This is a genomic window from Aquimarina sp. 2-A2, from assembly GCF_045505135.1.
Taxonomy (GTDB): domain Bacteria; phylum Bacteroidota; class Bacteroidia; order Flavobacteriales; family Flavobacteriaceae; genus Aquimarina; species Aquimarina intermedia.
In genome coordinates, this window is sequence record NZ_JBJKFI010000006.1 from 229,465 (window position 1) to 287,135 (window position 57,671).

51 protein-coding genes (2 of these 51 only partly in view) are annotated in these 57,671 nt (G+C 35.4%); 25 read left to right on the forward strand and 26 right to left on the reverse strand.

Annotated elements, in window-relative coordinates:
- From ACJRPK_RS14640 to ACJRPK_RS14680, 9 genes are all read right to left on the reverse strand, one after another.
- Positions 1–211: the start of a TonB-dependent receptor domain-containing protein gene (locus ACJRPK_RS14640; protein WP_407141050.1), read on the reverse strand. It extends 2,258 nt beyond the left edge of the window; only the first 211 of its 2,469 coding nucleotides appear in the window; the start codon lies at positions 209–211; its stop codon lies off the left edge, out of view.
- Complete coding sequence (locus ACJRPK_RS14645) at positions 192–1,553, reverse strand: HTTM domain-containing protein (protein ID WP_407141052.1); 1,362 nt, start codon at positions 1,551–1,553, stop codon at positions 192–194. Before ACJRPK_RS14645 ends, ACJRPK_RS14640 begins: the two co-directional genes overlap by 20 nt.
- Before the next feature lie 15 nt (positions 1,554–1,568).
- On the reverse strand, positions 1,569–2,690 hold the full coding sequence (locus ACJRPK_RS14650) for an imelysin family protein (RefSeq protein ID WP_407141054.1): 1,122 nt from the start codon (positions 2,688–2,690) through the stop codon (positions 1,569–1,571).
- A 106-nt stretch (positions 2,691–2,796) separates the two neighbouring features.
- The gene (locus ACJRPK_RS14655; RefSeq protein ID WP_407141056.1) at positions 2,797–4,038 is read right to left on the reverse strand and encodes a DUF4856 domain-containing protein; all 1,242 of its coding nucleotides are present in this window, start codon (positions 4,036–4,038) and stop codon (positions 2,797–2,799) included.
- Between the two features lie 158 nt (positions 4,039–4,196).
- Entirely contained in the window at positions 4,197–4,658 is a 462-nt protein-coding gene (locus tag ACJRPK_RS14660) for a heme-binding domain-containing protein (protein ID WP_407141057.1), read from the reverse strand.
- Between the two features lie 14 nt (positions 4,659–4,672).
- Entirely contained in the window at positions 4,673–5,539 is an 867-nt protein-coding gene (locus tag ACJRPK_RS14665) for a hydroxymethylglutaryl-CoA lyase (protein WP_407141059.1), read from the reverse strand.
- 48 nt (positions 5,540–5,587) lie between these two features.
- Positions 5,588–6,214: a LysE family translocator gene (locus ACJRPK_RS14670; protein ID WP_407141061.1), complete on the reverse strand. Its 627-nt coding sequence runs from the start codon at positions 6,212–6,214 to the stop codon at positions 5,588–5,590.
- Positions 6,215–6,233: 19 nt separating this feature from the next.
- Positions 6,234–7,265, reverse strand: coding sequence for a quinone-dependent dihydroorotate dehydrogenase (locus tag ACJRPK_RS14675; RefSeq protein ID WP_407141063.1), 1,032 nt, complete (start codon positions 7,263–7,265; stop codon positions 6,234–6,236).
- Between the two features lie 116 nt (positions 7,266–7,381).
- The gene (locus tag ACJRPK_RS14680) at positions 7,382–10,261 is read right to left on the reverse strand and encodes a TonB-dependent receptor (protein WP_407141065.1); all 2,880 of its coding nucleotides are present in this window, start codon (positions 10,259–10,261) and stop codon (positions 7,382–7,384) included.
- A 118-nt stretch (positions 10,262–10,379) separates the two neighbouring features.
- Here ACJRPK_RS14680 and pepT point away from each other — a divergent pair, with 118 nt between their 5' ends.
- The gene (gene pepT, locus ACJRPK_RS14685; RefSeq protein WP_407141066.1) at positions 10,380–11,654 is read left to right on the forward strand and encodes a peptidase T; all 1,275 of its coding nucleotides are present in this window, start codon (positions 10,380–10,382) and stop codon (positions 11,652–11,654) included.
- A 78-nt stretch (positions 11,655–11,732) separates the two neighbouring features.
- Here the strand turns inward: pepT and yajC are convergent, their stop codons facing one another.
- The 4 genes from yajC to ACJRPK_RS14705 form a co-directional block, all read right to left on the reverse strand.
- Entirely contained in the window at positions 11,733–12,032 is a 300-nt protein-coding gene (yajC, locus tag ACJRPK_RS14690) for a preprotein translocase subunit YajC (protein WP_148782951.1), read from the reverse strand.
- Between the two features lie 9 nt (positions 12,033–12,041).
- Positions 12,042–12,521, reverse strand: a complete 480-nt coding sequence (locus ACJRPK_RS14695) for a DUF1573 domain-containing protein (RefSeq protein ID WP_148782952.1) — start codon at positions 12,519–12,521, stop codon at positions 12,042–12,044.
- 49 nt (positions 12,522–12,570) lie between these two features.
- On the reverse strand, positions 12,571–13,464 hold the full coding sequence (nusB, locus tag ACJRPK_RS14700; protein WP_407141068.1) for a transcription antitermination factor NusB: 894 nt from the start codon (positions 13,462–13,464) through the stop codon (positions 12,571–12,573).
- 134 nt (positions 13,465–13,598) lie between these two features.
- Positions 13,599–14,702 carry a Glu/Leu/Phe/Val family dehydrogenase gene (locus tag ACJRPK_RS14705; protein WP_407141070.1) on the reverse strand — a complete coding sequence of 368 codons (1,104 nt, stop codon included), beginning with the start codon at positions 14,700–14,702 and terminating at the stop codon, positions 13,599–13,601.
- Positions 14,703–14,842: 140 nt separating this feature from the next.
- On the opposite strand from ACJRPK_RS14705, the gene ACJRPK_RS14710 reads away from it, so the two are divergent.
- The 3 genes from ACJRPK_RS14710 to ACJRPK_RS14720 all read left to right on the forward strand — a co-directional run bounded on the left by ACJRPK_RS14710 (position 14,843) and on the right by ACJRPK_RS14720 (position 19,699).
- On the forward strand, positions 14,843–16,600 hold the full coding sequence (locus ACJRPK_RS14710) for an ABC transporter ATP-binding protein (RefSeq protein WP_407141072.1): 1,758 nt from the start codon (positions 14,843–14,845) through the stop codon (positions 16,598–16,600).
- Positions 16,601–16,677: 77 nt separating this feature from the next.
- The gene (locus tag ACJRPK_RS14715) at positions 16,678–17,076 is read left to right on the forward strand and encodes a PUR family DNA/RNA-binding protein (protein WP_148782956.1); all 399 of its coding nucleotides are present in this window, start codon (positions 16,678–16,680) and stop codon (positions 17,074–17,076) included.
- A gap of 106 nt (positions 17,077–17,182) precedes the next feature.
- Positions 17,183–19,699 (forward strand): M14 family metallopeptidase, encoded by a 2,517-nt coding sequence (locus ACJRPK_RS14720; RefSeq protein ID WP_407141074.1) that lies wholly within the window; start codon positions 17,183–17,185, stop codon positions 19,697–19,699.
- Positions 19,700–19,731: 32 nt separating this feature from the next.
- Here the strand turns inward: ACJRPK_RS14720 and ACJRPK_RS14725 are convergent, their stop codons facing one another.
- A complete protein-coding gene (locus tag ACJRPK_RS14725) occupies positions 19,732–20,196 on the reverse strand; it encodes a DUF962 domain-containing protein (protein ID WP_148782958.1) in 465 nt (154 codons plus the stop codon).
- Positions 20,197–20,282: 86 nt separating this feature from the next.
- On the opposite strand from ACJRPK_RS14725, the gene ACJRPK_RS14730 reads away from it, so the two are divergent.
- Positions 20,283–20,837 carry a thioredoxin family protein gene (locus ACJRPK_RS14730; RefSeq protein WP_407141076.1) on the forward strand — a complete coding sequence of 185 codons (555 nt, stop codon included), beginning with the start codon at positions 20,283–20,285 and terminating at the stop codon, positions 20,835–20,837.
- A 39-nt stretch (positions 20,838–20,876) separates the two neighbouring features.
- On the opposite strand, the gene ACJRPK_RS14735 is transcribed toward ACJRPK_RS14730, so the two are convergent.
- The 3 genes from ACJRPK_RS14735 to ACJRPK_RS14745 all read right to left on the reverse strand — a co-directional run bounded on the left by ACJRPK_RS14735 (position 20,877) and on the right by ACJRPK_RS14745 (position 25,248).
- Entirely contained in the window at positions 20,877–21,662 is a 786-nt protein-coding gene (locus tag ACJRPK_RS14735) for a hypothetical protein (protein WP_407141078.1), read from the reverse strand.
- 278 nt (positions 21,663–21,940) lie between these two features.
- The gene (locus tag ACJRPK_RS14740; RefSeq protein WP_407141079.1) at positions 21,941–22,873 is read right to left on the reverse strand and encodes a peptidylprolyl isomerase; all 933 of its coding nucleotides are present in this window, start codon (positions 22,871–22,873) and stop codon (positions 21,941–21,943) included.
- A 167-nt stretch (positions 22,874–23,040) separates the two neighbouring features.
- Positions 23,041–25,248 carry a RecQ family ATP-dependent DNA helicase gene (locus ACJRPK_RS14745; RefSeq protein ID WP_407141081.1) on the reverse strand — a complete coding sequence of 736 codons (2,208 nt, stop codon included), beginning with the start codon at positions 25,246–25,248 and terminating at the stop codon, positions 23,041–23,043.
- Positions 25,249–25,477: 229 nt separating this feature from the next.
- On the opposite strand from ACJRPK_RS14745, the gene ACJRPK_RS14750 reads away from it, so the two are divergent.
- The 4 genes from ACJRPK_RS14750 to lptB all read left to right on the forward strand — a co-directional run bounded on the left by ACJRPK_RS14750 (position 25,478) and on the right by lptB (position 28,443).
- A complete protein-coding gene (locus ACJRPK_RS14750) occupies positions 25,478–26,443 on the forward strand; it encodes an SIS domain-containing protein (protein WP_407141082.1) in 966 nt (321 codons plus the stop codon).
- The gene (tatC, locus tag ACJRPK_RS14755) at positions 26,443–27,276 is read left to right on the forward strand and encodes a twin-arginine translocase subunit TatC (protein WP_407141084.1); all 834 of its coding nucleotides are present in this window, start codon (positions 26,443–26,445) and stop codon (positions 27,274–27,276) included. Before ACJRPK_RS14750 ends, tatC begins: the two co-directional genes overlap by 1 nt.
- Positions 27,276–27,629: a carboxymuconolactone decarboxylase family protein gene (locus ACJRPK_RS14760; RefSeq protein ID WP_148782964.1), complete on the forward strand. Its 354-nt coding sequence runs from the start codon at positions 27,276–27,278 to the stop codon at positions 27,627–27,629. The genes tatC and ACJRPK_RS14760 overlap by 1 nt, the downstream gene beginning before the upstream one ends.
- 73 nt (positions 27,630–27,702) lie before the next feature.
- On the forward strand, positions 27,703–28,443 hold the full coding sequence (gene lptB, locus ACJRPK_RS14765) for an LPS export ABC transporter ATP-binding protein (protein WP_148782965.1): 741 nt from the start codon (positions 27,703–27,705) through the stop codon (positions 28,441–28,443).
- A 168-nt stretch (positions 28,444–28,611) separates the two neighbouring features.
- Here lptB and ACJRPK_RS14770 read toward each other — a convergent pair whose 3' ends face one another.
- Entirely contained in the window at positions 28,612–29,385 is a 774-nt protein-coding gene (locus tag ACJRPK_RS14770) for a CDP-alcohol phosphatidyltransferase family protein (RefSeq protein WP_407141086.1), read from the reverse strand.
- Positions 29,386–29,592: 207 nt separating this feature from the next.
- Between ACJRPK_RS14770 and lnt the strand changes: the two genes are divergently transcribed.
- From lnt to ACJRPK_RS14785, 3 genes are all read left to right on the forward strand, one after another.
- Positions 29,593–31,173, forward strand: a complete 1,581-nt coding sequence (lnt, locus tag ACJRPK_RS14775) for an apolipoprotein N-acyltransferase (RefSeq protein ID WP_407141088.1) — start codon at positions 29,593–29,595, stop codon at positions 31,171–31,173.
- A gap of 208 nt (positions 31,174–31,381) precedes the next feature.
- On the forward strand, positions 31,382–33,253 hold the full coding sequence (locus tag ACJRPK_RS14780; RefSeq protein WP_407141090.1) for an ABC-F family ATP-binding cassette domain-containing protein: 1,872 nt from the start codon (positions 31,382–31,384) through the stop codon (positions 33,251–33,253).
- Between the two features lie 42 nt (positions 33,254–33,295).
- The gene (locus ACJRPK_RS14785) at positions 33,296–33,862 is read left to right on the forward strand and encodes a hypothetical protein (RefSeq protein WP_407141092.1); all 567 of its coding nucleotides are present in this window, start codon (positions 33,296–33,298) and stop codon (positions 33,860–33,862) included.
- 83 nt (positions 33,863–33,945) lie between these two features.
- Here ACJRPK_RS14785 and ACJRPK_RS14790 read toward each other — a convergent pair whose 3' ends face one another.
- Positions 33,946–34,542 (reverse strand): PAS domain-containing protein, encoded by a 597-nt coding sequence (locus ACJRPK_RS14790; RefSeq protein WP_407141094.1) that lies wholly within the window; start codon positions 34,540–34,542, stop codon positions 33,946–33,948.
- 250 nt (positions 34,543–34,792) lie between these two features.
- Between ACJRPK_RS14790 and ACJRPK_RS14795 the strand changes: the two genes are divergently transcribed.
- Positions 34,793–35,482 carry an ABC transporter ATP-binding protein gene (locus tag ACJRPK_RS14795; RefSeq protein WP_148782970.1) on the forward strand — a complete coding sequence of 230 codons (690 nt, stop codon included), beginning with the start codon at positions 34,793–34,795 and terminating at the stop codon, positions 35,480–35,482.
- A gap of 179 nt (positions 35,483–35,661) precedes the next feature.
- Positions 35,662–37,101 (forward strand): sodium:solute symporter, encoded by a 1,440-nt coding sequence (locus tag ACJRPK_RS14800; protein WP_407141096.1) that lies wholly within the window; start codon positions 35,662–35,664, stop codon positions 37,099–37,101.
- Here ACJRPK_RS14800 and ACJRPK_RS14805 read toward each other — a convergent pair.
- Positions 37,078–37,437 (reverse strand): CoA-binding protein, encoded by a 360-nt coding sequence (locus ACJRPK_RS14805; protein ID WP_407141098.1) that lies wholly within the window; start codon positions 37,435–37,437, stop codon positions 37,078–37,080. The two genes, ACJRPK_RS14800 and ACJRPK_RS14805, sit on opposite strands and share 24 nt — an antisense overlap.
- Before the next feature lie 416 nt (positions 37,438–37,853).
- Here ACJRPK_RS14805 and ACJRPK_RS14810 point away from each other — a divergent pair, with 416 nt between their 5' ends.
- Positions 37,854–40,223 carry a TonB-dependent receptor domain-containing protein gene (locus ACJRPK_RS14810; protein ID WP_407141100.1) on the forward strand — a complete coding sequence of 790 codons (2,370 nt, stop codon included), beginning with the start codon at positions 37,854–37,856 and terminating at the stop codon, positions 40,221–40,223.
- Positions 40,224–40,399: 176 nt separating this feature from the next.
- Here ACJRPK_RS14810 and ACJRPK_RS14815 read toward each other — a convergent pair whose 3' ends face one another.
- The 3 genes from ACJRPK_RS14815 to ACJRPK_RS14825 form a co-directional block, all read right to left on the reverse strand.
- Complete coding sequence (locus ACJRPK_RS14815; RefSeq protein WP_407141102.1) at positions 40,400–41,407, reverse strand: 3-oxoacyl-ACP synthase III family protein; 1,008 nt, start codon at positions 41,405–41,407, stop codon at positions 40,400–40,402.
- A 290-nt stretch (positions 41,408–41,697) separates the two neighbouring features.
- Positions 41,698–43,005, reverse strand: a complete 1,308-nt coding sequence (locus tag ACJRPK_RS14820; RefSeq protein WP_407141104.1) for an ABC1 kinase family protein — start codon at positions 43,003–43,005, stop codon at positions 41,698–41,700.
- A gap of 33 nt (positions 43,006–43,038) precedes the next feature.
- The gene (locus tag ACJRPK_RS14825; protein WP_407141106.1) at positions 43,039–43,710 is read right to left on the reverse strand and encodes a TetR/AcrR family transcriptional regulator; all 672 of its coding nucleotides are present in this window, start codon (positions 43,708–43,710) and stop codon (positions 43,039–43,041) included.
- A gap of 255 nt (positions 43,711–43,965) precedes the next feature.
- Here ACJRPK_RS14825 and htpG point away from each other — a divergent pair, with 255 nt between their 5' ends.
- Together htpG and ACJRPK_RS14835 are read left to right on the forward strand one after the other, a co-directional pair.
- Positions 43,966–45,855, forward strand: coding sequence for a molecular chaperone HtpG (htpG, locus tag ACJRPK_RS14830; protein ID WP_407141107.1), 1,890 nt, complete (start codon positions 43,966–43,968; stop codon positions 45,853–45,855).
- A 68-nt stretch (positions 45,856–45,923) separates the two neighbouring features.
- Positions 45,924–46,598 (forward strand): EndoU domain-containing protein, encoded by a 675-nt coding sequence (locus tag ACJRPK_RS14835; RefSeq protein WP_407141109.1) that lies wholly within the window; start codon positions 45,924–45,926, stop codon positions 46,596–46,598.
- A 79-nt stretch (positions 46,599–46,677) separates the two neighbouring features.
- Here ACJRPK_RS14835 and ACJRPK_RS14840 read toward each other — a convergent pair whose 3' ends face one another.
- Positions 46,678–48,630, reverse strand: coding sequence for a prolyl oligopeptidase family serine peptidase (locus ACJRPK_RS14840; protein ID WP_407141111.1), 1,953 nt, complete (start codon positions 48,628–48,630; stop codon positions 46,678–46,680).
- 264 nt (positions 48,631–48,894) lie between these two features.
- Here ACJRPK_RS14840 and ACJRPK_RS14845 point away from each other — a divergent pair, with 264 nt between their 5' ends.
- The 3 genes from ACJRPK_RS14845 (at position 48,895) to ACJRPK_RS14855 (ending at position 51,273) form a co-directional block, all read left to right on the forward strand.
- The gene (locus tag ACJRPK_RS14845; RefSeq protein WP_407141113.1) at positions 48,895–49,740 is read left to right on the forward strand and encodes a DUF6503 family protein; all 846 of its coding nucleotides are present in this window, start codon (positions 48,895–48,897) and stop codon (positions 49,738–49,740) included.
- 96 nt (positions 49,741–49,836) lie between these two features.
- Entirely contained in the window at positions 49,837–50,307 is a 471-nt protein-coding gene (locus ACJRPK_RS14850; RefSeq protein ID WP_407141114.1) for a hypothetical protein, read from the forward strand.
- 354 nt (positions 50,308–50,661) lie between these two features.
- Positions 50,662–51,273, forward strand: coding sequence for an alpha-ketoglutarate-dependent dioxygenase AlkB family protein (locus ACJRPK_RS14855; protein WP_407141115.1), 612 nt, complete (start codon positions 50,662–50,664; stop codon positions 51,271–51,273).
- Positions 51,274–51,337: 64 nt separating this feature from the next.
- Here the strand turns inward: ACJRPK_RS14855 and ACJRPK_RS14860 are convergent, their stop codons facing one another.
- Complete coding sequence (locus ACJRPK_RS14860) at positions 51,338–51,751, reverse strand: DoxX family membrane protein (protein WP_407141117.1); 414 nt, start codon at positions 51,749–51,751, stop codon at positions 51,338–51,340.
- Positions 51,752–51,956: 205 nt separating this feature from the next.
- On the opposite strand from ACJRPK_RS14860, the gene ACJRPK_RS14865 reads away from it, so the two are divergent.
- Positions 51,957–52,826: an AraC family transcriptional regulator gene (locus ACJRPK_RS14865; RefSeq protein WP_407141118.1), complete on the forward strand. Its 870-nt coding sequence runs from the start codon at positions 51,957–51,959 to the stop codon at positions 52,824–52,826.
- A 17-nt stretch (positions 52,827–52,843) separates the two neighbouring features.
- Here the strand turns inward: ACJRPK_RS14865 and ACJRPK_RS14870 are convergent, their stop codons facing one another.
- Positions 52,844–53,626, reverse strand: a complete 783-nt coding sequence (locus ACJRPK_RS14870) for a S1/P1 nuclease (protein ID WP_407141119.1) — start codon at positions 53,624–53,626, stop codon at positions 52,844–52,846.
- Positions 53,627–53,821: 195 nt separating this feature from the next.
- Here ACJRPK_RS14870 and ACJRPK_RS14875 point away from each other — a divergent pair, with 195 nt between their 5' ends.
- The 4 genes in view from ACJRPK_RS14875 to ACJRPK_RS14890 are tightly spaced (at most 22 nt apart) and all read left to right on the forward strand, a layout consistent with a single transcriptional unit that may run on beyond the window.
- Complete coding sequence (locus ACJRPK_RS14875) at positions 53,822–54,760, forward strand: alpha/beta hydrolase (RefSeq protein ID WP_407141121.1); 939 nt, start codon at positions 53,822–53,824, stop codon at positions 54,758–54,760.
- 22 nt (positions 54,761–54,782) lie between these two features.
- Positions 54,783–55,592, forward strand: coding sequence for an HAD family hydrolase (locus tag ACJRPK_RS14880; RefSeq protein ID WP_407141123.1), 810 nt, complete (start codon positions 54,783–54,785; stop codon positions 55,590–55,592).
- A 4-nt stretch (positions 55,593–55,596) separates the two neighbouring features.
- The gene (locus ACJRPK_RS14885; RefSeq protein WP_407141124.1) at positions 55,597–57,459 is read left to right on the forward strand and encodes a peptidase M61; all 1,863 of its coding nucleotides are present in this window, start codon (positions 55,597–55,599) and stop codon (positions 57,457–57,459) included.
- Between the two features lie 19 nt (positions 57,460–57,478).
- On the forward strand, positions 57,479–57,671 hold the beginning of the coding sequence (locus ACJRPK_RS14890; RefSeq protein ID WP_407141126.1) for a DUF819 domain-containing protein. Its footprint extends 1,112 nt past the window's final position; only the first 193 of its 1,305 coding nucleotides appear in the window; its start codon is at positions 57,479–57,481; its stop codon lies off the right edge, out of view.

A 57,671-nucleotide genomic window follows, 5' to 3' on the forward strand; every position in this document is an offset into this window, starting at 1 on the left:
TAACGTAGTCTCCCGTATCGATATCTGTAAATTCAAAGCGACCATCAGCTTGGGTCACGACCTGTTCACCTGTAGTTTGATTGTATAGTTCTGCTTTGTTAATCGGCTGGTTATTCTCATCAGATACAGTTCCAACTAACTTAAACTGTGCAGTCATAGAACCCGTAATAAATAATACAAGTGCTACTATTTTATAATCCCTTAATTTCATCTTTAAATGGAATAATCCAATTTTTGTGTTTAAATGATTCTTTTTGTTTTCCTAAATCTACGGTCGGATCAATATATTGACTACTTAATCTTCCATTAAGCGCTACATAGCTTTCTACGTACACTTCTACATTTTGATGTCCGTCACTCTCAAAATGTTCTTTTAGAAAATGCGCATATTGTAAAATAAAATCAGGCTGAGTAGCCATTTGTTTTTGTTGAAATGATGTTAAAAAATCATCATTGTCTACATAAAACCTTTTACCCGTCTTACCATCTACAATTTTGAAATTAGCATATCCTGCTTTTTCCATCAACATCACCCGCCAAGAAAAACGATATCCTTCCTCGGTCCAAAACAATTCTCCCGGGTAGAATACATAACGAAACGGCAAAAATAACTGAATTACAAAAAACAAAGACAAAAATGATAATACAATTTCTTTTTGTTTTGACTTAAATTTTAAAGTCATTCCCGAATCAAAAAAGTGCTTTCTTATTCTAAAAATTCGCGATAAAACTTTCAATATTCGATGATGAAAATTCGAATCAAAGAATACAAGCGTACTGACAATCATGATATATGGAAACATCCCAATAGGAAAAAGCACACGGGTAAGGACATGAAATATGACAACTAACATAAAAGCAAAAACCCTCGTTCTTTTATACATCAGTAAAAAAGGAATGGAAAGATCATAAATAGCTCCTGAATAACTGAAAAAGTAATGAATCCATTCCTGATGCATTAGATAGCCTAAAACAGGAATGTCATACTTTGATGGTAACCAAATTTTAAGAGGCATTGCATTGACTAACCAATCAGAGTTAAGTTTTGCCAGTCCGGCATATAGATAAACAATGATAAGTAATAGCTTTATGCTATCAATAGTCCATTGGGGAATCTTCTGAAAGGAAATCCCTCTTCTTTTAGCATCTAATGAATAGTACGCATTTGCCGGTAGAAATATCATTAAAAAACTCAAAACACTTATAAAGTAGTAATGATTCAAATACGTGGTTTTATCCATCAATTCGATATACGTAAAGCTCAAAAAGAATAGAAGAATGGCTAATCTATATTTGTAACCTAATGCTACAAAAATTGCTGAAAGTCCGCAGAGCGCAAAAACTACGTACGTTAAATGGCCAATTGGTTGAACAAATTCAAAACCATAATATGAAAAGAAAAATTTAGGCTGTACATAAAGCTTATCAATCCATCCATAACTCCAAAAACGTACAATACTCAAAAACATCATAATTCCAAAAAAAACACGAAAGACTGCAAGTGGTGCAGCCTCTGTGTTATTTTTGAAATATTTCTTTAGATGAAGTTTCATAAACTAAATTACAACTTAATCCCCATCTGCATCTACAAAATCAACTCGTACAGAAAATGCTTGTAACATGTCAACCTTAAGAAAAACTACATTCTTTTGTAGCTCATCAAAAGTTTCGAGCATAGGTGTATTGTTAGTCTTTACCTGATCAGAAAAATCTTCATTTAAGCTAGAAGCTTTGGATCTGGACAGATCAAACTGATCATTTATTATTTGACTTAAGTCCTCTCCATTTTTAATTGTATTGAGAAAATCAAGGTAAGAACTAAAACTTGCCCCTGTGGTAGTACTTGCATAATGCTTACCATTAAAAAGATCTTGCATAGCAGACAAGTTCGCATTGAACAAAGTCTTAGAAAGATCCCCTTTATAAAATGCCTCTACTTTATTATCAAAAGTTTCAGTAGTAAACACTCCTGCAGGAATTCCGATTTTACCTGCTCTTAAATGTTTCTCATAATGAAAAATAAAATCGTTAACTAACTTATCCAAAGAACTAGTTGCCGATGACCCACTATTTGCTACAAAAGTATCACGATACCCATTAGTCCAGTCAGTGACTACAGCAGTTGTAAGCATATCCATTCTTTCTACTAAGTCGGTAAGATACTTTTTGTATTTAGCACCATCTGATGAGTTTACATAAAACTCAACCGTACCAGTGTTGGTGTCAGATAAACCATTAATAAGATAATCCAGCGCTGCAAACCCTTGCTCATCTTGTTGAGAGACTGTGGTAAGATCATAAGAACCAGCACTGATGTTTGCTTCGATACCAACTGTATTTGTTGGATACACATTCATGAAATTTCTGTACGAAAGCTCTTCTGCTTTACCAATTTCGTACATACTAACGGTTTGCCAGCTTATATAGGCCTCTGACCACGCCGATCTAAGGTTAAGAAGCGTATTCTCATTAGCACTTGCAACAAAATCAGCTGTAGTAGTCTTTAACACAGCCATATCGGATGCAAAATTCTGATAAGCTGGTATTACAATGTTATCCGCTATATTTATTAGCATTCCCTTTCTATCAAAGGCATCCTTTCCTGTTACCTGCTCTTCATTATCATCTCCACTGGAACAAGCTGATAAAAACAAAACAGCTGTAAGGATGGAAAGCAAAAACTTCTTCATGTTATTTTTATTTATTCTTAATAAAGCTGTGCAAATGTAAAAAAAGAGGTTTAAATAATAATGAATTCAAACCTCTTTTTTTACATTTTATACTTTGTTTAATCTTTTAACTACCTGCTTCTTCCACTGTAAAATTAAATCGTGCAGCGATAGTTACAGAAATAGTTTCCAATACCTCTGGCGTTACCGTCCATAACCCATCTGTACCTCCTGCCATTTGAGTAAGTAATCCTTGGACTTCTGATCTGGTAAAGTATGGAGCGTTAGTCTCCGGGTTTCTTGTGAATTGTAAGCTATAGATAAAACCATATCCCTCTGACAAATCATGAAACACCGCAGCATAATCTACTGTAGGATTCGAAAGAAGGTTTTTTCCTTGTTGTAAATAATAGACCGCTCTTATCGCGATTACTTCGGATAGTTTTTCTCTGATAATATCAGCTTGTTGATCTCTAACGGTATATTCTTTGGCAACTATAGCCGCTCTTCCTAATTTGAATGCATTATAAATCTCGGTAGCAATTCCGGTAAAATCCGAATCACTTTCAACTCTGCTCAAATATTTGCTTAAAAAATTATCATCGCCAGCTTTTCCCTCTCCGATAATATTTGCATTTGGAGTTGCTGGGGTATTAGAAGCACCATATACATAACCATACGCTTCATCCCACTTATGTTCCATCGTAGTATAGCTCTTGCCTTCCACTACAACTTCGTCATTGTTATTGGTAATATTATCTGCCTCATCTAAAACAGCAGTACCCAAATAATTATTTAGGGCTTGATCAGTCATTAACGCTCCGATCAAACTTTTGGCAAAAATCTGATTCAACTCTAATCCTTTAGCATTCACGTAACGATTGGATCCTCCTCCTGCTTCTTGCAAAACACCGGCAGCACCAGCGGTAGCTGTAGTATTCCAATTTGGAAAAACCTCATCAACCTGACTTTTTATCCACCCATCAAACTCAGCTTTGATAGCAGTCGCCTCGGTTGTATTTGCAGAAAAATAGTCCCTAGATGCTGCAGTTTTACTACGAACACTTTTATCAGAAGCATTTAGCGTTGCTTCAGAAAAATCATTAGCCCCTTCTATATGAGCAAACATTGCATCTAATTGTTCTTCGGTAAGCGCAGTATTCTTGAGAGCACTTACAAGTTCTTCGGACATTGCTATCCTAGTAGTTTGTCCACTAAAACTTACTGTACTTTTTCCGTTACGCTCAAAAACGTATGTGGCAGGTTCTTCAATTTGATTCATTGGAGTAGCGTCATCATCGTTTGAACATGAGCTTAAAGCGAGTACTCCTGATACACAGATTACATTAAAAATACGGTTGATTTTCATTCTTCTTTATTTAGACTTAATTTAAATAGCTAATTATTCAGCTGCAAATATATTCATCAAAATGGATTTGTCAAACTTTATTTGTAATAAATCTAAATAAAATTAATGTTAAGTCTACATACATATGGAGACCTTCAAAAAAGATGCATTGTAAACTCTTAAAGCTCTGCAGCGTACTTAGCTCTTAAACTTTTAGTCCATTCAATCAACAGCTCTTTATCCTCTTCATTTAAATTCCCATGTAGCCAAGTGTATGAGTCTAAAGGCATCTCACCCTCTTCTACTTCTTCTATTAATTCATCTAACTTGTGATCTCTCTTCTTAATAGAATAGCTTTCCCATGCTGAAACGTTAAAGTGTTCTTTTCCTTCTTCTACATGATCCGCTAACCAGTAAGAAATTGGTGCAATCTCAGCATACCATGGATAGGTAGTTTGATTACTATGGCAATCGTAACAATTATTTTTGAGAATAGTTTTTATTTTATTCGAAGGCTGTGTGTCTTTTTCAAAAAAAGCTACCGATTCATATCCAGATTCATTTTTATCGAATCGTATGAATTGCATAATAATCAGAACCCCCACAAGAAGTAATCCTATACTTTTTAAAATTTTCTTCATTTTATTATATATAATTAATGGTATTTACTAAAAATTTTTGTTGCCTCATTATGACTTGATTCAAAACTCAACATTTTTACATTTGTATCAGCCTTTACACTGGTAAAGTAAGACAACATACGCTCTGTCGGCATATTACCGGTCAGATCATCCTTTGCCATGGGACAGCCTCCAAATCCTTGAATTGCTCCATCAAATCTTCGACACCCTGATTGATAAGCTGCATTAACTTTTTCAAACCATTTATCCGGTGTAGTATGCAAATGAGCGCCAAACTCTATCGATGGGTATCTCGGAATCAAATTAGAGAACAAATATTCGATAATTTCGGGTGAAGAGGTCCCAACAGTATCTGATAAAGAAAGAATCTCAACGCCCATCTTACTTAATTTTTCTGTCCATTCTCCTACAATATCGACATCCCAGGGGTCCCCATACGGATTTCCAAATCCCATAGAGAGATACGCAACCACTTTCTTATTTGCTTGATCCGCTATGTTGAGAATTTCTTGTAATATTTCAATAGATTGTGCTATTGTTTTATGCGTATTACGCATTTGAAAATTTTCTGAAATTGAAAAAGGATAACCTAAATACTTAATCTCCGGATGCTCTGCCGCATCCTTTGCTCCTCTAACATTTGCCACAATGGCTAATAACTTACTTTCTGTCTTCGATAAATCCAACTTAGAAAGCACTTCTGCCGTATCTACCATTTGCGGAATTGCCTTAGGCGAAACAAAACTACCAAAATCTATAGTATCAAAACCGCAGCGTAGTAAGGATTGAATATACTGTACCTTTAGATCGGTGGGTATGAAATCTCTGATTCCTTGCATTGCATCCCGGGGACATTCAATAATTTTGACTTTTTCGATCATATAAACACTACGTCGTTTAAGTTTTTATTAAGCACTATAAAAGTAAGGTTATTTTTCTGATAGGAGAATAAAAATTCCAATAGCTACAAAAACAATAATTTGAACCCACTTGAGAATTAATCCAATTTTTTTTGACTGTTTTAGATAGCTCGCAATATAATCTGCTAAAATAGCAATGAGCGCAAATACTACAAATGAAACGCAAACAAAAATTCCACCCAACACATAAAACTGTATTACAGTATTCAAGTGATCACTGAATAAAAATGCAGGAAAAAATGCAAGAAAAAATATAGAAACCTTTGGGTTCAATACATTCATTATAAATCCTTGCCTGAATAGTTGCAATGGATTTTTTTTGGCAACCGTATTCGATTGTAGTTCGATGCTACTATCTGCCTTATAAACTTGAAATGCCAGGAAAAACAAATAACATGCCCCAAAAATTTTGATGATCAAAAAAAGTGCATCGCTTTGCTTGATAAGAGTTGACATCCCAAAAGCCACCAAGGTGGTATGCACAATGCAGCCTGTCATCAAACCGGCTACGGTAGCCAACCCATATTTTTTACCATTAACTACACTCTGTAGTAAAACAAATATATTATCGGGTCCCGGGGTTATGGCAAGTATTGATGTTGCAACCACAAAGGTGTATAGAAGTTCATAGTTCATATCAGCTATCTTTGAGCTACTATTCCTTAATTCGAGCTAATAAACTTTTATTAATATCTTTAATCAGCTTTGGGCCCTCGTAAATAAAACCAGTATATAACTGAACCAAACATGCACCCGCATCCAATTTTTCTAAGGCATCCTGAGCAGAGTGAATACCTCCTACACCAATAATTGGAAATGCTTTTTCACTCTTTGAGGACAAAAAGCGAATTACCTCGGTGGATCGATCTTTTAAAGGTTTACCACTAAGCCCTCCCATCTCTTTTGTCAAAGCTTTATCAGCATGCAACCCATCTCTTGAAATTGTAGTATTGGTTGCGATTACTCCGGCTATTTTGGTTGTCGTTACAATCTCAATAATATCCATTAACTGATCGTCAGTAAGATCCGGTGCTATCTTTAGTAGGATAGGTTTTTGCTTGGATTTTGCATTATTCTTAGCCTGCAGCGTATTGAGCAATGCCATCAACGGCTCTTTATCTTGTAAAGCTCTTAGATTAGGTGTGTTTGGTGAACTTACATTGACCACAAAATAGTCAACAACATCAAACAAAGCCTCAAAGCAAATTACATAGTCATTTACGGCTTCTTCATTGGGAGTTATTTTATTTTTTCCAATATTCCCACCAATCAGAACTCCTTTATTTTTCCTAAGACGTTTTACAGCATCTTCGACACCGCCATTATTGAAACCCATACGATTTATGATAGCCTGGTCTTTTTTCAGACGAAATAATCTCTTTTTTGGATTCCCTTCTTGTGGTTTTGGAGTTAATGTACCTATCTCAACAAAGCCGAAACCAAAATCTGATAACTCATTAAATAATTTGGCATCTTTATCAAAACCCGCTGCTAAGCCCACCGGGTTATCAAACGTCAGTCCAAAAATTTCCTTTTGAAGCCGCTTATCTTTAACTCTATATATCTTTTTAATTATTTTTGAAACTAAAGGTATTCGAAATAAACTTTTGATCATTCTGAAGGTGAAGTGATGTACGTTTTCAGGATCGTAGTTAAAAAGTATCGGACGAAGAATAGTTTTATACATAAAGTTATTTTGATCAAGCAAAAGTAGTGCTTTAGTGCGAAAACCGAAACTTATCATTAAAAAAGCCCACTACCCAAATAGGCAGCAGGCATTTATACCGTAGTATTTTGTTTGCTTTATTTTAAAATAAAATTTAATCGCGCAAATACAAATCTTCCTCCAATACCAAATTGTTGCGCACGTCTGGACCAATCAAACCTACCACTACTTCTATTATCAAACGCCGGATCCGCTCTATCCGGATAAATGTCAAATAAATTATTAGCACCTATTGTCACCGTGAGCGATTCTGAGGCCTTATACCCCAATGAAAGGTCGGTCACTATTTTACTACCAAAATCCTGCTGACGTTCCACAAATGTAGATGCTTCGGTTACCTCACCAAAGTACACATTCCGAAGAAAGACATTAAATGTATCTGTAGTCAAGCTGTTAGATAGATTAATTTTAGTTCTTGGCACCGCTTCTTCCAGATAAACACGACTATCTTCTGGGAAGTAGGTTTCCACTTTATTTGCCCTTCGCAATACATCTGAAGCATTAATATCTCCTACTTGTCTGGTTTGCGATAAAGTAGCAGCCAAATCAGATTTTAACTCCATCGTTGCTCCCAAACTCGCTTTATGCGTTAAGACGATATCTAATCCCTTGGACTCTGTATCAATAGCATTTGCAAAAAATGATGCAGCTGTTGCATTTGCCTGTGCCAATAGTCGATCCAATTCACTATCCGTCCCGGGACCCTCAAACTGTCCCGTATACACAATACGATCGTCGATAGTTACAAAATATCCATCTACTGTTACTGATAAATTTAAGCTTGGTATTTTAGCCGTGAGACCTATACTAATACTTTGGGAAGTTTCTTCTTTCAATTCTGGAATTCCGAGTAGTTCGGCAGCCCGGCTATCATTGGTAAACGTTCCTACTTCTTGAGGGTTCCCCGAATTATCAAATATTGTAGAGGTAGAATTAAAATTAAGCTGATGCAGGGAGGGTGCTCTAAACCCTGTATTCGCAGCAGCTCTTAAATTAATATCTTCTGTCAATTTATAACGTGTTGCCACTTTAAAATTTATAGTCGATCCAAAATCACTGTAGTTTTCATAGCGGGTGGCAAAACTGAGCAACCATTTTTCGGTAAAGTCCGCTTCTATATCCAGATATCCCGCAATACTGGTTCTGTCTCGGGAGAGTTCATTAGCCGGTGAAAAGCCCGGAAATACCTGAGAAGCTCCCGGACGGTTACGGCCAAAGAAATCTGTTGGCGGGGATTGCGATGAATTTGTAATTACATCGCCGTTATTATCATACTGAGCATAGGACTCTTCTTCACCTTCAGTAATTTCATAAACCTCCAGACGATGCTCTGCGCCAAAAGCCACATTGAGCCCCGCAAAGATATCTTCATAAAATTGAGTGATATCCAGATTGGTTGTATTTTGCAAAAATGAAAAACCCCCGGCATCAAAGGTAGTTGGCGTAGCATTGAGTAACGAGGCATTAGCCGTGTTTGTGATGGTGTATAGAAAACTATTTTTACCATACGTATTACTAAAATCTACTTCCCAATTATTAATTTTACCTCTCAATCCGATAGAAATAGACTGATCACTAATTTTCGAATTAATTTCTGGCAAAAAGCCATTGATATACACAGGAGTGTAGGTTCTACTTTGATTAGGCAACCTATAGAAACCCGCAGAATTCCCTTTTCGTGAACTTAAACCTGCAAAAGCATATAATTCTGTCTCATTATCATCCAGTGGTAAGGATATATTTGCAAAAAAACGTCCACCACGAAGTCCAGACTGTCCAACACGCATATTATAATCACTGCGTTCTTGTCCACGAGCTTGTAATTCCTGTTCTGTAACATCGATATCCAGAATTGGTTGTAAATCTTCTAATGTAGCAGCGGATTGTATATCTGACTGAAGCTGAGTAGAAAAATAAGTTACCCGTTCTGCATAGCTCTTTATTTCAGTTAAATCTGTTTGCAACTCTTTTAGACTTACGTTATCCTTTGACGCTTCGTACTCGATAGCATTATAGCCATTAAAAATACCTCCCTCCCAAGCCTTCATTCTATTATAGGGTTCGCGGTAGTCAAAATCGCCGCTAAAATTAATAAACCCACCTTTCTCCCCTATTGGTAATCCATAACTTGCCGCAACGTTGACAGATTCACCATCGACACCTCCGGTTTGCTCTTCGGCATTACGAGAAACGTTTGCGCCAGTGGTTACTGTAAAATCAAGTTCGTTTACATCGTTTCTGAGTACTATATTAATAACCCCGGCAATAGCATCAGATCCGTATTGCGCTGCTGCACCATCACGCAAAACTTCAATTCTTTTGATCGCAACAGCTGGAATTGCATTAAGATCGGTCCCTACATTACCCCGACCAAAAGTACCATTTACATTGACCAATGAAGTAGTATGTCGCCGCTTCCCATTGATCAATACCAACACCTGATCCGGTCCAAGACCTCTTAAAGAAGCAGGGTCAATATGATCGGTACCATCTGATATGGTTTGCGTATTAGAGGAGAATGACGGTGCTACATAATTTAAGATTTGATTCAAGTTGACTTGAGGTGTAGCACTGGCGAGTTCTTTTATATCTAAAACATCAATCGGCACTGCAGTCTCCACAACGGTACGATTGGGGTTTCTGGTTCCTACAAGCACAATTTCATCCAAAGCAACTCCCGATTGCATGGTTACATTTATAACTGTGCCTGTGATAAGTTTTTCTTGTGTTTCAAATCCTACATACGAGAAAACTAAAGTTTGCCCTTGTGCTGCCGTGATTGTATACTGTCCGTTAAAATCTGTAATCACTCCTGTTTCGGTATTCTTCAATATAACAGATACTCCGGGTAATGGCTGAGATTGATCATCCAAAACCGTTCCCGTTATTTCCTGTGCGTTACCGGTAATAGACAACCCAAAAGAAAACAGCAAGAACATTGCGTAAATTCTAAACATAGTTTTAATTTTGATTATTGATAATTTGTGATACCTAAAAATAAGACAAAATACTTAGTATATTGATTATCAATACTGTAATTATCTAAAAAAATAAGAATACTTTAAATAGTTCGCTATGAAACAGGATAAAATTGAAGATTTAACAACGATACGCATAGATAAAGAGAATTTAATCAACAGATTTATGCGCTATGTGGTTATCGATACAGAGAGTGACCCTAATAGCGATACCACGCCCAGTACAAAAAAACAATGGGATCTTGCAAATATGTTGGTTGAAGAATTAAAACACATTGGATTAACTGATGTTACTATTGATGAAAATGCTTATATCATGGCTACGCTGCCCAGCAATGTTGATCATAAAGTGCCTACTATTGGTTTTATTTCACATTTTGACACAACACCGGATTTTACCGGAGCCAATGTAAAGCCTCAGCGAATAGACGCATATGATGGAAAAGATATTATCTTAAATAAAAAAGAACAGATAATCCTTTCTCCAGATTATTTTGAAGATTTGAAACTTTATATTGGTCAAACACTTATTACTACTGATGGTACTACGTTGCTAGGTGCTGATGATAAAGCAGGAATTACAGAAATCATTTCTGCCGTAGAATATTTGGTTAATCACCCGGAAATTAAGCATGGTGATATTCGTATTGGTTTTACACCTGACGAAGAAATAGGAAGAGGAGCTCATAAGTTTGATGTCAAAAAATTTAATGCTGATTGGGCCTACACCATGGATGGAAGTCAAATTGGAGAACTAGAATATGAAAACTTTAATGCAGCCGGTGCTGTAGTTAAAATTAAGGGTAAAATTGTTCATCCGGGATATGCAAAGGGAAAGATGGTTAATAGCATGTATATTGCCCAAGACTTCATCAATTCTTTACCACGACTAGAAACTCCTGAACATACCTCAGACAGACAAGGATTTTTTCATCTGCACCAAATGGAGGGTGATGTAGAAGAAACAACATTGCAGTACATTATAAGAGATCACGATAAGGAACATTTTGAAGCTAGAAAAGAAATGCTTAGTAAACTAGCTGGTGCATTAAATGAACAACATGGACAAGAAGTCATAACCGTCACTATAAAAGATCAGTATTACAATATGCGTGAAAAAGTTGCTCCTGTAATGCATATCGTAGACCTTGCGGAAGAAGCGATGAAATCTTTGGATATTACTCCGATCATAAAACCTATCCGAGGAGGAACAGACGGATCCCAATTAAGTTATATGGGACTTCCCTGTCCAAATATATTTGCAGGTGGGCATAATTTTCACGGGCGTTATGAGTATGTACCCGCAGAGAGCATGGTAAAAGCTACCGAAGTTATTATTAGGATTGCCGAACTTGCTGCAGGTAACAACTAAGCAACAAGTGACTAGTCATAAAAACAAAAGCGGAATAGTAATGTTACTATTCCGCTTTTTAATTCCTACTCTAAGTTATTATTTCTTTTTCTCTTCCTTTGGAGGAGCATTTAACTTTTGACTCATATCTAACGAAATCGCTGATTTGTCATACGTTAATTTACCTGATCCGGTTTCTATAATAACTGCATTATTTTTTTCACTGAAATCAAAAACTTTACCGTGTAACCCACTTTTGGTTACTATACGATCGCCTTTTTTAAGACTTTCAGAAAATTTTCTTTCCTTTTTTGCTTTTTGCATTTGCGGACGTATCATAAAGAAATACATCACTACAAAAATCAATATAAAAGGAGCAAATGATTGTAGTTGTTCCATAAATTTAAATTACTCGCTTACAGGAGTTCCGCTTACTGGTTGAGCTTTAGGTGTAACTAGAGCTTTAATCTTAATAACTTCTTTACCTGTCTCAGTATTTGCAGTAATTGTAACTGTTTTGTTTTGTTGGTTTGGTTTACCACTAGAGTTGAACTTAACTAACATTTCACCAGTTGCACCAGGAGCGATAGGCTCTGTTGGGTAACTTGGCACAGTACATCCACAACTACCTTTAGCGTTTACAATTACTAATGGCGTCTTACCAGTGTTTGTAAAAGAAAATGTATGCTCAACAACATCACCTTCATTTATAGTTCCAAAATCATGCTCAATTTCTGCAAATGTCATCACAGGAAATTCTGTGTTTTTTGCATCACGCTCTGCTGCGATCTCTACATTTTCTTCGTTAACTTTTTTCGTTGCATTATCTTTACAAGACACTATCGTCATAGCAAAAATACCAGCTAAAATTAAGATTCCTTTTTTCATTACTTGGGTTTTTAATTAATTTGGGTTAAAAATACTATTTTTTACTAAACTACATAAGTCCTCTTCCAACTTTCTGCAGCTTGCCGTTCTCTTGGTATTCTTTTGAAATTTTATCCAAAATACCGTTGATAAATATACTACTTTTTGGAGTACTATACTCCTTAGCTATTTCAAGATATTCGTTGATGGTTACCTTTACCGGAATCGAAGGAAATTTTACAAACTCGCAGATAGCCATATTGATAATTGCCTTATCGAGCTCTGCAATTCTGTCCTTATCCCAGTTTGGTGTTCTACCATCAATTTCTTTGCCAAATTCTTCACCATTCAAACAAGTTTTTCTAAAAATATCTATCGCAAACCTCCTGTCATCGTGATCTTTATATAAATCAGGCAGCGATAAACTCTCAGTGTGCGTAGGCTTTATTTTACGCAATGTTTTAAGAATAGCTGTGTTTACCAGAGGTAAGTCGTCCACCCAGGTTAGTCGTTTGTCTTCGTAATAATCAAACAACTTTTCATTTGGAGCTATGACTTCTTTAAAAATTGCTAGTAGAAAGTCCTTATCTTCTTTAAAAGAACTCAGGGTAGTACGCATATATTCTTTGTAAATGTCACTCTCCTTGATAGCTTCCCAAAGAATTACAACATACTCACTGTCTAACTCCCAACAATTGAGCTTCTTTTTCTCCATGATAGTTTTAAGCTCTTCATTTTTATTTAAAAGCAGTAAAACTTCATTATTTACAAATTTGGTGTTTGGATTTTTATCTTCAGAGGTAGCCAGATATTTCTTTTTACTTTTAGAAAGAAAATCCTCGGCGTGTTTTCTGATCTCTACCAGAAGTTGAAGATTAATTAGGAATAGATCATACATCTGATCAATACTGAAAAGAAGAAATTTCTCTTCTTTAATTAGGTCATCGCTTTGCGTCTGCTCCATAGAATAGAGTGACTGCATTACCTTAACTCGAATATGTCTTCTGGTCAACATAGAAAATTACAAAGAACTTAACATTAATAAGGCGAAAGCGTCGTTGCTTTCGCCTTGCAAAAATAGTATTATTTTTTATCTACTTATCTTAAATTCTCTTTTTTTCTATTCTCTATTCTTTCCTCAGCAATTCGCATTGCAGCAGCATTTGTTGTAATGTTGGCTTCTTGAGCTTTAGAAAGAATCTCTAAGGTTGTATTATAAATATTTTCTGTTTTAGTCATAATCTGACCTCTACCATAACCTTCAATTTCAGCATATACATTTATAATACCTCCTGCATTAATCAAGAAATCTGGAGCATACACTATTCCCTTTTGTTGCAATAAAGCCCCATGTACACCCTCTACAGCTAACTGATTGTTTGCTGCCCCGGCGATAACTTTAACATTTAGCTTATTAATTGTATCGTCATTTATAGTAGCTCCCAGAGCACAAGGTGCATAAATATCCGCTGTTTCAGCATACAAATCTGATCCTCTGTAAATATCAGCTCCGTACTTTTTACTTACTTCTTGCAAACGTTCTTCATTAATATCGCTAATAATAACATTAGCATCTTCTTCTTTTGCCAAGCGTACCAATTCTTCGCCTACATGACCAATACCTTGAACCAAAATGCGTTTTCCTGATAAGGCATCATTTCCGTACGCATATTTTGTAGCAGCTTTCATCCCCATATATACTCCATAAGCTGTAACAGGAGAAGGATTTCCCGCACCTCCTTTGGATTCAGAAATACCGGTAACATACGGTGTTACTTCACGTACAGTATCCATATCAGATGTTTCCATCCCAATATCCTCGGCAGTATAGTATTTTCCTCCTAAGGTATCTACAAATTTCCCAAAACGTCTCATGAGTTCAGGCGTCTTAATTAATTTTGGGTCTCCTATGATTACTGCTTTTCCTCCTCCGAGGTTTAAGCCGGTAATCGCAGATTTATAAGTCATCCCTCTCGATAATCGTAGCACATCATTTAGGGCATCCCACTCAGTTTGATAATCATACATTCTAGTCCCACCCAAAGCAGGCCCTAAAACTGTGTTATGCACACCAATTATTGCCTTTAAACCTGTATCTTTGTCCTGACAAAAAACAATTTGTTCGTGATCATTAAAAGATAGCTGACCAAACACAGGAGCTTCTTTTTTTAATTGATTTGCAGTAAGCACTTCAGTCGTCATTTTTGGAAATTTTAAATGGTTACAATTAAATTATAATCAAAATTAGGCTGCTAAAATAACTTATTTTTACGAATGTATGTTTTATCATAGCACAATTTTAAGAATATGTCAATAAATATTTTCAATAATACCTACATCATATGCGTGCATTAAGGCATTTAAATAAATATTTCCGCAAATATAAATCACGCTTAATTATTGGCTTGATTATTACAATAATAGCCAGAATCTTTGCTATAGCGGTTCCAAAATTCATAGGAGATTCAGTTGATGTAGTTGATTTGTATCTAAAAAATGAAATACAGGATTTAGAACTGGTGAAGGACGAATTAATCATGAATATTCTTTTAATTCTTGGATCCGTTCTCATCGCTGCGTTTTTTACTTTTTTAATGCGACAAACATTTATCGTAGTATCAAGACATATCGAATACGACCTGAAAAACGAAGTATATCGACACTATGAACGTCTTTCTTTAAATTTTTATAAAAAAAATCGTACCGGAGATTTAATGAATCGTATTAGTGAAGATGTTGGTAAAGTTAGAATGTACGTTGGACCGGCAATAATGTACAGCGTCAATACTGTTACCCTGTTTGTAGTGGTTATCGGCTATATGGCCAGTATCGCTCCAGAACTTACACTCTATACAGTTGCCCCGTTACCAATATTATCACTTTCCATTTATAAGTTGAGTGTTGCTATCCATAAACGAAGTACCATTGTACAACAGTACCTATCCAAATTAACCACCTTTACACAGGAATCATTTAGTGGTATAACTGTCATCAAAGCTTATGGTATTGAAGCGCAAACTCAAGATAACTTTACCGAATTATCAGATCAGAATAAGGATAAAAATATTGACCTGGCTAAAGTGCAAGCACTATTTTTTCCATTGATGGTATTATTAATCGGGCTTAGTAATTTGATCGTAATATATATTGGCGGAAGACAATATATTGATGGGACTATTACTGAACTTGGCGTAATTGTAGAATTCATTATTTTTGTCAATATGCTCACGTGGCCTGTAGCAACAGTAGGATGGGTTACCTCTATTGTCCAACAGGCTGAAGCTTCTCAAGTACGTATCAACGAATTTTTGAGTCAGGAACCAGAAATCGTAAATCATGTAAAGCACACTACACCCATACATGGAAACATTATTTTTGACAATGTGACTTTTACATATGATGATACTAATATTACCGCGTTAAAAGGAATTAATCTTAATGTCAAACGCGGTGAGACTTTGGCAATTATCGGTAAAACAGGATCTGGAAAATCAACTATCTTGGATTTAATAGGTAGACTCTACGATGTTTCCACTGGTGAGATACGTATTGATAACACAAAAATTGATAAATTAAACCTTACGGATCTAAGAGAAAATATTGGGTATGTACCACAGGACGCTTTCTTGTTTAGTGATTCGATTAAGAATAATATAAGTTTTGGAAAAGAAGATGCCAGCCAAGAAGAAATTGAAGCCGCTGCAAGAAAAGCGGTAGTACATTCAAATATTACTAATTTTAGTAAAGGATATGAAACCGTACTTGGTGAACGAGGAATTACACTTTCAGGAGGTCAAAAACAGCGTGTATCAATCGCCAGAGCGATCATAAAAGATCCGGCTATCTTGTTATTTGATGATTGTCTATCTGCGGTAGATACCGAAACCGAAGAACAAATTTTATCCAATCTCAACAAAATAACAAAAAACAAAACCACATTTATTGTAAGTCATCGTATCTCAACTGTTAAGAATGCAGATCAAATAATTGTTTTGGACGAGGGAAAAATAATACAGCAAGGATCTCATAACCAGCTTTTAAACACTGATGGTTACTATAAAAAATTGTATTTAAAACAATTAAGCGAAAAAGAAATTTGAGTTTTTGTTGCGCGATTAACATTTTTTTTGGATTTTTGAATTCATCATACTATACTAATTAATTAAGAAATAGGATTATGAGTGACCATGAAATGATGGAGAAAGAAGAAATTTTCTCAAAAGTCTTAAGAGCAGGACGAAGAACATATTTCTTTGACGTAAGAGCCACAAAAGCAGGAGATTATTATCTAACTATAACAGAAAGTAAAAAGTTCACCAACGACGATGGATCTTTTCACTACAAAAAGCATAAGATCTATTTATACAAAGAAGATTTTGCCGGTTTCACTGAGATTCTAAATGAAATGACCGACTTTGTTATCAATGAAAAAGGTGAAGAAGTAATTAGTGAAAGACATCAAAAAGATTATCAAAAATCACAAGACCAAGAAGTCTATACTTCAAAAGAAAATGGTAAAATAGCCACTGCAGCATCTGCTGAAAGCTTTACCGATGTGAGTTTTGACGATATATAAACTCAGATTGTCTTAAAAAAATTCAAAAACCGTTTCCTGAAAGAAACGGTTTTTTTTAGGTCCTAAAATAAGTATCTTGCCCTCGTAACTTTATAAAACTACTCCCATGTTAAGAAACAGTTTGCTTCTCGTGTTTTTTATTGCAAATTTTTTAACTGCACAAAAGCAATTGTCTCTGGATTATTATTTATCTGATACTGACATTAGTTACAATCCTGAGATCCCTAAGCCACAAGACATATTGGGATATATCCCCGGAGAATGGCATGTTACACATGATAAGTTAGTCGAATACATGCGTGTGCTGGCGAATGTTTCTCCACGGATCACGCTAGAGAACAGAGGGACAACGTATGAAAACCGCCCGTTGCTATTATTAACTATCACTTCTGAACAAAATCATAGTAATATTGCATCAATTCAACAAAAGCATGTAGAGGGAGTTCACCAAAAACTAACGGATGCAATCATTGACGATATGCCGGTGGTTGTTTATCAGGGCTTCTCCATACACGGCAATGAACCTAGTGGATCAAATGCTGCTTTGTTATTAGCTTACCATCTGGCTGCAGCTGAAGGAAAGGCTATCAACGAACTCTTATCCAACGTAGTAATTTTATTAGATCCCTCATTCAATCCGGATGGACTGCAACGTTTTGCCAGCTGGGTAAATGCTAACAAAAACAAAAACATAACCCCTGATTCTCAGGATAGAGAATATAATGAAACTTGGCCAGGGGGTCGTACAAACCACTATTGGTTTGACATGAATCGTGATTGGCTACCCGTACAACTACCCGAATCCCGCGCCAGAATAACAACTTTTCATAATTGGTATCCCAATATACTTACCGATCACCATGAGATGGGTACTAATAGCACGTTTTTCTTTCAACCGGGTATCCCTTCCCGTACACATCCGCTTACGCCTGCCAAAAATCAAGAACTAACCAGAGAAATTGGAAATTATCACGCCGCTGCTTTGGATAAGATTGGCTCTCTATATTATACCGAAGAGAATTTTGATGATTTTTACTATGGCAAAGGCTCAACCTTTCCTGATATTCATGGAAGTGTCGGTATTCTATTCGAGCAAGCAAGCTCGAGAGGACATGCGCAGACTAGTGATAATGGGATTATCACCTTTCCTTTTACAATCAGAAATCAACTGACTGCTGCACTATCAACTCTAAAAGCAGCAAATAGTATGCGGGTATCCTTACTAAGCTACCAAAATGATTTTTATACCGGTTCAGATAAAAATAACCTCAAGGGATATTATGTTTTTGGTAATGAGAAGGACGCTGCGTCTACCAATGCATTAGCTGATATATTAGACGCACATAAAATTGAGTTTTACAACTTAACAAAAAATGAATCTTATAACGACATCTCCTTTAAAAAAGGGAATAGCTATATAGTGCCTAAAAATCAAAGACAACATAAACTGATTGAGGCGATTTTTGAAAAAAGAACTAGTTTCAAGGACAGTCTTTTTTACGATGTTTCCGCATGGACACTGCCTCTGGCATTTAATCAGCAGTATACGGAGGTATCCAAAAATATTAAGCCCGGAACCAAAGTAGATTCAGTCAATAATAAAATTACCGAAATTTCCTCAGCCAGCGCGTATGGTTACGTTATGGAATGGCATGAATATTACACTCCTAAGGTGCTCTATCAAATTATGAATAAAGGCTTGCGTGCAAAAGTTGGTATGCAACCCTTTACTATCAAAAATAAAACGTACGATTACGGAAGTGTATTCATTCCTGTACAAAATCAAAAGCTAACACAATCAGAGCTCTTTGAGTTTCTAAATACATTATCAGCAAAAAATCATGTTCAAATTGATCCTGTTACCACCGGACTAACAACAGGGATAGATCTGGGAAGTTCCAAATTTAAACCTCTCAAAAAACCTACTGTTGCAATGTTAGTGGGCGAAGGTATTACTCCGTATGATGCAGGTGAGATATGGCATTTGTTAGATCAACGTTTTGATATACCTTTAAATAAGATTGAACTTTCAAGTTTAGAAAATAGCACGCTTACAGACTATTCACATCTTATAATCCCAAATAGTAAAACAGAATCGTTTACTAAATCACAAGAGGAAAAATTGAAAAATTGGGTAAAAAACGGAGGAACTCTAATTGGTTTTAGAAACACCGCTGAAGTTTTCAATGCTTGGAAACTTTTAGATTTGAACTTTCTTAAGCCTGATAATATTGCAAAAAACATTTCATTTGAACAGAAAGATGATTTCTCTGGAGCTCAAAATATAGGTGGTGCTATTTTTGAAGCACAATTAGACCGCTCGCATCCCATTAATTTTGGATACCATACAAAAAAGCTAGCACTATTTCGTAACACAACACAATTTATCAAACCTGATAAAGAAAGCTTTAACAATCCAATTCAGTATACAGAAAAGCCATTGCTTAGTGGTTATATTAGCAAAAAAAATCTTGATAGCCTTGCGGGTACTGTTCCCTTCGTGCATAAAAAGGTTGAAAATGGTCGTGTAATTTTGTTTACCGATAATGTAAACTTCAGAGGCTTTTGGTATGGAACAAATAAGCTGATGATGAACGCTATTTTCTTTGATAAAGCTATGTAATCAGTATAGTTTATAATTAGCCTTCATCCCTTTTAAACGATCTTAAACCACTTTTGAAGTATCCAGGCAGGCCCAATTAATAAAAATTGTAAATCCTTGGCGAATGATGGTTTTTTACCTTCAATTTTATGGCCGTAAAACTGCCCTATCCAAGCTAGCACAAAAATACCCAATGATAAGATCCAGAGCGTTCCTATCTGGGATAGGAAATAATTACCTAGAATACACAAAAAAGAAAATATCCCGATGGCTATTGCCATTTTGATAGATAATCGAATATAAAAGATTAACGCTACCAAAAGTGCAACTACAGCCCAATTTTCTAACAACCAAAAAGATTCGGGCAGTATTTTATCCAAAGGTCCCGGAGGAATACTCATTAATAAACCAACGATTGAAAAAAATATTAAAGGCACACAAATATAATGTATCAAGATATTTTTTTCGTTTTTATGACTTACGGCGTACTCCTCGAACCAACTATGTAAAGATTTCATAAAATTATATTTATAAACTAAGGTAATATAAAATTGGCTGTTTTAATAATAATGTATTATTTTATAGGTATAATCAAAACAACGTTATGGCCAGAACACCTTCGACAATGCTTCCTTTGGAAACTAAAGCTCCAAACTTTACACTTATTGACACTGTAACCGACTCTCTTTTTTCTTTAGAAAAAGAAAAGATAGAGAAAGGTGTTGTTATCATGTTTATATGTAATCATTGTCCTTTTGTTATACACATAAATGAAGAAATGGTTCGAATCGCAAATGATTATAGAACACAGGGATTTTCTTTTATTGCCATTAGCAGTAATGATGTAGAGAACTATCCACAAGATAGTCCAATACTCATGCGTAAGATAGCTCGAGAAAACAATTATACTTTCCCATATTTATACGATGAAACTCAAGAAGTAGCCAAAGCTTACCAAGCAGCTTGTACACCGGATTTCTATTTATTTGATACAGAGCTAAAACTAATCTATCGAGGACAGTTGGATGATTCCAGGCCGGGTAACGGAATCCCGGTTAACGGGAAGGATTTAAGGTCAGCAATGGATGCAGTTCTAAGAAACACAAAAGTAAGCTCCAATCAGAAGCCGAGTATTGGATGTAACATTAAGTGGAAATAAACCTAACGCGTTCTCATAAGAACAACTGTGAAATAATGTTTATTCTACACGATCATAAAACAACAGTTCGTTCGAAGGTATTTGAACCAATGTAAGGGTAGTATCTGTTATTTCTTCAATTTTGAATTGATGTTTATTTGCTGAAGTTGTCCAGCAGGTAATTACATCTCCATCAATTTTCATTTTATAACGATCCACATATTTATCGTCTTTATAGTTAATTTTTAAAACGCCGTCAAATACCACCGTTTTGGCCCGGTCCTGAATAAAGACCCATTTACCTTGTACGGCATCATATGCATTCTTATTAATAAACTTGGTGTCCAATAACTTTTTCATCTTTTTGGTATAAGACAAATAGTTGGATTGTTTAGGCAAATCAGGCAACGCATTCCCGATAGTTTTTTTATCAATCTCTTTACCATCATTATAAAAATGCTGTTCTTCATATTTGGTATAAGCAGAAGAGTAATCCAACGCTTGCCCGCCGGCGGCACTTTTCATATAAGGACGCTGTTTGTAGCTTGTAAAAATCAGTTGATCATTCCAGAAATAAAAATCCGTTACAATGTCAGCATTAGGTGTTCCTATCACCTTGACCATTTTTTTTAAACGATTATGCTCGTAATAGCCGTTAAAAGAGGGACCGTGATCCACCATTTCTGTCAAAAATTCTTCGGGTTCCAAGCTCAAAATATCAAACTCAGTATAACTATTTATTATCTCAATTTGATTTTTTATATCTTTTAAAAGTTCCTCTTTCGTTTGCCCAAGACCTGTACTGGCGTAGAGGCAGACTAAAAGCATTATTATAAACTGTCTCATAATTTAGGGGTTCAACTTTGATTTATACACAAATTTAACAAAAAAGAAGTAAGATGATTACTATTAAGAGTATCACATTAACGGTTCTCAAGTTACTATTAAACGACAAAATAACATATTTAGTCTTAAAACGAGCCGTTCGATAGTTAAAAATAACAATTTGATTTTATTTTACTAGTAATACTTACAGGCTATTCATAAAAATCATATACTATCTATAAATAAAAAGCGTCTTAAACTTATAGTCTAAGACGCTTCAATAGTATTTTATATTTTATTTATTTGACAGCTACCAGTTCAACGTCAAAAATAAGTGTTGCATTAGCTGGTATCACACCTCCGGCTCCTTGAGCTCCATAGCCTAAATGTGGTGGAATTACAAATCTGGCTTTATCTCCTATTTGAAGCAAAGCAATCCCTTCGTCCCATCCTGAAATTACATGCCCCATACCGAGTGGAAAATCAATAGGTTCATTACGTTTGTAAGAAGAGTCAAATACGGTACCGTCAGTTAAGCTTCCTTTGTAATGTACAGAAACCGTTTTTCCTTTTTCTGCCTGTGCTCCATCACCCTTTTGAATAATTTTATAACGCAGACCACTCTCTGTTTGATCAAAACCGGCAGCGATTTCATCCAATAATCCTTCGGCCTTCTTTTTGGCTGCAGCCTCGCGCTCTGCCTTTGCACCATTAAATTGTCTAAAAGATTCTACCGCATTGAATTTTTCTGCATCCTCACCTACTCTTACAATTTCTAATGACTTAATTTCATCACCTTGCTTCACTTTGTTAACAACGTCTTGACCTTCTACAACTTTGCCGAAAACAGTATGCTTACCATCAAGCCATGCTGTCTCAACATGAGTAATAAAAAATTGACTACCGTTAGTGCCCGCTCCAGCATTTGCCATAGAAAGCACTCCTGGACCATCATGCTTAAGATCCGGATGAATCTCATCATCAAATTGGTATCCTGGCCCACCAGCTCCGGTTCCTTGAGGATCTCCACCTTGTATCATAAAATCTTCTATAACTCTATGAAATTTTAATCCATCATAATAAGGCTTTCCTTGAGGGATTGCTTCATTATCAATATTACCTTCAGCTAAACCAACAAAATTCCCAACCGTTCCCGGAGTTTTTTTGTATTCCAAATTGACAAGAATTTCTCCTTGAGTAGTATTAAATTTTGCGTATAATCCGTCTTGCATACTAGCGTTTTTTATCTTTTTAAACTTTTATCGAAATGCAAAGATAACAATACGTAGTGTAACACCCAATACCGCCATTCACATAAGTACGATATATTGATCTATGAAAAAAAAAGGCTTTACACCTAGATGGTATAAAGCCTTAAAATCTACTATTTTTCAGAAAATTAATTTGCTACTTCGCTGATAAACTTAATCCTATATAATCTAAGCTCTTCATCATCATAATCTCCGTCAAACTCCTCGAGAGCCTCATTTATCTTATCGGTATCAGCATCTATAAAATACTCATGTATTTCTTCTTGCTGATCTTCATCCAAAATATCATCGATCCAATAGCTTATATTAAGTTTTGTTCCGCTATACACAATAGCTTCCATTTCCTTAATAAAATCGTTCATACTCATCCCTTTGGCTGATGCTATATCGTCTAATGGGAGTTTGCGATCAACATTTTGAATAATATACAACTTCAATCCGCTATTGGCACCGGTACTTTTAACTACAAAATCATCCGGTCGCATTATTTCATTATCCTCAACGTATTTTGAGATTAAATCTACAAATGATTTTCCGTACTTCTTTGCTTTCCCTTCTCCAACACCATGAACGTTCGCTAATTCTTCAATTGTGATTGGATATTTAAGCGCCATATCCTCTAGCGATGGATCTTGAAAAACGACAAACGGTGGTACTCCCAGTTTTTTACCAACGGACTTTCTAAGGTCCTTTAACATAGTAACCAGCTTTATATCGGTGCTTCCTGATTTTGCACTGGATTTACTGGCAGTAACTATATTATCATCACCCGTTTCCTCGTAGGTGTGATCTTCAGTCATCATAAAGCTTTCCGGAGCTTTTAAAAAGTTTTTGCCTTGTTTAGTAATACGGATTACGCCATAAGTCTCAATATCTTTTTTGAGAAACCCAGCGACCAAAACCTGACGAATCAATGCCATCCAGTATCCGGTATCTCGATGATTACCCGCACCAAAAAACTCTTGATTATGCGTTTTGTGAGAAATAATCAATGCGTTACTTTTACCTATAAGTGTGTTAACCAGATCTTTTGATTTATAGATCTCACCCGTTTTATTTACAACCTCAAGAAGCATCTTGACGTCATCCTGTGCTTCATGCTTTTTCTTTGGATTACGTACATTGTCATCCATATCAGCACCTTCTCCGGTTACCTCATCAAATTCCTCTCCAAAATAGTGAAGAATAAATTTTCTTCTTGATATAGAGGTTTCGGCAAATGCCACTACTTCCTGCAATAAAGCGTGCCCAATTTCTTGCTCAGCCACAGGTTTACCGCTCATGAATTTTTCAAGTTTCTCAATATCTTTATAAGAGTAGTAGGCTAAACAATGGCCTTCGCCCCCATCACGACCAGCTCTACCGGTTTCTTGATAATAGCTCTCTATACTTTTAGGGATATCGTGGTGAATAACAAAGCGTACGTCCGGCTTATCTATTCCCATACCAAATGCAATTGTAGCTACTACCACATCTACGTCTTCCATCAGAAACATATCTTGATGACGGGCACGTGTTTTAGCATCTAATCCCGCATGGTATGGCACCGCTTTGACACCGTTTACTTCGAGTGTTTGCGCTAGCTCTTCAACTCGTTTTCTGCTTAGACAGTAAATAATCCCACTTTTACCACTATTCTGTTTAACAAAACGGATAATATCCGAATCTACATGTTTAGTTTTCGGACGTATTTCGTAAAATAAATTAGGTCTATTAAACGACGCTTTAAAAGTATTAGCGTCAGTCATACCTAAATTTTTCAAAATATCTTCTTGCACCTTTGGAGTTGCTGTGGCTGTTAATCCTATTATAGGAATATTTTCACCAATTCGCTTTATAATACTCCTCAAATTACGATATTCGGGTCTAAAATCATGCCCCCATTCACTGATACAATGCGCTTCGTCAATAGCTAAAAAAGAAATCGTTTGTTGTTTTAAAAAATCAACATACTCTTCTTTAGTTAGTGATTCTGGTGCTACATACAAAAGTTTAGTAACTCCACTAGTAATATCATCCTTAACCTTCTTGATTTCCGATTTATTAAGGGAAGAATTCAATACATGAGCTATCCCCTCTTCTGAAGATATACTGCGTATCGCATCTACTTGATTTTTCATTAATGCTATCAAAGGAGAAACAACGATAGCTGTACCTTCACACATTAAAGCAGGTAGTTGGTAACATAGGGACTTCCCTCCACCTGTAGGCATAATCACAAAAGTATTTTCTTTTTTTAAAAGACTCTGTATAACCTTTTCCTGCAATCCTCTAAATTGACTAAAGCCAAAATGCTTCTTTAATGCATCCTGTAAGTCATTTTCGTTCAAACTCATTAAATTATGTACCTTTTATATCCAATTAAATTAAATCCATCACTACAGCCTGTTTCCCCAAACACAGTTATAGCGTACCTATCTTTTTCTATACTACCCCCAAATATAAACAATGCTTAATTTATTAAGCTTTTTTTGATGAGTATTTAAATATTATAAGGTATTACATACCTTTGCATATTTAAAGATAATAAAATCTTTTAATGATAACACGCAAAATTAGTAAATTTTGAATACATCAAATACGATAATATCCCACGCAAGAAATACAATCGCAGAACAAGCTAAGGCTATTGCAAACCTGGAAAATCTTGTAGATGAGGATTTTGCAGAAGCGGTACAAACGATACACAATTCAAACGGTCGCGTTATTTTTACCGGTATTGGTAAAAGTGCTATAATAGCTGCAAAAATTGTAGCCACAATGAACTCAACAGGTACTCCGGCAGTTTTTATGCATGCTGCAGATGCTATTCACGGAGATTTAGGTAATATTTTGACTGATGATGTGGTGGTATGTATTTCTAAAAGTGGAAATACGCCTGAAATCAAAGTATTAGTTCCTCTTATCAAAAGCTTTAAAAATACATTAATCGGAATTACAGCTAATAAAGATTCTTTCTTAGGAACTGAAGCTGACTTTGTATTAAATGCTTTTGTTGAAAAGGAAGTATGTCCAAACAACTTGGCTCCTACTACCAGTACGACGGCACAATTAGTTATCGGTGATGCTCTTGCAGTATGTTTACTTCACCTTAAAGGATTCTCTAGCAAGGATTTCGCTAAATATCACCCTGGAGGCGCGTTGGGCAAAAAGTTATATTTGAGAGTAAGTGGTATAACTTCAAAAAACGAAAAACCACAGGTCACCGAGAACGCAAGTATCACAGAGGTCATTGTTGAGATGACCGAAAAAAGGCTTGGAACAACTGCTGTTACTTCTAACAATAAAATTGTAGGGATCATCACAGACGGAGATTTGCGTAGAATGTTATCCACAGGAAAATCGTTTGATGGCTTAATGGCAAAAGATATTATGTCTGCCAATCCAAAGAGAATTGATAATGATGCAATGGCTATCGATGCACTGGAGATGTTAGAATCAAATGGAATCTCACAACTACTAGCCGAAGAAAATGGAGACTATGCCGGTTTAATTCACATTCATGACCTAATGAGAGAAGGGATTCTATAATGGCAAAAAATAATAATAAAAATCCACAAGCCATGTCCTTTTTAGACCATCTGGAGGAGTTAAGATGGCACCTTATCAGAGCAACCATTGCTGTCCTAGTTGCGGGAGTTGTCGCTTTTTTTTCAAAGGAATTAATATTCGATGTGATTATTTTTGGACCAAAAAAAGCTGATTTCCCTACTTACAAGGGCCTATGTGATCTTTCCCAATTTTTGGGCCTTGATCAGAGTCTTTGTTTTAAGGAGCTGCCTTTTAGTGTACAAAGCAGGAAAGTAGCAGGACAATTTTCTGTTCATATATGGACCTCAATTACAGCAGGTTTTATCATTGCTTTTCCCTATGTGCTCTATCAATTCTGGAAATTTATTGCTCCGGCCTTGTATGATACAGAAAAAAAGCACTCTAAAGGATTTATTATCGTTTGTTCTTTACTATTTTTTGCGGGTGTGTTATTTGGATATTACATAATCACTCCGCTTTCTATAAATTTCTTAGGTGGCTATCAAGTGAGTGAAGAAGTCATAAACGAATTTGATATTGATAGTTACATCTCGCTAGTTAGAGCTTCAGTGATTGCCTGTGGCCTTATCTTTGAGTTGCCTGTGATCATGTTTTTCTTAACTAAAATTGGATTAGTAACACCAGAATCGCTTAGAAAATACAGGAAATTTGCATTAGTCATAGTACTGATTTTATCCGCCATTATTACTCCGCCGGATATTGCCAGTCAAATCATTGTTGCAATCCCCATCTTAATCTTATATGAGATTAGTATCTTTATCTCAAAATATGTCATTAAAAAGGAAAAAGAAAAATTAAATACAAAAAAGTAATGAGCAATATTGTTGATGATTTTAACGCATATCGCGAAAAAATGAATTCGCGAATTCTTGAAGATAATAACAAAATTATCAAACGGATTTTCAATCTGGATACAAACGCCTTTATGGGAGGTGCGCTGAACGTGAAGACTAAAGAACTTTTAGGGTTGGTTGCTTCTGCAGTATTGCGATGTGATGACTGTGTTCGCTACCATTTAGAAACGTGCCATAAAGAAGGGCTTACAAAAGATGAAGTGGCTGAGGCTTTAGGTATCGCTACTCTTGTAGGAGGTACTATTGTTATTCCGCACTTACGACGCGCGTACGAATTTTGGGATGCTCTTGAGGCTAGAACAAACGCGTAGAAGTTTTACGTAGTGTTTTTTTCTACCGTGCACGTATCCTAATCAGTTTTAATAATTCATCAGGTATTCGATTATGAAATTAAAAGCAGATAATTTAATAAAATCATATAAGGGCCGTAAGGTTGTAAAAGGGATTTCTTTGGAAGTAAATCAAGGAGAAATCGTTGGATTATTAGGCCCTAACGGGGCGGGTAAAACCACCTCTTTTTATATGATTGTAGGTCTGGTGAAACCAAACAGCGGTAAAATATCATTAGATAGCATGGACATTACCAAATTCCCCATGTATAAGCGAGCTCAAAACGGGATTGGTTATCTGGCTCAGGAAGCTTCTGTTTTCAGAAAACTGAGTATCGAAGATAATATTTTGAGTGTGTTACAGCTTACCAAACTCTCCAAAAAGGAACAACTACATAAAATGGAGTCTCTTATTGAAGAATTTGGGTTAGGACATATTCGCAAAAACCGAGGTGATTTATTGAGTGGTGGGGAGCGACGTCGTACAGAAATTGCCCGCGCTTTAGCTACAGATCCAAATTTCATCCTTCTTGACGAACCCTTCGCCGGAGTAGATCCGGTAGCAGTAGAAGATATTCAACGTATCGTAGCACAATTAAAGAACAAAAATATTGGTATCCTAATTACCGATCACAATGTGCAGGAAACACTGGCCATCACGGATCGTACCTATTTGATGTTTGAAGGGAGCATTTTGAAAGCTGGTAAACCCGAAGAACTAGCCGAAGATGAAATGGTGAGAAAAGTATATCTCGGACAGAATTTTGAGCTTAGAAAAAAGAAGCTTGATTTCTAAAGTTGATCAAAACACTCAGCTTGAACTTGAAAGTTCGTAAAAACTGCAAAACACATCAGTGTATTAAACTGTTTTGATGCAGCGCGTTTCAATAGTATCTAATACCTTACTTGCTTGACCACCAACTAATCGATCCGTTACTATACAACGGTTCACCCGCAATCAGTTCTATATTTCGACACCTTCATCCTCAGTTTGGTTCCCAAATAATAAAGACAATACGATGAATAATAGAATGATTAATGGGATAGCAATAAACTTAAAAAATATGATCAACAATACTGTTCCCGCTAAAAACACGTAGCGAATCTTGTTTTCTCCAAATCCCCAGGTCTTAAATTTCAGGGCGAACAGTTTTATTTCTGCATTTAAGAGGTAACAACTTATCAGCGTCAATCCTATTAGGAAATATTCATTTAATATAATTTTGACAATCCAGGCTTCTGCCTGAAATTTTAATATTAAAGGTAAACTCAAAATCAATAGCGTATTGGCGGGAGTTGGCAATCCAATGAAAGAGGTTGTTTGCCTGGTATCAATATTAAATTTGGCTAAACGGTACGCTGAAGCTAATGTTACCAGCAGACCTAATAGCGAAATATAAGAATAATCCAAGCTAGCCCATATTTGGTCAGATGCCCATGCAGGCGGAGTAACATAAAATGGTCTGCCCACTACCTGTGTTAGAAGCTGAAACATAATAATACCCGGTACCACACCGCTGGTTACCATGTCGGCGAGTGAGTCTAACTGAAGACCCAATTCGCTTTGTGCATCAAGAACTCTTGCTGCTAGCCCATCAAAAAAATCAAAAAATATACCTAACATCACAAATAACGCTGCTATTTCTAAATTTCCTTGTACAGCAAATAAGGTTGCAATACAGCCGCAAAATAAATTTGCCAACGTGATTATATTGGGTATTTGTTTCTTAATCCACATACATTTAAAATTTACGTAAAAATAGCAAACTATTTAGCTACCACACAAAACCTGTTAAACATTCTTCCATTCAGTGTATACAATTACATTCTCAGATTTTCAGTATATTTTATTGTATCGATCAATGGTGTAATTAATATTTGTATAAAGAAGTTTAAAATTTCTAAACAAATAGGGTTATTTTCGTGCTGATCAGTGCTATATTTTATGAAGAACCTATTTTTTGCAATACTCTCAGGCCTCGTGCTAGCCATTGGTTGGCCCACTTACGGATTCCCATTATTTTTATTCTTTGGTTTTATTCCGCTACTTCTCGTAGAACATAGCATCCGAGAGGAAAAACGTAGTGGCTTTAAGGTTTTTGCCTATAGTTTTTTAGCATTTTTTATTTGGAATATGATTACTACTTGGTGGATATATAATTCTACCGCCTTTGGGATGTGGTTTGCAGAAATTGCGAACACGCTGCTCATGTCACTGGTTTTTGTCATATACCACATGGTTGCCAAACGAACTACCTTTACCAATGCCTCCTTATTTTTAATCTGTTTGTGGCTAGGGTTTGAATATATGCATTTGCAGTGGGAATTTTCATGGCCTTGGTTAACCCTGGGTAATGGATTTGCAACCTATACCTCCTGGATACAATGGTATGAATACACGGGTACGTTTGGTGGTTCTCTTTGGGTATGGATAGTAAATATCAGCCTTTTCAAAGGTATCTTACGATATAAACGCTATCAGGAAACAAAGGTATTAAAACGTGTTGCGATCTTCAATATCGCCTATATTGTAATCCCTATTCTGATTTCCCTCATACTCCTAAGCACTTATACAGAAACCGGCAAAAAGCAAGAAGTATTAATTCTGCAACCTAATATCAATCCATATACTGAAAAATATAATACTACAGATGCCCGTATAGGCGATCTTATTACTACCCTAGTGCAGGACACATTGTCGTCATCGGTTGATTTTATTATTGCGCCAGAAACTGTGTACGCAGATAATAACAAACTCTCTAATTTTGAATATTCGATAGCTAAACGTACTTCGCGTCGTCTGATAAGTAATTACCCAACCACACACGTTATTGCAGGAATCTCAATGTATGACAGGTTTACAGATCCCGAAAGAGTTCATGAACAAACGAATCAATTTGGACCCAATGATTTTTATGATGATTACAATTCCGCATTTTTTGTACGACCTGACGGTTCCTCTGAATTGTATCACAAAACAAAATTGGTTGTGGGCGTAGAGAACTTTCCATATCAAAGTGTATTAAAACCAATTTTGGGAGATGCTATGATTGATTTGGGAGGTACTGTAGCAAAAAAAACTACGCAAGAAAACAGAGAGGTATTTTTTACCAGAGATAGTGTTGGGGTTGGCCCAATAATTTGTTATGAAAGTGTCTACGGAGAATTTGTGACCGGATATGTGAGAAATAAAGCAGATTTTTTAGCCATAATTACAAATGATGCCTGGTGGGGAGCTACACAAGGACATCAACAACATTTAGCCTATGCACGACTACGAGCTATAGAAACTCGTCGCAGTATCGCGCGTAGCGCTAATACCGGAATATCTGCACTTATCGATCAAACAGGTACAATTACCCAATACTTGCCATATAACACCCAAGGCGTGATAAAAGGACAACTTCTCACAAACGATGCGATCACATTTTATGTTCGTGCAGGGGATTATATCGCTAGGATAGCCATTTTTATAGCAATATTTATTTTTCTGATAACTTTTACAATCAGAAAAAAGAAATTGTAAAATGCTACGATACGCAGATCATACCAACATACCGTATAATTAAAAAGTATTTCAGGTATTGCCTACGTTATTCTTTAATTTGTGGTTATTTTGCATCACTTTTGAAGGATATGATTAATGATAGTATTATATTATTACTACTGTATTATAACTACTCATTTTTCAGCCTTCTAAGAACTCATAAACAATAATATAAAGTAAGTTCATTGTGAATTACGTATCGATAGAAAATATAGCCAAATCTTTTGGGGAACGAGTACTTTTTAAGAATATCTCTTTTGGAATAAATGAAGGACAAAAAATTGGATTTGTCGCTAAGAACGGAACCGGAAAAACGTCGTTACTCAATATTGTTGCCGGTGGTGAGCATCCCGACGAGGGACAAGTGGTATACCGTAAAGACCTAAAAGTTGCTTTCTTGCCGCAAGAACCGGATCTGGATCCGACACTTACTATAGAACAAACAATTTTTGCTGCTGATAATGAAATTCTAAGAGCGCTCAGTGCCTACGATAAAGCATTAAAAAATCCCGATGATGCAGATGCATACCAGAAAGCCTTTGAGCGTATGGAAGTTTTGAATGCCTGGGATTTTGAAACACAGTACAAGCAAATCTTATTTAAATTAAAATTAGAAAATCTGGATCAAAAAGTAGCGATGCTTTCTGGAGGCCAAAAGAAGCGTCTTGCACTCGCCAATATACTTCTTAGCAAACCAGATTTGTTATATCTCGATGAGCCTACCAACCACTTGGATCTTGAAATGATAGAGTGGCTCGAAGAATATTTTGCAAAAGAGAATTTCACGTTGTTCATGGTAACGCATGATCGGTACTTTTTGGAAAATGTGTGTAATGAAATTGTAGAGCTCGAAGATGGTCAGTTATACACCTACAAAGGTAATTACGCCTACTATCTTGATAACAAAGAAGCTCGAGTTACAAATGAGCAAATTAACACCAATAAGGCTAAGCAGCTCTATAAAAATGAATTGGCCTGGATGCGTAAGCAACCCAAAGCTCGAACTACAAAATCCAAATCTCGTATTGATGATTTTTATGAAATCAAAGAACGAGCTCATAAGCGACGTAACGACCATGCGATCGAATTAGAGATCAATATGGAACGTATGGGAAGCAAAATCTTAGAATTGCACAAAGTTTCTCATAGCTTTGAGGATCTGGTTATTCTAGATAAATATGAGTATGTTTTCAAAAAAGGGGAACGCATTGGTATTATTGGTAAAAATGGAACCGGTAAATCTACCTTTTTAAATATGCTGACAGGTGCGATAGTTCCGGATCAAGGTAAGATTATTCTTGGGGAGACCATAAAATTTGGATACTATACCCAAAAAGGAATAACTATCAAAGAAGGTCAAAAGGTAATTGATGTTATTAAAGAGTTCGGAGAGTATATACCTTTAAAAAAAGGAAGACAAATATCTGCGCAACAATTATTAGAGCGCTTCCTGTTTGATCGTAAAAAACAATATGACTTTGTAGAGAAGTTAAGTGGTGGTGAGCGTAAGCGATTGTATCTATGCACCGTTTTAATTCAAAATCCGAATTTTCTAATTCTCGATGAACCGACAAACGATCTTGATATTGTAACCCTCAATGTTCTTGAAAATTTCTTACTTGATTTTCCCGGATGTTTATTGGTTGTATCCCACGACCGGTATTTTATGGATAAAATCGTAGATCACTTGTTTGTTTTTAAAGGTAATGGTGTCATTGAAGATTTCCCCGGTAATTACACCGATTATCGTATTTATGAAAGTAGCAAAACTCCCGAAACTACTGTGGTCCAAAAAGAAGCAACAGCCGGAAACACAAAAAGCAACTGGAAAAAAGAAGCGACGCCTAGTTTGTCGTATAAAGAACAAAAAGAGTTCAGTCGCATTGAACGTGATTTAAAAAAATGGGAACTGAAGAAAACTGAATTAGAAAAAGTTTTTCTCGACACTTCGCTATCTCAAGAACGAATTAATGAGGCTTCTTTAGAACTTCAGAAAGTTATTAAAAACATAGAAGAAGGTGAGATTCGTTGGTTAGAGCTATCTGAAAAAATGGAGTAACCCTTCTCTAATGATTTTTGGTCTAAGAAACAGAATCCGGATATGTTTAAACTAGTTTCGTATGCTAAATTTTTGTTGCGATCGACTAATCAGCACGGTGTACATTCACCTTTTGTATATCTGCTTATTACTCGTTGTTTGTATGACCGAAAAAGAAAGGCAACAGATCATCAAGTAAAAAAAATCTGTGAAAAATCTAAAAATCTTTCCGTCAAAGAATCAAGGCTGTTACTTAGACTTATCTCCTATCTGGACTTACAAACCGTTTTGATTCTGGGTAAGGATCAACGAAGCTTAGCGCAAGTGATGGAATTATATACCGGTGATTTAACTATCGACACCGCTTTATCAAGCGCACCGTACGATTTAATAATCGCTGAAAGCAACGAGGTAGCTGAAGCAAACGACGCTATCACAATGCTTCTAAGTGCAATGCATAATGATAGCCTTTTAGTACTGCGTGGTATTCATTCAGATCCTGATAGTGAAGCTTTGTGGCAGACATTATGTAAAAACGAAAGCGTTACTGCCTCTATTGATTTATATAGAGTGGGACTTCTATTTATACGAAGAGAGCAGCTACAAGAACAATTTACCATTCGGTGGTAACACAATACCCTCAAAAATATCGTCGCAAAACCGATATAATTGAGGGTATCTCCTCTAACTAAAAATTACTCATCTGATATCATCTATTTGAACATGCGGACAAACAGACCTTTACGCTTGTGATATTGTAAATCTTTGAGATCCAAAGAACGTTGCTTTTCAAAGAGACAAATCTCTTCGATAAATTCGTCATACGTTTGATTACGCTCTTCCAGAAATCCAATAAAATATTTTTCTGATACCTCAACACCTTGTGCCTTTTCGATCGCCAAAAGCTTCTTATACAGATCACTTATTGTTTTAATTGCAGAACGAGGCGGACATTTTCTTCTTGCAAAAAATGAATGAATAACTTCTTTACCATCTGTTTTAACTTCAAAATCAGTAATCACCCAATAATACCGTCCGTCTTTAGCCAAGTTCTTAACTAACGCATGAATATTTTCTTTTTTTTGAAGGCGTTCCCATAACCACTTAAAAAGAACCTTGGGCATATCCGGATGGCGAATTGCATTATGCGGCTGACCTATAAGCTCATGCTCGTCATAGCCGCTGATCTCCATAAAATAGTCGTTTGCATATTCGATTGTTCCTTTTGGATTGGTTTTACTCATAATCGTCTTGCTAGGATCCAAGACAATTTCTTCCATAACGGGCGTTGGTTTGTTAATTATTGCCATAGTAGTATTTATAAAATTATAAGCCTCAAAGATAAGAGCACCTTTTCTGTCGAGATATGATATTTATCAGTGTATATAAATTTTAAGGTTTTAGTCGGTCTGTTATGTAACTAATCAATCAGGATTGCGTCTTATTTTAAGAACTATAAATAGCTTAGTAATCCAATTATATGAAGTAGCTATCTTATATTTCAATCAATTGTTATATTTTGAAGCCTACAACTTACTGCTGGCGCATTAAATTAGTTTTATGGGAAATGTTATCGAAATTCGCGAAATTGTTAGAAACTTTCAACTGGGACAGGAAACTGTACATGTTTTGAAAAATATTGATCTCGATATCGAACGTGGAGAATACATGGCAATTATGGGACCTTCTGGTTCAGGAAAGTCAACCTTAATGAATTTGCTGGGATGCCTGGACACCCCAACCTCAGGTAGCTATATTCTGAACGGTAATGATGTAAGTAAGATGACAGATGATGAACTGGCCGAAATAAGAAACCGTGAGATTGGATTCGTTTTTCAGACTTTTAATCTTTTGCCTCGTACGACTGCCTTAGAAAATGTAGCCTTACCAATGGTCTATGCCGGAGCGTCTAAAAAAGAGCGCACCCTGCGGGCCGAAGAGGTATTAAGCGATGTTGGATTAGCAGATCGTATGGATCATAAACCAAATCAGTTATCTGGAGGACAACGCCAACGGGTGGCCGTAGGTCGTGCATTAGTCAATAAACCGTCCATCATTTTAGCAGATGAACCTACGGGGAACTTAGATTCTAAAACTAGTTTGGAGATTATGCAGTTATTTGATGCCATTCATAAAGCGGGAAATACTGTAATTCTGGTGACGCATGAAGAGGAAGTGGCTGCACATGCACACCGTGTCATTAGATTGCGGGATGGGATGATTGAAAGTGATACACGTAATTCTATATAACAGCAGTAATTTTGCGTTAGGGATAGCAGTGTAAATCCCGAAGTCGTGCTAATGCGACGAGGATTGTAACGGATAGCCCGCCCGAACGCCATACTTTTAAAATACTGGGTAGCCTAAACTCCATATGTACCATGCATTGAGATTATTTGTATTTTGCGACAAATTTTAAATCTTGTTGCATGCAACCTCTACAAATACTACTCTTAATTGGGGGATACTTTGGCGTACTCCTATTGATTTCATACGTTACCGGTAAACAGTCAAATAATGATGCTTTTTTTAAAGCAAATCGGCAATCTCCTTGGTATATTGTAGCATTTGGGATGATAGGAGCTTCGTTAAGTGGAGTAACGTTCATCTCGGTACCAGGTTGGGTTGAGGCTTCTCAATTCAGCTATATGCAAGTGGTGCTGGGCTATATTTTGGGTTATGCAGTGATCGGAACAGTTTTATTGCCATTATATTACAAACTTAATCTCACCTCAATCTATACGTATCTAGAAGGTAGGTTTGGTCCGAAAGCATATAAGACAGGAGCTAGTTTCTTTTTGCTTTCCAGAGTTGTCGGTGCGAGTTTCAGATTATTTTTGGTAGCAAATGTTTTACAGAGCATTTTGTTTGATGCCATGGGTGTTCCTTTTTGGATGACGGTGATTATAACCATACTCTTAATTTGGTTGTATACCTTTAAATCAGGAATAAAAACCATAGTTTGGACCGATACGCTCCAGACTCTTTTTATGTTGATAGCAGTGGGCGTGGCCATTTATTATGTATCAACAGACTTAGGTATTCAAAGCACCGATTTATTAGGTTACATCTTAGATAGCGATTTATCAAAGACATTCTTCTTTGATGATTTCAAAAGCGCTAATTATTTTTGGAAACAATTCATTTCCGGAGCATTTATTGCCATTGTGATGACCGGATTGGATCAAGATATGATGCAAAAGAACCTAACGTGTCGTAGTCTAAAAGATGCTCAGAAGAATATGTTTTGGTTTACCATCGTCCTGACAGTTGTGAATTTTATATTTCTTGGTTTAGGACTATTACTTACACAATACGCAGCACAAAACGGAATTGATGCTGATAAAGATCAATTATTTCCTGAAATCGCTACGCAAGGTACCTTGGGTATTGGAATTGCACTTTTCTTTATTTTAGGTCTTATTGCCGCTGCGTATAGCAGCGCTGATAGCGCGCTTACTTCTTTGACTACTTCTTTTAGTATAGACATACTGGATATTGAGAAAAAATATGATGTTGATAAACAAGTTGCAATACGCAAGCGAATTCATATTCTCTTTTCGATAGTTTTAATACTTGTGATCGTAGCGTTCAAATATATTATTAAGGACGAGAGTGTCATCGCAAAACTATTCGTTTTTGCAGGCTATACGTATGGACCACTACTTGGATTATACGCCTATGGATTATTTACCAAGTGGAAAGTCTATGATAATTTTGTACCCGTGGTTGCGATACTCTCTCCTATCCTATCTTATATTATTAGTGTAAATAGTGAAGCCTGGTTTGGTTTTGAATTTGGATTTTTTATCCTCATACTAAACGGACTTCTAACGTTTTTAGGTCTAATACTGATTAGAAGACAATAACACCAAAGTACATGCAACTTCTATCTCTATAGCGTTTTCCTTGAGTAGTTTGTAAAACTCAGGGTTTTCTGTTCCCGGATTAAAAATTACTCGGTTTGGATGAAGAGAAACTATATAATCATAAAACTCCTCTTGTCGTTTAGGGTTGAGATATAGCGTAACTGTATCAATATCTGTGTAAGGTAATTTTTGTGTATCTATCATAATTCCTGCTACTTCACCTTTGCGAAGACCTAATGCTACGGTGTCTATATTGTGATTGCGCAAGCGATTAATGGCTAAGAAAGAATAACGATTCGGTTTTAAGGAAGCTCCCAGTACTAATGTTTTTTTCATATATCTTTTTTTTTGAGTACAAAGTAAGAGTACTATTTGCTGCGTTGCAGCAAGCAAACGTTAAAATCTATTTAGAATATGTTAAAGTAAGAGTAGCGCTGTAACATTACAAATTACCACTCGTCTTATTAGTAAGATATGATTTTTCATAAATTTAGTTAGTTAATTACTTAATAATCAAATTTTATTCATAGTTGATGGTTAGTGTTACTATTTGATTATTATAGAAAGCCGCCCCTTTAATTTGAGGCGGCTTTTATTTTTTAAAAAAAATACTCTAACGGCTGTAACAAATTTTAATGATGATCGTCTTACCTATAATTGCGCTTAATCACCGCAATAAAATAAACAACACGCATATGTACTTGGTATAACAAAGTACAATGCAAAACATTAATCAATCAAAAAACGAACAAATGAAAAAGCTAACACTTTATCTAACAGCTATCTGCGTCCTGGCACTTACCAGTATGCTATCCGCCCAACCAAAAAATAATGAACTCTTAGGTTCTGTTAAAGGGAAGGTTATTGATAAACTTCGGAAAGAACCAATCCCTTATGCAACAATCGTCATACAAGATCTTAAAGAAGAGATTATTAGTGGTGGCATTACTACAGAATCGGGTGAGTTTCTTGTAAACAACATTCCGAATGGAAACTATACCTTAAAAATCCAATTTATAGGCTATGCTAGTTATGCTACACCTATTTCCATCAACCGAAAAAATAGAAATTTTGACATTGGGACCATAGAATTGCTGGAAGAGGCGGAGTCGCTTGATGATGTTACCATTGTTGCTGAGCGCACGACCATCGAGCAAAAAATAGATCGTAAAGTAATTAATGTTGGTAAAGACCTTACAACTACAGGAGGTAGCGCTGCAGAGATTATGAACAACATTCCATCGGTGAATGTTGATCAGGACGGAAATATCGCCCTACGTGGCAATCAAAACGTAAGAATTCTTGTAGATGGTAAGCCCACTAACATTAGCGCTGCACAGCTATTAAAGCAAATTCCGTCGACATCAATTAAAACCATCGAATTAATTACAAATCCGTCTGCAAAGTATAATCCGGAAGGGATGAGCGGAATAATTAATATTGTACTCCACAAAAACAGTAATATCGGACTTAATGGAAATATCAATTTCGGGTTGAACTTTGATAAAAACGCACGATTTAATAGTTCAATCGACTTAAATTATCGCAGTGGTAAATTCAACATTTATGGTAATTATGGTAACAGCTCTCGTAAAAGTTTAGGTGCTGGTTACGTGTTTAGAGAAGATGAAGACTCTCAACAATTTTTCTCATTTCTCGATAATACAAATTCTCATTTATTTAAGGTAGGAATTGATTACTACCTAGATGATCACAATACCCTTTCTTTCTATACGAACCAGAATATTTATGATGGGGGTACCACGGGTACAACCGATATAAGGTTTGTTGAAAATCCACAAAATAATTTATCGCAACTTTTATTCGCTCAAGGAGAAAATATTGGTTCGACCTATAACTTTGATTACAAACATACGTTCAAGGAAGAAGAGCACAGCATCGAACTTGAGGTCGATTATAATGTCTTTGATGAGGATAAAACCGATCAATTTCTCTTTACCGGCAATACAGCCTTTCTTCAAAACTACACCGACCTAATCGATAATAAAAGAGAAAATACGACTATAAACTTGGATTATATCAATCCGATTTCAGAAACTGATAAACTTGAGATTGGTTACGAAGCGCGATTCAGAAGAACTGAAAACGGATACATTTCATCGCTATTTGCAAATTCTGATTATGCGTATGATCGTGACATCCATTCAGGATACGTTACCTATGGAAAAACATTAAAAAAATGGTCTTACCAGATTGGTGCCCGTGTAGAAAGCTATAAGGTTACTGCTACGCTGGATAATGAACGAATTTTTGAAGATGATTATGTTACCGTATATCCTTCTGCATATATAAATTATACTCCGGAAGAAAAAAACAGTTATCAATTAAGTTATAGTCGTCGTGTCGATCGACCAGGATTAAACCAAGTGAATCCAATACGTGAATGGAGTACGCCAAGAATTATATCGATCGGTAACCCAGCTTTGGATCCACAATTCACAAATTCGATTGAATTTAATTATACGCGTAAGCTAGAAAAAGGATCGCTTACGGCGGGTGTATTTTACAGACTCATTAATGATGAAATTAACCAAACACTTTTAGAGAATCCAGACGTCGAAGACGGACAAATTCTAACTTTTGATAATTTTGACAATAATACAGCTTACGGATTTGAACTATCATCAAATTACAAAGTAGCTACATGGTGGAGTTTAAATGTTAGTGTTGACCTCTACGGACAAACACAGAAAGGAGTTGTTGGAACAACTACGAGAGAGGTAGATGCGTTTGTATACAATTTTAGATTAAGCAACACCTTTAAAGCGACTAAGAATTTAAGTTTTCAACTTTTTGGATTTTATAGAGGTCCACAAGAAGGTATTCAATTTGAAACTGAAGAATTCTATTTTGTAAATACAGGAGCACGCTATAGTTTTCTTAATAACAAAGCAACCTTTAGTATCAACTTCAATGATATTTTTAATACGCAAAAATTTAGATTTAACAGCGATGTACCCTATACGCAGTTCGGTCAGTTTCAAGGAGAAACACAATCAGTGTTCTTAGGTTTATCATACCGTTTTGGGAGTGGTAAAAACAGAAAAGTGTCCAGAAAAAACAGAGATAAAAATGAAAAATCAGGAGGTGGTATTTTATAATATATGTTAAAATACAATAAAATGGCATCCATTTTGTAACACCTATAATATTCTATCGTTTTTAGTATAGAAGATAATATGGTTATGATTTATTTGAATTAGCCTTTAAGAAATTTAACCAGAAAAAACGCGAGACTTCAAGGTCTCGCGTTTTTTTGTGTTCTAGCTGGGTAGTATTACCACTTAATAATAGCGCTTCCCCATGTAAATCCACTTCCAAAGGCAGCTAATACTACGAGGTCCCCTTCTTTTATCTTACCATTTTCCCAGGCTTCTGTCAAAGCAATAGGAATAGATGCGGCGGTTGTATTTCCGTATTTTTGAATGTTATTATACACCTGATCATCTGATAACTTAAATTGCTTTTGAACGAACTGTGAAATTCTCAAATTAGCTTGATGCGGAATCAACATATCTATATCTGCCGCTGTAAAACTATTAGCTTGTAGCCCTTCATTAATCACCTCTGAAAAACGAACCACTGCATTTTTGAATACAAATTGCCCGTTCATATATGGATAATAGGGTATATCCTCCTGAGGGTTCTCTTCTATTATTTCAGGCACCCAATGTTCTGTACTAGGTCCCATAAGTGATAGCTCTTTTGCATGAGCACCTTCACTATGCAAATGTGTAGAGAGAATTCCACGGTTTTTGTCCTCACTACGTGTAAGAACTGCTGCTCCTGCACCGTCCCCAAATATCACAGACACCCCACGTCCGCGTGTGGTCATGTCCAATCCTCCACTATGGTTCTCACTACCGATTACCAACACATTTTTATACATTCCTGTTTTGATAAATTGATCTCCAACCGATAAAGCATAAATAAATCCGCTACATTGATTACGAACATCCAAGGCCGGGATTGTTCTCATATTCATCAAATCTTGTACTTGTACCCCTCCTCCAGGAAAATACATATCTGGACTTAAGGTGGCAAAAATTATAAGATCAATATCCTCATTGGTAAGCTTTGCTCTTTCGATGGCAATTTTAGCGGCTTTCACACCCATCTTGGCTGTACTGTTACCATCTCCCTTTTTGATGTGGCGTCTTTCTTTAATTCCGGTACGTTCTTGGATCCAAGCATCATTGGTTTCCATCACTTTAGACAAGTCATCATTAGTAACCACATTCTCTGGAACATAGCTCCCTAATCCTGATATTTTTGAAGTATACATATATTTTGAGTTTGTATTGTACGTAATTATCAATAATTACGTCTTAAATTTAAAAAACTGCAGAGCAAGATATGTATATTAATGGTTTTGATAAAAGAATCTTGCCTAATATTGTATGCACGCATACTAAATTTTGATCTTCAATAACTAATAGAGAAATTTCTCTAATATTCCTTTACTATAAAAATCCTGTACTTCTTACCACAAAAAGCGAAAGGCACGCCAACCACAGCATGCCTTTCTAACAACCTAACCAATAAATAAACAAACCAGGCTAGTCGGGCGACTAGCTACAGGTACCTTTCAAAATTTTTAACCTCAACGGTGGCTTTCAGGTCATGTAATAAGTTGTAGAGTCCAAAAAATGTTCTGTTGATATAGAGAAAATGCTTACTCCCTCTATTTCCATTCATTTTTCTCAACTCCGTATCATTAGAATATTTTTCACTTAATTCAGTAATACCATTCCAAAATGTTTCATCTGCAAAATCAAACGTTTCCTTATTAAAAGGTGTCGTAAAAAGACTTAACATTTCATAGAACAATTTAGAGAAATAAGCAGTCTCTTTTTCGGAATCATCTTTACGAAGAATTTCTAATTCGTATAGTTTCTTTGCAAAGAATTCAGGATTATCGATATTTTTTCTTTCTGCCAATTCAAAATATGGCGTGTAAAATTCCATAGGCACTTGTTTCACACATCCAAAATCAATAGCAATTAAATTTGTTTCACTATCCACTAAGAAATTCCCTGGATGTGGATCTGCGTGCACGGCTTTCAAAATATGCATTTGATACATATAGAAATCCCATAACGCCTGACCAACTTTATTGGCTTTTTCCTGATTCGTATTAACTTTGGCAAATTCACTCAAATGCATTCCATCCATCCAATCCATGGTAATCGTTCGCTCACTTGAGAGTTCCTCATAATATTTGGGAAACTTTAAGTTTGGAATAATCTCACATGCTTCGGAGATTTGTTTGCTTTGTTCAACTTCTAAGATATAATCTGTCTCCTCGAGCAACTTGCCTTCTACTTCTTTGAAAAACTTCTCAGAATCGTTACCCTTTAAATTAAACATTCTGATTGCAATAGGTTTAACCATTGCTAAATCACTACTGATACTGTCTGCAACTCCAGGATATTGAATTTTCACAGCAAGTTCTTTCCCAAATTTGGTTGCCTTATGTACCTGACCGATACTCGCAGCATTAACCGATTGAGTTGCAAACGTATCATATAATTCTTCAGGATATTTATCTAAATATCGTTTAAAAGTTTTTCTCACCAAGGGTGCGGACAATGGAGGAACGCTGAACTGTGAGAGTGAAAATTTTTCTACATAGGCACTAGGCAACAAGCTTTTCTCCATGGATAGCATCTGAGCAACCTTAAGTGCACTCCCCTTTAAGTTTTTTAAACCATCATATATATCAGAAGCATTGTCTTCGTTCAACTGATCTCGAGACATGTCTGGATTGATGGCTTTCTTACCGTAATATTTTAAATAATTACCTCCAACCTTCACACCTGTTTTCACAAGTTCTGTGGTTCTTCCTAATTTAGAAACAGGTATTTTATCAATTGTCTTCATACGTAATTTATTAGTAAAAAATAGTCTCGAGTTTTACATGGTTCTTTCTTTCCAAAGAAACTTGCCGAGATCTAAAATATTAGTAAGGGGCGTGTTATCAAAAACATCAAAAATCGTATTTACAGATTTTTCTATTGCAACATCTGTTTTTTCAAAACCTGCTGAGGCATCATCCATCCAAAACTTCAGTAAGAATAAAAATTGAATCCATGCACCCTCAGAAAATAGACTTGTAGGGTTTTTAGTGATTTTGAATTGTTTATCTTCATTATCCTCTGCTATCAATTCACTTGCAAAACTCTTAATCTGCTTGCGCAATCCTTTGAGCTGTTCCATGTTTTTTAATGCCATGTCATGCTCACTCAAGGCGAAAAGAATGTAACTTCTGTTTAAGGTCAACATCTCAAAAAAACTGTAAAAGAAAGTCAACATTTTCTCTCTGCTAGTAAATTGATCATATGCTTCATTAGCATGTGCAACTTCCATCGTTTTATCAAAGAGAATTGTCCAAATCTCTTTTTTTAAACCGTCAATATTTCCAAAATGAGCGTAAAAATCAGCTTCAGTAATCTTATTTGCTTTACAAAACTTATAGATTGATTTAGGATACATCTCATGTTCCAGCACATACTCCATATACATTGTAATAATGTCAAACTTTGAAGGTGCTTTTTTTGCGGTTGTTTTCTTTTTTGTGGTTGCCATGATTTTTAAAGTTTGATGTAAAATTACTAATTGTTTATCTTTTAAATAAAAAAGTTAAACAAATTGTTTGTTAAAGTTCTTTCAGAAATTTTGAAACTATCTTAGTACTGATAAGCTATATATGAAGTCGTTACAATTACGAAGAGCTTACACAATCATTGTAAAATGTCAGTTTGTCAGCATGTTAATCTTGGTATTTTTTTTGACCTACTCTATTGACAATTAATAAGTGAATAACAAAAAATATAATTCTATATGGCTACAGGAAGTATTAATGTATCAGTGGAGAATATCTTTCCTTTGATTAAAAAATTTCTTTATTCTGATCACGAGATCTTTTTACGGGAATTAATTTCGAATGCAACAGATGCTACGTTAAAACTAAAGCACCTTTCCAATATTGGAGAAGCTAAAGTTGACTATGGTAATCCAATGATCGAAGTTAAAGTTGATAAAGAGAAAAGACAATTACATATTATTGATCAAGGTATCGGGATGACCAAAGAAGAGGTCGAGAAATACATTAATCAAGTTGCTTTCTCCGGAGCAGAGGAGTTTTTAGAAAAATATAAAGACAGCGCCAAGGATTCTGGAATCATTGGGCATTTTGGACTTGGTTTCTATTCTGCCTTTATGGTTGCTGATAAGGTTGAAATTATTACCAAATCATTTAAGGACGAACCTGCTGCGCATTGGACATGTGATGGATCTCCCTCCTACACGATTGAATCCGCAGACAAACAAGAACGTGGAACCGAGATCATTCTTCATATTAGCGAAGATGAATCTGAATTTTTGGAAGATTCTAAAATATCAGAATTATTAACCAAGTACAATAAGTTCATGCCGGTTCCAATTAAGTTTGGAACAAAAACGGAAACGTTACCTAAGCCAGAAGATGCTAAGGAAGAAGATCCTGCGCCTACTCAAGAAGTAGATAACATAATTAATAATCCTAATCCGGCGTGGACAAAGCAACCGACAGAACTAGAAGATACCGATTACAAAAGTTTCTATAGAGAACTGTATCCTATGCAGTTTGAAGAACCACTTTTTAACATTCATCTAAATGTGGATTATCCTTTTAACTTGACCGGAATTTTATACTTTCCTAAGTTAGGACAGGATATGAACATGCAGAAAGATCGTATCCAGCTATATCAAAACCAAGTTTTCGTTACTGATAATGTTGAAGGAATAGTTCCGGAATTTTTGACCATGCTACGTGGTGTTATCGATTCTCCTGATATTCCATTAAACGTATCACGTTCGTATTTACAAGCTGACGGAGCTGTTAAAAAAATATCGAGTTACATAACGCGTAAAGTCGCGGATAAGCTTTCTTCTTTATTCAAAAATAACCGTGAAGATTTTGAACAAAAGTGGAATGATATTAAAATTGTTATCGAATACGGAATGCTTTCTGAAGATAAATTCTTTGAAAAAGCTGACAAATTTGCGCTGTATCCGACTGTAGACAACACCTACCTAACTTTTGAAGAGTTACAAGAGAAAATAAAGGATACGCAAACCGATAAAGATGGTAAAACAGTTATTCTTTATGCATCAAACAAAGATGAGCAACATGCTTACATTGGAGCGGCAAAAGATAAAGGCTACGAAGTTCTTTTACTTGACTCCCCTATCGTTTCTCATTTAATTCAGAAATTAGAGACCAGTAAGGAAAATATTTCTTTTGTACGAGTTGATGCAGATCATATCGATAATTTGATCAAAAAAGACGAAGAAAAAATCTCGAAGCTGTCTGATGAGGAAAAAGAAGCGTTAAAAACAGATTTAGAGCAGGTTGTACCTAAAGAAAAGTATACCGTTCAGCTGGAAGCAATGGACAGTAATGCCTCACCGTTTATAATCACACAACCCGAGTTTATGCGTCGTATGAAAGAGATGCAGCAAACTGGCGGTGGTGGCGGTATGTTTGGTATGGGTGGTCTCCCGGAAATATATAATCTGATTGTCAATACAAATCATGAATTAATCAGTCAGATCCGCGAAGCCAAAACAGATAAGAAAAAAGAGCGTCTGATTAAACAATCATTAGACTTGGCTAGATTATCACAAAACTTACTAAAAGGTGAAGAACTCACCAATTTCATCAAACGAAGTTTTGAAATGATTAAGTAAAATATATCATATGAACCCGCTATTTTTTTATAAAAAAGATAGCGGGTTTTTTTTGTATCTTTAATTTAATGATTGAACACTCTTTTTATATTGTAAATCAAATATCTACAACGGACAAACAAGGTCTGGCTACGGGACCAATCATTACAAAAATTCCAAATCATCTAGTTTATAATTCCGAACAGAAAATTTTGTGTTTCGAAAATGGAGATGGTCCTTTTAACTCACTTCGTGCTCTAAAAAAGAACTCTGTAATTTTTAAGAATGTAAAAGGCACGAATATTAAAAGAGCTCAGAAAATTCTCAAAGAAAGCAACATTCATGAGGTGCAAAATTTTATCACCACTCCAAAAAATCGAATTTACAATTCTGAGTTTATAGATTTAATAGATCATTGTATTAGAGGCAGAGTTTCAAACGGCAAAATAACTGGAGTACATTTTTATGATGAAGATAGAGTAAGAATTTTGAAAATTACAGACAACAATATTAAGAATGGAGTATGGAAAGCTAAATTTCAATATAAAAATCCTTTTAATTATAAATGGATAACTAAAGAAGCTGAAAGTACATTTTTTCCTAAAAACTGGAATCTAACTAAATTGTTTCAAGAAGTCAATTTTGCCTATAATAGAAAAGTAAAATTATCCAATAATAAATTTAAAGGAATAACTTCTGAGGGAATTGCTGTCATATTCATTTTCAATAATGGGAAACCGAAATCTGTCTACCCTCTACTATAATTAACATAAGATTGAACATAACAAACCCCGTCCAGACAAGATCCGGACGGGGTTTTATTTTGATTCTTACCTAGAAATCTTATTTAAGATGCTTTGCTAAAAACCCCATCATGGCTTTGTACATCTCAATACTATTTTCTTCTTTGGCAAAGCCATGGCCTTCATCATATTTGACCATATATGGAGTTTCAAATCCTTTTGCACGTAAGGCGCGTACGATTTGATCGGATTCGTCAATATTAACTCTGGGATCATTTGCCCCTTGAACTACAAAAAGTGGCTTTTTAATTTTATCAATCTGAAATACAGGAGATACTTCTTTCATTATTTTATTTTCCTCAGCGACATCTTCATCATACCAGATCTCTTTTATGATTTTCAGATAAGGTTTCCAATAAGGAGGAATGGTCTTCATAAAAGAAAATAAATTCGACACCCCTACATAGTCCACTCCGCAACAATACAAGTCCGGTGTCTTGGTCAAACCTCGTAAAACAGCATAACCACCATGGCTACCCCCGTAGATTGCTATTTTCTCTTCATCAATCCAACCCTTGCTTATAACATATTGGATACCATCTTCGACATCATCCATCGCTTTTCTACCAATTTGTTTAAAACCGGATTCTAAAAATTTTCTTCCATAGCCTCCAGAGATTCTAAAATTTATTTGGAGTGTAGCATATCCTCTACTGGCAAATAATTGATTCTCCGGATTAAAGCCCCAAGTATCTCGTATACCTTGTGGTCCACCGTGCGGATTCACAATCAATGGAACTTTTTGTGAAGGTTTTATATTTTTGGGTAGAGTTAGATAGCCATATATTGTTATCCCATCACGACTTTTAAATGAGATCGGTTGCATGGTGGCCATCTCTTCTTCCAGTAATTGTGGCATTAAGTTGTAGAGCAATTCAAATGAATCCTCTTCTACATCATACACATAATACACTCCGTATAATACATCGCTTTGTATAAAGACTAAGTATTTATCTTCATTATCGGTTTTATCAGCGATAGCATACTGCTGATCCGGAAAGTGGTTGGAAATGACAGTATGTAATTTTTTATAATAAGTACTAACCGGTACGATTACTTTTTTCTCTCCCTGAAATGAAAAATAATCAAGTTCAAAATTACGCTTTCTAGACAAGCCTAACCCCGACACATCATAAAGAAGATCAGAAAATAATTTTTTGATTATTTTATCTTCTTTAAGATCATATAGGTATATTTCTGACCGATCACTCGTCAAATTAGAAACCACGTAGGCTTCGTGTTTATTTTCTGGTCTATATGAGAAGCTTTTGATCGAAAAAGTATCTTTCCAATTAAGTTCTTTTAAACACTCATAGTTATCAGTTTCCTTAGCATAATAAAGATCTATGTCTACCCCATTGCGCAATCGGGTAAAACCTCTTAACTCTCCATTTTTATCGAAAATATAATCCATAATAGGATGTTCGATATCATCATTGACGTATAATTGTTGCAGTGCTCCTGTATTAACATTAATACGATAAGGCTCAAACACTTCCTTATTGGTTTTATTCATTCCAATAATTATATGTTCTTTATCCTCTTTGAGCATTTGCAAAATTTGAACCTGAACGCCATCGAATGGGGTAAGCTCTTTTGTATCTGATCCGTCAACATTGGTAGCAAATATGTGGTAATTCTCATCTCCACCGGTATCCATTACAAAAATCAAACGATTTTCATTAGCCCAACCATATCCACGTATTAACTCCTCTTGCTCTTGAATCGCCTGCGTGATCTTCCCATCTTCTAAATTCTTAACATACACATGATTCTTTTTAATCGCATCTTTCTCTTGATATGAGAGATATTTACCATCGGGAGATAATTGAAAACTTTTAGCTTTTGGTTTAGCAAAATAATCTTCTATTGTATAGGCGTAAGTTCCATGATCCTGAGAACTCAATGTTAACAAATCTTCTGGAGAACTTACCAGAGAAACATCTCCGGGTACTTTTTTTTCACTCTTAGTATCTTGATCCGTACTACTCATAAACTATGATAATTTTGATTTTTTTGCTTCAAACTAAATCAAAAATACCACTATGAATTAAGAATACATAATGGTTATATATTTTAAAATCGGAGCAAGCACTTGGATTAAAACACTATCATACCAAATCATTCAAATTTACAACGATATCCTATTGGTTTACTGAAATTGATTATATGTTACAATTATCATAATATTCAATAGGTGGTGTAAGCTTTTTGTACTTTTAAGGACTAAAGTTTCTAATTCAAAAACAACCTGAAAATGATCAAAAAAATAACCTTGATTCTTATAGCTGTAGCCATCACAAGCTGTAATACATCAAAAAAAGAGGAAACTAAAGATGAATCTGCTACTCAAGAAATGATGCCGGTTGAGCCTGATGGAGGTATCGGTGATGGCGCTGTATCCATCTCTGATAACTACGTGAGTGCTATAGAAACTGCACATAAAAAAAATGAATTCATCGATAACAAGATGGTAAGTTTTAATGTTAGCCTAGTATTTGGAGGACAGGAGCGATTAGATGCTAAAGTAACTATGCTAACCAATTCATCAAAAATAAGAATTGACAAAAAAGACGGGAGCAAATTAATTTTTGATGGCTCTGATGTATATTTATGTCCAATGGATGCAAATGATAAAGGAGCAAGATTCGACATGTTTACCTGGACTTACTTTTTTGGTTTACCATATAAGTTAAGCGATGAAGGGGCTAATATCGTGATGGCTGATGATAAGAGCCTTGATGATAAAATTCACAGTACAGCAAAAATGACTTTTGAGCCTGGTACAGGTGACGCTCCTGATGACTGGTATGTACTATACAAGGATAATGAATCTAATTTATTGAAAGCTGCTGCGTATATAGTAACCTTTGGAAATAAAGAGGGAGAAGAAAAAAAACCTGAACCCCATGCGATTCAATATAAAGATTACCAAATGGTGGATGGAATTCCTGTAGCAATGCAATGGGAATTTAATAACTGGTCAGCAGCGAATGGAATGGCAGAAAAACTGGGAGAAGCAACAATAAGCGATGTAACTTTTATGGAGGAGGAAAGTGATTTATTCGCTACACCAGAGAATGCTAAAAAAATTACGATGTAGCAAACCCTAGCTTTAGATATCGAAAAAAATACCGCCACACAGCGGTATTTTTTTGTATATTTAAGTATACGATTCAATGTCTTTACTAATTCTGTCATGACCACTTTATTTAAAAAGCTAAAATTACCATCCAGCCTAGATGAAATTCTTATTTTAAATGAGCCGGAAGGCTTTGCTTCAGAGCTGGATAAATTGCAGAATATTAGTATTAAGGAATCCTTGGTACAGGTCTCAGAAGTTGACTTTGCCATTGTATTTGTAACAGACATCAAAGAAATTGAAAACAGAATTGAGACGTTGTATCCAAAACTCATAGGAGATGCAATACTTTGGTTTGCATACCCTAATCAGAATTCGAAACGTTTCATTTCAAATATTTCCTCCTCATATGGTTGGGGCATTCTTGATGACTATGATCTAATAGCTGTTAAAAAGCTGGCGATCAATAAGGATTGGGAAGGTATACGTTTTCGAAAAGCAACGTATACTAATCCCTATATGAGACTGAAACAAAAATTCTTAAATAAAAGAAAATCTTCTATCACTAAAACTCCAAAAACTACATGAGTTGGCATTTATATCTACTGTCCTTTATCCTAATTATTGCAGGAATTTTTCACTTAATAAAACCAAAAGCATTTATGCGAATTATGCCACTCTATCTACCGTATAGAAAAACTTTGGTTTATCTAAGTGGTCTTTTAGAAATAACGCTTGGGATACTTCTTATCACTATGGAGTTTAAGATTTACGTCTTATGGTGTATCATAATTTTATTAATTCTGTTTTTTCCCGTTCATGTGCATATGATTATCAATAAAAAAGCGGGTTTGAACCTACCCAAATCTGTGTTGATTTTTCGTTTTTTTCTTCAGTTTATACTGATTTACTGGGTCTATCAATATTTATAATATTCTCAAAATGGCATATTCCCTTTTTGATAATGCTCAAGAATCAATACAATTACCTATGCAGGATGCTATAGTTGAATATCATCCGACTTTCTTGAATACTGATAAGGCTAATGATCTCTTTACCTATCTGTATAAAATTGTTCCTTGGCAACAAGATCAAATTACGGTATATGGTAAAACATACATGCAACCGAGATTAACTGCACTATATGCAATTAACAAAAACCCATACGAGTATTCTAACATACGTATGTATCCACATGAATTTCCTGCGATATTAATGGATGTTCTTGATTCTGTAAATAAAATTAGTAAGGAACAATTTACGACCTGTTTAGTGAATTTGTATCGGGACGGACAAGATAGTAATGGATGGCATGCTGATGATGAAAAAGAATTGGGGCCTGATCCAATCATAGCTTCTTTAAGTTTAGGAGAAGCACGCTGGTTTCATTTAAAACATAAAACAAATCCATCACTAAAGTATAAATTGAAGCTCACTTCCGGAAGCTTACTGCTGATGAAAGAAGGTTCTCAAAAAAATTGGCTGCATCAACTACCCAAATCTAAAAGAATCACTGAGCCGCGTATTAATCTCACTTTCCGAAAGATTCTCTAAAAAAATAAGTGGTTATTTACATTATTATGATGTTAAATAAATAAGATCTGACCTCAATATGGACTTATGCTCTCATCAACCAATCTTTGGATTGACCAATAGGTTTCGGATTATAATCATCCTTGATAAACAAAATTAAGGACACAATAAATAAGGTGATATGGGTTGTAACCAAGCTTTCTTCTTTTACATCTAATAAAAATAGTACGGTTCCAGAAAACAAAACCATAGCGGTTAGCAAAACAGGTTTTGTAAAAAAACCTAACAATAAAAATGAACCAATGATAAACTCGACAAAGGGGACTAAGGGAGCCAAAGCTTCTAAGGCCTCAAAACTAAAAAAAGATGCATTGCTAAAAAACATATCTAGCTGTACTAAAAAGCTAGGATAATCAAAAACATTATAGGCTCCGTGAACTAGTAAGTATGATCCAAATAGGATGCGGGAACAAGCGTAGAAAAAAACTCTAAATCTCATAGAACAGAACAAGGTTTTATTTTGGACTTACAAATATAACGCCCGCTTAAAATATTACTGCTTGTACAATTCGCCAGAAAACTTGTATAATCTCATTGATAAATGATGTTATAAACATACGCAAACGTTTGCGTAAAATTTTACTTGTGTATTTGAACGATTGTAATCTCATCATTTTTTTGTAACTTTAAAAGAAACAAAAGTTATGACGCGTTATTCTTTGCATGAAATTTTTGTCGTTGACCAATATTCTTCAGATAATTGGGAAAAAGAACCTCATAACCACAACTATTTTGAAATCATTTTTATCGAGAATGGAAGAGGATACCACACAATTAATGGAATTAAAACACCTTACCACCCCAAGAATATTTTTCTTCTAGCTCCTGAAGACACGCATCATTTTGAGGTGCTCCAACCCTCTACTTTTACCTATTTCAAGTTTACCGAATTACTATTTTCCAGCAAAGTTAATCTACCAGATCGAAAATATTGGTTGCAACGTATTGAACAACTATTGCATCATCCTAATATTATTCCGGGTGATGTAATATGTAAAGAAGATGACCGTGCTATTGTTTGGGATATACACGATTTGGTATTGAAGGAATTTGAGAATGAAAAAATTTATTATCAAGAAATTATCTCAAATGCGATCAGTACAATTTTGAGCCTGATTGTACGTAATATATCTGAAAAACATAATTATGAAGGTGATTCTAAGGTGGCTTCTCCCTCTAAAATAGATCAGATTTTAAGCCATATTAGACAAAATGTATATGATAACGAGCGTACTAAAATAAACTTCTTATCCAATAAATTCAATATGTCTCAAAGTTCGATAAGCACCTATTTCAGGAAAAAAACAGGAGAATCTATTCATCAGTATGTTACCAAATACAAAATGAAATTAGTAGAATATCGCCTACAGCATACCGAATTTACTATTGCAGAAATTGCCTATCAGCTTGGTTATACCGATGAAAGTCACCTAACCAAAACATTTAAAAAATATTTTAACATGTCTCCCAAACAATATCGCGACGAAGTGAGCACATCGTCGGTAAATGATTAGGGCTTGTCAGCACTGGATTACTTAAAAATTCTATTAAGTACCGCTGCTAACCTTGCGCCTCCTTTTTCTAACTGCCCTTGTACCAACTCAAAATTATCGTACATATATCCATACCCTAAGTTCTCTCCAATTTGAGCAGAGGCATATACCTTTCTAGCCATGTTTTGAGACTCATAGCTCCAATCTATCACTGATCCTTTAGTAATATCTTTGAATTCCTTTTTAGAAAAATGAGTTGCGTTATCAGCCAGCTCTGTATAGCTCATTCCGTAATGATTGATCATTTCACTATCCCATACACGATGTAAATTTGATCCCTTCTTAAACCATTGTACCTGAATATCATTACCACCTTTATCTTCGCCTCTACCTACGTGTAAAGGTTGATGCAAATCTCCAATAAAATGCACAAGCATTTTCAGATAAAAAGCTTTATCCTCTTGCGTGCTTGTCTCAGTATTTAATATGTCAATACACGTTTGTATTCCTTGAATAATATCTCCACCCTGATAAGCTGTCTCCTTACTATACCGCTCTCCAAATTTGAAATTGACATAATGCCACGGTCCGAACTTCCTAAACTCCTTATCGCTCTTAATATCATCTGCATAAGTAGAAACTTCTGCAATCGAATTACCATCAAGTAATAAGCGAATCTTACGAGCTGCACGCTTGGTCAAATATTTTTCAGCAATTTTAGCCGTAGTTCTATGTCCGGTTTTTCCCCAGTCCTCCTTAGCCATACATAGATTAACCATCAAACTTGCAAAAACAACCAAAAGTATCCTGTGATATTTCATTCTTAAATTTTGAGACAAAGATAAAAAAGGGTATGTTAGTGCACTATTAAAATATAAGTTTTCGTTTAGCTAAAAGTATATATTTTTCCATAAAATTACGTTTAATTAAATTATTGCATATTAACTTGAATAGTCAGCATTGTTTCAAGTTACTATGAAAGAAAATGAAATTGAGTGAATAAATTACCCCAAACTATGAGAATTTATGTAAGCATGTTATTTTTTCTACTGGTGACCATTAGTTTCTCTCAGGAAAAAGAGTACAACAGTGCAATTATAAAGATTAACCCGTATGTCGAAGGCAATTTAGTTACCCCTTATGCCGATGATAAAGTTCCATTGTTGATATTTATTATGGATGCAGGTGCTATTAATCGGGATGGGAATGATCGTATGTCCAAAAATGAAACCTTTAAAAAATTATCAAGAGAACTTGCTAAACATGGAATAGCTTCTTTTCGGTATGACAAAAGAATTTTTGCGATGGATCGCATGGGCATGAGGGAAAATGAAATTTCTTTTAAAAATTTTATTGACGACGCAATAGAGACCATTGATTATTTTGAAAAGAATAATGATTATTCTAAAATAATTCTTGCCGGTCATGGTCAAGGTAGTCTTGTGGGTATGATAGCTGCAAGAGACAGAGCTAATGCTTTTATTGGTATTGCAGGAAATGCTAATAGCATAGATAATGTTATTATTGATCAACTTGCAGAGCAAGCCCCGGGACTGGATAAAAGTGCTGCATTAGCTTTTAAACAACTCAGAGAGAATGGCAGAGCCACAGTATATGAACCCGCATTAGAGTCCATATTTAGATACGATCTTCAACCCTTTATGCGTACATGGCTGCAATATAATCCCAGAGAGGAAATAGCTCAACTTGAAATTCCTATTCTTTTGCTTTATGGAAAAAAAGATATTCAAGTAAACACGAGCGAAGGAGAAAAATTAAAAGAGGTTGCGCCTGATGCACAATTTGTAGCTATCGATAATATGAATCATATACTAAGAGAAATTAAAGGTAACCGTTTGGAAAATCAAAAATCTTATAATGAATCATGGCGACCAATTATGCCAGAGGTTATTGGTACATTGGCTACATTTATCAAAGACATTAGTATTCAATAAATTCAACTTAAATTTTTACTAGATGCCGTATCGCATTGTATTTACTGATATTGACGGAACCCTTTTAAATGTTAATCGAGAATTATCCGATTTTACTATTCGTGAGATCCTTCGAATCAAATCGCAGATTCCTGTCGTTTTAATTTCCTCAAGAATGCCAAGTGGTATGTTGCATTTACAAAAACAATTAGGGATTGAGAATCAACCTTTAATTTGTTACAACGGCGGACTTGTTCTTCACAACAATAACATACTGCATTCAACCACTATACCGATTGAAGATGTGCATAGCATAACGCAACAAGCAACTAGTATAAATTTACATCTAAGTTTGTATCATGCTAATGAATGGTATGTCCCGAATAATGATTTTTGGGCACAACGAGAAGCCGCAAATACAAAGGTCACTCCCGTAGTACAAGATTTAAGAACTACTGTTGATACATGGAAAAGAGAGCACAAAGGAGCACATAAGATTATGTGCATGGGCGATGAGGAGAGTGTTGATACAATGTTTGAATACTTACAACAAAATTTTGAAAACCAACTTCACCTCTATCGCTCTAAAACTACCTATATAGAGATAGCATCAAAATCAATTTCTAAAAAGACAGCAATTCAAAATATACTATCATCTCACTACAAAATAGATATCAGCGATGCACTAGCTTTTGGAGATAATTATAATGACATAGAAATGATCGAAGCTGTAGGTACGGGAGTTGCGGTTGCAAATGCAAAAAAAGAAACATTACAAGCGGCACAACATATCACACTCCCTGCAAAAGAGGATGGGGTTGCCCAATTTATTAAAGATCATATCTTACTATAAAACTGTGTTGAGAAGATTAGGGTTATTTCTGAGTATAATACTTTTAGCTATTGCATGTAAAACCAGCAAACCAGCACCTTATGTGTATGCTTCTCCGATTCTGGCATCCATTGACTTAACTACGGTAATAGACGACAAAATTCAAGTAATCTATCATCCGAATAACGTATCACAAGACACCTTGCTCTTTAGTTTTCCTGCAATTATACCAGGAACCTATACTTTGGCAAACTATGGTCAATTTGTAGAAGAATTTACAGCATTCACTAAAGAAGGCGTACATTTAAAGACAGAAAAGATCAATCAAAATCAGTGGATACTTTATGAAGCTAAAAAAATAGATAAAATTAGCTATTGGGTTCACGACACATATGATAATGAAGAACAGCATAGTATATTTTCACCAACAGGATCAAGTTATGAAGAAAATCAACTTTTCCTGCTCAATCTCCATGGGATAATAGGCTATTTTGAATCGTCTCAATGGCAAGAGCATACAGTGTTGATTAAATACCCTTCTCATTTAAATGGTTCTCAGACTGAAAAAGCCAACCAAGAAAACACGTTACCATACGGAATAGATAAATTTTTATTTAACGATTACGCTTCTTTAATTGATAGTCCTATCATGTATCAAACTGCGGCACCAGAACAATTTACAATAGATGAAACGGCTTTTCATCTGAGCACCTATTCCCCCAAAAAAAGGCATAGCTCTAAAACGATCCAACCATCTTTGCAAAGAATTTTAAAGGCACAGAAGAATTTTTTAGGAAACTTTATAAGCCCTACCCAATATTCAATTCTTTTATACCTTTCTAGTTCAGCAAACAACGATGCTCGGGGTTATGGAGCTTTAGAACATCACAATGCCACGCTCGCCGTGTTACCAGAATCTCTATCCGCCGATAATTTAGAGGCCTCATTGACAGATATTATCTCTCATGAATTTTTTCATATTTTGACCCCGCTTCATCTGCACTCAGAAGAGGTACACAACTACAACTATCAAAATCCTACAATGTCACAGCATTTATGGTTATACGAAGGTGTGACAGAATATTTTTCAATACTTTTTCAAATTGATCAAGGTTTACTATCAAAAGAAGAATTTTATAACAGAATTATTACTAAAATAAATACTGCAGCACAATTCGATGCTATAGCATTTACAAAATTAAGTGAGAATATTCTGAAAGATCCTTATAAGAGTCACTATCCTAATGTTTATCAAAAAGGTGCTTTAATTGCAATGTGTATAGATTTAATCATGCGTGAAGAAAGCAAAGGTGCCTATGGAATTCTAGACCTACTTAAAAGTCTCATTAGCTCATATGGAAGCACTACGCCCTTTGAGGATGACGCGCTTTTTTCTACGATCAGAACATTATCCTATCCTTCGGTAGTAACGTTTCTTGAAAATCATGTCGATAATGATATAGCAATTGAGTATAATGAATATCTTAATAAAGCTGGATTAGAATTAACTAAAAAACAGGTACCTACCTCATACTTTATTCACGAGACACAACCCCTACTCGAATCCGATCAAGTAAAAAACGAAATACGTTTCAACGATCACGTAATAAATAATTCTTTTCTACAGAGTTTGGGTATAAAAAATCAAGATGTACTTTTGGCAATAGATACTAAAAAATACACCCCTGCTAATTTTTATGAGATATTTGCGGACGCTAATCGATGGAAGGTAGGAACTATAAAAGAATTCAAAATTAAACGTGGATTAGAAACCCTAACACTTAAAGCAACCCTCAGTGCACCTACAAGAACGGTTTCTATAATCAAAGAAATGGAAAATTCTTCTGAACAACAAGAAACTGTTTTTAAGAATTGGATTAATGAATAATTAATTAAGACGCTTACTCATGGAGAACACACCTTATTTTACCAATGATACTGTAGTTTTTGGAATCCTGATGCTTTGTTTAGGTCTGGTATTTTATACAACTTCACTCACCAGTACTTTTTGGAAATCATTTTATAGATATGTCCCTGCACTATTACTATGCTACCTTCTACCAGCTATATTTAATTCCGTTGGATTAATATCGCCAGAGT

Coding starts and splice junctions, on each gene's coding strand:
- ACJRPK_RS14645 (WP_407141052.1), bottom strand. CDS start 1,553: ATGAAACTTCATCTAAAGAAATATTTCAAAAATAACACAGAGGCTGCA.
- ACJRPK_RS14650 (WP_407141054.1), bottom strand. CDS start 2,690: ATGAAGAAGTTTTTGCTTTCCATCCTTACAGCTGTTTTGTTTTTATCA.
- ACJRPK_RS14655 (WP_407141056.1), bottom strand. CDS start 4,038: ATGAAAATCAACCGTATTTTTAATGTAATCTGTGTATCAGGAGTACTC.
- ACJRPK_RS14660 (WP_407141057.1), bottom strand. CDS start 4,658: ATGAAGAAAATTTTAAAAAGTATAGGATTACTTCTTGTGGGGGTTCTG.
- ACJRPK_RS14665 (WP_407141059.1), bottom strand. CDS start 5,539: ATGATCGAAAAAGTCAAAATTATTGAATGTCCCCGGGATGCAATGCAA.
- ACJRPK_RS14670 (WP_407141061.1), bottom strand. CDS start 6,214: ATGAACTATGAACTTCTATACACCTTTGTGGTTGCAACATCAATACTT.
- ACJRPK_RS14675 (WP_407141063.1), bottom strand. CDS start 7,265: ATGTATAAAACTATTCTTCGTCCGATACTTTTTAACTACGATCCTGAA.
- ACJRPK_RS14680 (WP_407141065.1), bottom strand. CDS start 10,261: ATGTTTAGAATTTACGCAATGTTCTTGCTGTTTTCTTTTGGGTTGTCT.
- pepT (WP_407141066.1), top strand. CDS start 10,380: ATGAAACAGGATAAAATTGAAGATTTAACAACGATACGCATAGATAAA.
- yajC (WP_148782951.1), bottom strand. CDS start 12,032: ATGGAACAACTACAATCATTTGCTCCTTTTATATTGATTTTTGTAGTG.
- ACJRPK_RS14695 (WP_148782952.1), bottom strand. CDS start 12,521: ATGAAAAAAGGAATCTTAATTTTAGCTGGTATTTTTGCTATGACGATA.
- nusB (WP_407141068.1), bottom strand. CDS start 13,464: ATGGAGCAGACGCAAAGCGATGACCTAATTAAAGAAGAGAAATTTCTT.
- ACJRPK_RS14705 (WP_407141070.1), bottom strand. CDS start 14,702: ATGACGACTGAAGTGCTTACTGCAAATCAATTAAAAAAAGAAGCTCCT.
- ACJRPK_RS14710 (WP_407141072.1), top strand. CDS start 14,843: ATGCGTGCATTAAGGCATTTAAATAAATATTTCCGCAAATATAAATCA.
- ACJRPK_RS14715 (WP_148782956.1), top strand. CDS start 16,678: ATGAGTGACCATGAAATGATGGAGAAAGAAGAAATTTTCTCAAAAGTC.
- ACJRPK_RS14720 (WP_407141074.1), top strand. CDS start 17,183: ATGTTAAGAAACAGTTTGCTTCTCGTGTTTTTTATTGCAAATTTTTTA.
- ACJRPK_RS14725 (WP_148782958.1), bottom strand. CDS start 20,196: ATGAAATCTTTACATAGTTGGTTCGAGGAGTACGCCGTAAGTCATAAA.
- ACJRPK_RS14730 (WP_407141076.1), top strand. CDS start 20,283: ATGGCCAGAACACCTTCGACAATGCTTCCTTTGGAAACTAAAGCTCCA.
- ACJRPK_RS14735 (WP_407141078.1), bottom strand. CDS start 21,662: ATGAGACAGTTTATAATAATGCTTTTAGTCTGCCTCTACGCCAGTACA.
- ACJRPK_RS14740 (WP_407141079.1), bottom strand. CDS start 22,873: ATGCAAGACGGATTATACGCAAAATTTAATACTACTCAAGGAGAAATT.
- ACJRPK_RS14745 (WP_407141081.1), bottom strand. CDS start 25,248: ATGAGTTTGAACGAAAATGACTTACAGGATGCATTAAAGAAGCATTTT.
- tatC (WP_407141084.1), top strand. CDS start 26,443: ATGGCAAAAAATAATAATAAAAATCCACAAGCCATGTCCTTTTTAGAC.
- ACJRPK_RS14760 (WP_148782964.1), top strand. CDS start 27,276: ATGAGCAATATTGTTGATGATTTTAACGCATATCGCGAAAAAATGAAT.
- lptB (WP_148782965.1), top strand. CDS start 27,703: ATGAAATTAAAAGCAGATAATTTAATAAAATCATATAAGGGCCGTAAG.
- ACJRPK_RS14770 (WP_407141086.1), bottom strand. CDS start 29,385: ATGTGGATTAAGAAACAAATACCCAATATAATCACGTTGGCAAATTTA.
- lnt (WP_407141088.1), top strand. CDS start 29,593: ATGAAGAACCTATTTTTTGCAATACTCTCAGGCCTCGTGCTAGCCATT.
- ACJRPK_RS14785 (WP_407141092.1), top strand. CDS start 33,296: ATGTTTAAACTAGTTTCGTATGCTAAATTTTTGTTGCGATCGACTAAT.
- ACJRPK_RS14790 (WP_407141094.1), bottom strand. CDS start 34,542: ATGGCAATAATTAACAAACCAACGCCCGTTATGGAAGAAATTGTCTTG.
- ACJRPK_RS14795 (WP_148782970.1), top strand. CDS start 34,793: ATGGGAAATGTTATCGAAATTCGCGAAATTGTTAGAAACTTTCAACTG.
- ACJRPK_RS14800 (WP_407141096.1), top strand. CDS start 35,662: ATGCAACCTCTACAAATACTACTCTTAATTGGGGGATACTTTGGCGTA.
- ACJRPK_RS14805 (WP_407141098.1), bottom strand. CDS start 37,437: ATGAAAAAAACATTAGTACTGGGAGCTTCCTTAAAACCGAATCGTTAT.
- ACJRPK_RS14810 (WP_407141100.1), top strand. CDS start 37,854: ATGAAAAAGCTAACACTTTATCTAACAGCTATCTGCGTCCTGGCACTT.
- ACJRPK_RS14815 (WP_407141102.1), bottom strand. CDS start 41,407: ATGTATACTTCAAAAATATCAGGATTAGGGAGCTATGTTCCAGAGAAT.
- ACJRPK_RS14820 (WP_407141104.1), bottom strand. CDS start 43,005: ATGAAGACAATTGATAAAATACCTGTTTCTAAATTAGGAAGAACCACA.
- ACJRPK_RS14825 (WP_407141106.1), bottom strand. CDS start 43,710: ATGGCAACCACAAAAAAGAAAACAACCGCAAAAAAAGCACCTTCAAAG.
- htpG (WP_407141107.1), top strand. CDS start 43,966: ATGGCTACAGGAAGTATTAATGTATCAGTGGAGAATATCTTTCCTTTG.
- ACJRPK_RS14835 (WP_407141109.1), top strand. CDS start 45,924: ATGATTGAACACTCTTTTTATATTGTAAATCAAATATCTACAACGGAC.
- ACJRPK_RS14840 (WP_407141111.1), bottom strand. CDS start 48,630: ATGAGTAGTACGGATCAAGATACTAAGAGTGAAAAAAAAGTACCCGGA.
- ACJRPK_RS14845 (WP_407141113.1), top strand. CDS start 48,895: ATGATCAAAAAAATAACCTTGATTCTTATAGCTGTAGCCATCACAAGC.
- ACJRPK_RS14850 (WP_407141114.1), top strand. CDS start 49,837: ATGACCACTTTATTTAAAAAGCTAAAATTACCATCCAGCCTAGATGAA.
- ACJRPK_RS14855 (WP_407141115.1), top strand. CDS start 50,662: ATGGCATATTCCCTTTTTGATAATGCTCAAGAATCAATACAATTACCT.
- ACJRPK_RS14860 (WP_407141117.1), bottom strand. CDS start 51,751: ATGAGATTTAGAGTTTTTTTCTACGCTTGTTCCCGCATCCTATTTGGA.
- ACJRPK_RS14865 (WP_407141118.1), top strand. CDS start 51,957: ATGACGCGTTATTCTTTGCATGAAATTTTTGTCGTTGACCAATATTCT.
- ACJRPK_RS14870 (WP_407141119.1), bottom strand. CDS start 53,626: ATGAAATATCACAGGATACTTTTGGTTGTTTTTGCAAGTTTGATGGTT.
- ACJRPK_RS14875 (WP_407141121.1), top strand. CDS start 53,822: ATGAGAATTTATGTAAGCATGTTATTTTTTCTACTGGTGACCATTAGT.
- ACJRPK_RS14880 (WP_407141123.1), top strand. CDS start 54,783: ATGCCGTATCGCATTGTATTTACTGATATTGACGGAACCCTTTTAAAT.